Here is a 54,926-nt window from a genome sequence, read left to right as displayed (position 1 = left end):
CCCGTCCTGCGACTCGTCCGACGGCCAGGGGTCGCTCATCCACAGGTCGTCGGCGGGCAGCGGGGCGAGGAGCTCGGCCAGCGCGTCGTCGATCCCGAGCCGGCCGGCCTCCGTCCCCGGCGGCACGATCCGCAGCGTCCGCTCCACCCAGGCGGCCACGGCCGCGGACGGCACCTCCAGCAGGGCGTTGCCGTCGGGCGAGGTCAGTGCCACGCAGATGACGCTGCGCCGGTCGATCTTGGTGGGCCAGATCCGCACGTCCCCGTGCCCGCACGGCCGGAACACCCCCTCGACCAGCAGATCGCGGGCGAACGTCCAGTGCACCGGGGCGTCCGAGCCGATGTGGAAGGTGATGTGCACGGCGTACGGGTCCTCGGTCCGGTACGACAGCCGGGCCGGTACGGGGATGCTGCGCTCCGGCGAAAGAACCAGCTTGAGCTCCAGCTCACGTTCCACGACGGTGTTCATCAGGTGCGTCCTTTCGGTGCCTGTGGGCCGGTCCCACGACCGCCCGCACAGGGAGAGAGCGCCCTCCCCGTCATCCATTACGCGACTTCGGGAAAAATATTTCGGGGTGCCCGGAAAGGGGCCCAAACCCCGGGACCCGCCCGGTGGGAGGCGGGTGTCTGGTAGATGTGGACCCTATGTATGAGGACCGGGCGGCCGGTCCAACGCCTCGAAGAGATACGGGACCACGGTGATGAGCGCCCCAACCCCGGCACCCGGTGACGACACCCCCCGCGAGGGGTACTACCCCGACCCGTCCATTCCCGGCTACGTCCGGTACTGGAACGGCGCTTCCTGGGTGCCCGGCACCAGCCGCCCCGCCCCGCGCCAGGGCGAGCCCATGCCCGCCGCCCCCGCCGGTGAGCCGCCCGCCCCGGTTCCCGCTCCCGCGCCCGCGGCGGTCGAGGAGACCGGACCGGTCTTCTTCGACGAGGAGCCGCGGGACAGCCGCCCCGAACCGGCCTCCGCCTGGAAGGCCGACGCCTCCCGGCAGTCCGGCTTCGGCGGCGACCACGACCGCCGGGTCTCCTGGGGCGGCCGCCCCGGCGAGGGACCCGTGGCCCCCGAGGGCATCGCCCCGGCCCCGGCCGACGCCCGCCCGGCGCTCGGCCCGGCCCCCGCCGCCCGCGCCCTCCCCGCCGGCTCCGCGCCCGCGGACGCCGTCCCGGCGGACCGGGCCCCCGTCGATCCCCGGGTGCCCGCCCAGGCCACGCCCCCGGCGGGCGGGCCGCCCGCGGTCCGTGACGGTGCCTCCGGCGACGCGCCCGAGCACACGGTCGCCATCAGGGCCGTGCGTCCGGGCCGCCCCGGCGGCTCGTCCGACGCCCCGAAGCCGCCCGCCGAGGGCACGGTCACGATCCGCGCGCTCGGCCCGCAGACGCCGTCCACCGAGGGGACGATGGCGATCCGGGCGCTCAACCCGCCCGCGGCCCCGGCCGAGACCGCCGCCCCGCAGGCCGCGCCGGCTCCGCAGGCCGCGCCCGCCCCGGCCGGGCAGGACCCCGCGGCGGCCGGTTCCTGGGCGCAGCACGTCAGCCGGCAGGCCCGTCCCGAACCGCCCGCCCCGCAGCAGCCGCACCCCCCGGTGCAGCAGCAGCCCGTGTTCCCGCAGCAGTCGCGGCCGGCCCCGCCCGGGACGGCGCGGCAGCCGCAGTCCGAGCAGCCCGTGGTGCCGTGGAAGCCGCCGGTCGACGACCCGTTCCAGCAGATGGTGGCGGCCCGCGCGGCGGGCCGGCCGGCCGCGCTGGGCAAGCGGTTCGCGGCCCGGCTCATCGACGCGGTGGTGCTCGGCGCGGTCGTCGGCGCCGCCGCCGTGCCGCTCGTGACGCGGGCCGCCGACCACATCGAGACCAAGATCGACGCGGCGAAGCTGAGCGGGGAGACCGTCACCGTCTGGCTGCTGGACTCCACCACCGGGACCCTGGCCGGTGTGCTCCTCGCGGTCTTCCTGGTGGCGGGCTTCCTGCTGGAGGTCCTGCCGACCGCCAAGTGGGGCCGCACGCTCGGCAAGAGGCTCTGCGGGCTCGACGTACGGGACATCGAGTCCCAGGACACTCCGGGCTTCGGCGCGGCGACGCGCCGCTGGCTGGTCTACGGGGTGCTGGGCCTGCTGGTGATCGGCGTGGTGAACGTGGTGTGGTGCGTGTTCGACCGCCCGTGGCGCCAGTGCTGGCACGACAAGGCGGCCCGCACCTTCGTGGCGGGCTGAGTTCCCCGCGCGGACGTCGACATCGGTTCCGGACCGTCCCCCGAACGCACCTGAGCCGTTGCGGGGGAGGGTGTGGCGGGGTGCACTGCCCCCATGAGCAACGATCAGCCGACGTCCGGTCAGCCGCCCGAGGAGGACCCGTTCCTCAAGAAGCCCCATGACCCTCCGCCGTCGTCGGGCTCGCCCTACGACAGCGCGCCGCCCCCGCCGCCGTACGATCCCGGCCAGGGCGGCGGTCCGTACGGCGGGGCGGATCCGCTGGCGGGCATGCCGCCGCTGGCCGAACCCGGCAAGCGGATCCTGGCCCGGCTGATCGACTTCCTGATCATCTCGATCCCGCTGTACCTGATCTCGCTGCCCTGGGGCGGTGCGGTGGAGGTCTCGGACGGCAACGGCAACGACGACGTGAGCGACGTCTTCGCCCAGACGTACAGCGGCCACCAGTTGCTCTGGTCGCTGATCGGGCTGGTGGTCTACGTCGCGTACGACACGTACTTCACCCACAAGGACGGCCGCACCGTGGGCAAGCGGCTGCTGAAGATGCGGGTGGCGATGCTCAACGACGGCCGGGTGCCGGACACCGGGAGCGCCTTCCTGCGGGCCGTGGTGCTGTGGCTGCCGGCGCTGATGTGCTGCCCGTGCCTGTGGTGGCTCATCAACATCGTGCTGATGTTCACGGACAAGCCGTACAAGCAGGGGCTCCAGGACAAGGCGGCCAAGACCGTGGTGGTGGTCACCACCTGACGGGGTGCCCGGCCGCGCGACGGCCGGCCGGGCCCGTCGGGGTCAGTGCCGGAGCGAGTGCTCGCCCACGCGGGGGGCGGCGGCGCGGGCGGCCGGGATCGTGCTCTGCACGTCGGGGCCGGCGGCGGGGTGGACCGGCACGGTGAGGGGGCTGCTTGCCGCGTTCCCCGTGCGTCCACGCGTCCGGAGGGGTACGGTGACGGCCACCAGAAGGCCGAGCGCGAGCGCGGCCGTACCGATGAGGGCGATGCCGGTGCCCGAAGTGGCCCCGGACAGCAGCAGCATGGCGAGGGTCGTGAAGACGACGGTCGCCGAACCGAATAAGAGCTGTGCGGCAGTCGGTCGCGGCATGGCGGTATCCGTCCTCGGGACGTCGGATGGGCGGTCGCTCGACACGGTTTCGCTGTCTAGGACTCTACGACGGTGCATGCCCGAGCGGAACACTTAGTAAGCGTGACCTAACCCACGGTACCGGTGCACGGGGGGCGCATGGAGTCATATCATGCGCCGATTGAGGGGCAGGGCGCGCCGGTTGAAAGGGCGAAGCCGTCCGGATACCGGAAATGATCTCCTGCATAGTGCACTTGGTCTGTTCAAGTCAAGGTCTGTCTTTTCTTCTGTAACTCCGGTCGAATAGCGTCACTTGTGACGCGTATCCGCGCGCGGCCCCTACACACCTCCAGGCCGCAGCCGCGGGCGCCGGGGAGGACTGCATCACGTGATCATTAAGAGACGGGCGCTTCGCACCGGAGCGGTTGTCGTGGCCATGGCCGCGACCGCCGCCACCGCGTCGGCCTTCGCCACCGCGCAGGCGGATGACCAGGCGTCAAGTGCCCCCACCGCCATCGACCGCCGTGACCCGGGGTCGGCCAAGGGCAACGCGCACGACCTGGCGGGCCCGTTCAGCAAGCAGCAGGACGCTCAGCGTCAGGCCGCCCTGGAGCAGGTCCTGGACGGCGACAAGAAGGCGTCCAAGCGCGGCGCCTCCCAGGTCGTCAAGCTCGACGACAAGAAGTACGTCGAACTCGGCCGTGAGAAGACCGACAAGATCTTCACCGTCCTGGTGGAGTTCGGCGACCAGGTCGACAACACGACCATGTTCGACCCGGACGGCGAGGGCCCCAAGCCGCCGGTCAAGAAGTACGGCGGCACGCCCGGACCGGCGCACAACACGATAGCCAAGCCGGACCCCAAGAAGGACAACAGCACCGCCTGGCAGGCCGATTACAACCAGGCCCACTTCCAGGAGCTGTACTTCGGCACGGGGGCCGGCACCAACTCGCTCAAGACGTACTACGAGAAGACGTCCTCCGGGCGCTACTCGGTCGACGGCGAGGTCTCCGACTGGGTCAAGGTCCCGTACAACGAGGCGCGCTACGGCTCGAACTACTGCGGTTCGACCAACTGCGCCAACGCCTGGGACATGATCCGTGACGGCGTCAACGCCTGGGCCGCGGACCAGAAGGCCAAGGGCCGTACGCCGGAGCAGATCAAGACCGATCTGGCCCAGTACGACCAGTGGGACCGCTACGACTACGACAACGACGGCGACTTCAACGAGCCCGACGGCTACATCGATCACTTCCAGATCGTGCACGCCGGCGAGGACGAGTCGGCGGGCGGCGGTGCCGAGGGCACCAACGCCATCTGGGCGCACCGCTGGTACGCCTACGGCACCAACGTGGGCGCGACCGGCCCGGAGCAGAACAAGGCCGGCGGCACCCAGATCGGTGACACCGGCATGTGGGTCGGCGACTACACCGCGCAGCCCGAGAACGGCGGACTGGGCGTCTTCGCCCACGAGTACGCCCACGACCTCGGTCTGCCGGACCTGTACGACACGACCAACACCGCCGAGAACTCGGTCGGTTTCTGGTCGCTGATGTCGGCGGGCTCCTGGCTCGGCACGGGCAAGGGCAGCATCGGCGACATGCCGGGCGACATGACCGCCTGGGACAAGCTCCAGCTGGGCTGGCTCGACTACGCCGAGGCCAAGGCCGCGACGCGCTCGACCCACAAGCTGGGCGTGTCCGAGTACAACACCAAGGACAAGCAGGCGCTCGTCGTCACGCTGCCCGACAAGGCCGTCACCACCGCTGTCACGACGCCCGCCGAGGGCGCCAAGCAGTGGTGGAGCGACATGGGTGACAACCTGAACAACACCCTGTCGCGCTCGGTCGACCTGACCGGCAAGGCCAAGGCCACGCTCGACCTCGCCGGCTGGTGGGACATCGAGAAGGACTACGACTACCTCTACACCGAGGTGTCGGACAACGGCGGCACCAGCTGGACCGCGATCGACGGCACCGCCGACGGCAAGGCCCTCCCGCGCGACGCCAGTGACAAGCCGGCCCTGACCGACGTGTCCGGGAAGTACCAGAAGCTGTCGTTCCCGCTCGACGCCTACGCGGGCAAGAAGATCGACATCCGCTTCCGCTACACCACCGACGGCGGCGCGGGCGGTGTGGGCTTCGCGGCCGACACCATCTCGGTCACCGCGGACGGCGCGGCGCTGTTCTCGGACAACGCCGAGGGCGACGACAACGGCTGGACCGCGAAGGGCTTCTCGCGCGTCGGTGCCTCCTTCACCAAGGACTACCCGCAGCGCTACATCGCGGAGAACCGCCAGTACGTCTCGTACGACCAGACCCTCAAGGTCGGCCCGTACAACTTCGGCTTCTCCAACACCCGTCCGGACTGGGTCGAGCACTACCCGTACCAGAACGGCCTGATGATCTGGCTGTGGGACGGCTCGCAGAAGGACAACAACGTCTCGGTCCACCCGGGCCAGGGCCTGATCCTGCCGATCGACGCGCACGCCAAGCCGCTGAAGTGGGCGGACGGCTCGGTCATCCGCAACAAGATCCAGCCCTTCGACGCTCCGTTCAGCTGGTACCCCACCGACGGCTTCACGCTGCACAACGGTGACGTGGCCACGAAGATCCGGCCGCAGCTCGGCGTCCCGGTCTTCGACGACCACAAGGGCACCTACTGGTACAAGGAGAACAAGACCGGAAGCGTGCAGGTCGCTGACACCAACACCCGGATCGCGATCCTCAGTGAGCCGCTCGACGGCTCGCAGATGATCGTCCAGGTGGGACCCTCGCACAAGTAATCCGGTAAAACCGCAGGTCACACCATGATCGGCCGTCGCCCCCTAGCGGGCGGCGGCCGATCGTGTTTAGGTGCCTCTTGTCCAACTTCTTATTGACACGATGTCTCACGGGGGAGCGCGGAGCATGGCAGGCGGAGGATTCAGCAAGTTGCCGAACGGCAGTGTGGTCGTCGCGATCACCCTGCCCAGACCGGCGGGCGGCGGCGGACCGGACACCCCGGTCCGCGTCCTGGTGCACGCGGCCAACCGGGCCCGCGCCCTGACCCGGCTGCGCAATCTGGGGCTGCGCGCCGTCTATCTCCGCGGCAACGCCGAGCCGCCCACCCCGGACGAGATCACCGCCGTCCTGCACCACCCCGACGGGCTCCTGTGGCGCGCGAGACCCGAGCGGGCCCAGGAGCTCTGGCACCCGATACGGGCCCTGCTGCGGCCCGCCGTACCGGCCGGGCAGGGCTGAGGGGCCGCTCGCGCCGCGCGCGAGGGCCCCGGACACCCCGGAGGCGGGCTCAGACCACCGGCTTGCCGGTGAGCACCACGCCCGCCTCCCGCAGCTCGGCCAGCGCCCGGTCCGTCGTCGCCTCGGCGACCCCGGCCGTCAGCTCCAGCAGCACATGCGTGCCGAAGCCCTCGCGGACGGCGTCCAGCGCGGTCGCCCGCACACAGTGGTCGGTCGCGATGCCGACCACGTCGACCTCGGTGACCTCGTGCGCGCGCAGCCACTGGGCCAGCCCCACACCGTTCTCGTCCAGGCCCTCGAAACCGCTGTACGCGGCGGCGTGGGCGCCCTTGTCGAAGACGGCGTCGATCGCCCCGGAGGCGACCGCGGGGGCGAAATTGGGGTGGAAGCCCACCCCCTCCGTACCGGCGACGCAGTGCGCCGGCCAGGAGTGCTCGAAGTCCGGAGAGGCCGAGAAGTGGTCGCCCGGGTCGATGTGGTGGTCACGGGTGGCCACCACGTGCCGGTAACCGGGCTGGGCCTCGCCGATGAGGTCGGTGATGGCGGCGGCGACATCGGCGCCCCCCGCCACCGCGAGGCTCCCGCCCTCGCAGAAGTCGTTCTGGACGTCCACGACGATCAAGGCGCGGTGCATGACGGGTGTCCTTCGGTGGGGGAGGGGAGGGGGCGGCGGTGACAGGGGGTGGTTTCGAGCCTAGGGACTCCGGTACGGGTTCGGGAGGGGAACGCCCCGCTCCGCCCGTTCGAAGGGCCCGGCGGTAGGTACCGCCGGCCCCTCCTACACGTACTCCGTGGGGATCACGGGCTCGCCGCGCGACAGCTGCATCGCCGACATCGGCAGCCCGGCGCGGGCCGCGATGTGCCGCTCGCGCGCCGCGTCCAGCGGCTCGCGGGCGACCGCCTCGCCGCCCCGGACCAGCTCCGTCAGCAGCTGCCGGCCGGCCAGCTCCGCGGGGACCGGACCGGTGCCGATCACCTCGGCCTCGGCCACCCCGTCCGCGTCCAGCCGGCGCGCCGCCCACTTGCGCCCGCCCTTGGAGGACTTCGCGCCCAGCGACTTCTTCGCCACCGGGAGCAGCTCGTCGGCCGGATCGGCCGAGCCCGCGCGGGCCACCAGCTTGTAGACCATGGAGCAGGTGGGGTGCCCGCTGCCGGTGACCAGCTGCGTGCCCACCCCGTACGCGTCCACCGGGGCGGCGGCCAGCGAGGCGATGGCGTACTCGTCCAGGTCCGAGGTCACCACGATCTTCGTCTCCGTCGCCCCCAGCTCGTCCAGCTGCTGGCGGACCCGGTGGGCGACCAGCAACAGGTCCCCGGAGTCGATGCGGACGGCGCCCAGCTCCGGCCCCGCCACCTCGACCGCCGTGCGGACCGCGGCGGCCACGTCGTAGGTGTCGACCAGGAGCGTGGTGCCCCGGCCCAGCGAGTCCACCTGCGCCCGGAACGCGTCGCGCTCGGAGTCGTGCAGCAGGGTGAAGGCGTGGGCGCTCGTCCCGACCGTCGGGATGTTGTAGCGGAAGCCCGCGGCCAGGTCGGAGGTGGTGTCGAAGCCCCCGACGTACGCGGCGCGCGCCGAGGCCACCGCCGACAGCTCATGGGTGCGCCGGGCCCCCATCTCGATCAGACCGCGCCCGCCGGCCGCCGCCGACATGCGCGAGGCCGCCGCGGCGATCGCCGAGTCGTGGTTGAGGATGGAGAGGATCACCGTCTCCAGCAGCACGCACTCGGCGAAGGAGCCCTCGACGCGCAGGATCGGCGAGCCGGGGAAGTAGACCTCGCCCTCCGGGTAGCCCCAGATGTCGCCGCCGAAGCGGTAGTCGGCGAGATAGGCGAGCGTCGGCCCGTCGACGATGTCCTGGTCGCGCAGGAAGCCGAGCATCTCGTCGTCGAAGTGGAAGTTCTCCACGGCGTCCAGCACCCGGCCGATGCCCGCGACGACGCCGTAGCGCCGCCCCTCGGGCAGCCGGCGGGTGAACGCCTCGAAGACCGAGCGCCGGCCGGCGGTGCCGGCCTTGAGCGCGGCCTGCACCATCGTGAGTTCGTACTGGTCCGTGAAGAGCGCGGTCGACGGCACACCGACCCGTCGCCCGAGGTCCGCTGAGTTCATGCCGGGGATGCTACCCCTATTTCGTCAAAGTGACGAGATGGGGGTGCGGGACCCGGCGCGGCGCGGGGCCGTTTGTGCGCCGGGCCCCCCGGAGTGGCAGCATGGGTGGAGTGAGTGTCGCCCCCGCAGAGATCGAACGTCCCGAGTCGGCCGAGGAGAACCTCGTCGTCCCCGAGCCCGACGTCCCCTGGGTGACGCTGGTCCACAACGACCCGGTCAACCTCATGAGCTACGTGACGTACGTCTTCCAGGCCTACTTCGGCTACTCCAAGGACAAGGCGCACAAGCTGATGCTGGACGTCCACCAGAAGGGCCGCGCCGTCGTCTCCAGCGGCAGCCGCGAGGAGATGGAGCGCGACGTCCAGGCCATGCACGGCTACGGGCTGTGGGCCACGCTCACCCAGGACCGCAACTGACCCTCCGCACCGCCCCGTCCGACCCGCCCGACCACCATCGGAGTCAACCCATGGCCGGCCACTTCGAGGCCACCCCCGGCGGCGGCGCGGCCGTCGCGCTCGACGAGGTGGAGATCGCGATCCTGCGCTCCCTCGCCGTCCAGCTGCTGGAGCTCATCGGCCCCGGCGACGCGCCCGCCGACGGCGAGGACCCGCTCGCCGCGCTCTTCGCCGAGGGACCCAGCGAGCCGCCCTCCGACCCCGCCCTCGCCCGCCTCTTCCCCGAGGCCTACGGCGACGAGGACAGCGAACTGCGCGCGGCCTCCGCCGAGTTCCGCCGCTTCACCGAGAACGACCTGCGCACCCGCAAGCGCGACGACGCCCTCGCGGTGGTCCGTTCGCTGGACGCGCTGACCCCGGACGGGGACGGAGGGGCCGTCCTCACCCTCGACGCCGAAGGCTGCCGGCAGTGGCTGGGCTCCCTCAACGACCTCCGGCTCACCATCGGCACCCGGCTGGAGGTCTCCGACGAGGACGACGGCCAGGAGGGCTCCCTCTACCGGCTGCCGGACAGCGATCCGCGCAAGCCCATGGTGATGGCCTACCTCTGGCTCGGTGGCCTCCAGGAGACCCTCATCGAGACGCTGATGCCGTAGGGCTGCCTCTTCGGGCTCCCATGCACGCCGACCGCGTTCCCGCAAGCCGGAACGCGGTCCTCTCACCTGATAAGTCACTCTTCCCGCAACCGGGCCTTTTATCCGCCTTTTTCCGTGCCGCGCGCTCCATACTGCTCGCCGCAATCATGGAGAAAGGCGGGTACGCCCATGACATCGGCGCAGATCGACGACCAGGGCCCGGACGGTCCGCACCCCGCGTCCGCCCCGGACACCGCCGCGCCCGCCGAGGGCTACCGCAGAGCCCTCGGCGCCCGCCAGATCCAGATGATCGCCATCGGCGGAGCCATCGGCACCGGACTCTTCCTCGGCGCGGGCAAGGCCATCGCCAAGGCCGGACCCAGCCTCGTCCTGGCCTACGCCGTGGCCGGTCTGGTGATCTTCCTCATCATGCGGGCCCTGGGCGAACTCCTCATGTACCGCCCGGTCTCGGGCTCCTTCTCCGAGTACGCCCGCGAATTCGTCGGCCCCTTCGCGGGATTCGTCACCGGCTGGACCTACTGGCTCTTCTGGGTCGTCACCGGGATCACCGAAGTCACCGCCGCCGCCCAGTACATGACCTTCTGGTTCGCGCTCCCGCAATGGGTCTCCGCGCTCGCCTTCACCGTCCTGCTCTACGGCGCGAACCTCATCTCCGTCAAAGTCTTCGGAGAGCTCGAATTCTGGTTCTCCATGGTCAAGGTCACCGCCATCGTCGGCATGATCCTCATCTGCGCCGGCATCCTGACCCTCGGCTTCTCCGACGCCGGCGACACCGCCTCCCTCGGCCACCTCTGGGCCGACGGCGGATTCTTCCCGCACGGCGTCAAGGGCACCCTGATGACGCTCCAGATCGTCATGTTCGCCTTCCTCGCCGTCGAACTCGTCGGCGTCACCGCGGGCGAGGCCGAGAACCCGGCGACCGTCCTGCCCAGGGCCATCAACACCGTGCCGTGGCGCATCGCCGTCTTCTACGTCGGCGCCCTGGTCATGATCCTGTCCGTGGTGCCCTGGACGGAGTTCTCCCCGGACGTCTCCCCGTTCGTCGAGGCCTTCGAGAGGATGGGCCTCGGCCTCGGCGCCGGCATCGTCAACTTCGTCGTGCTGACCGCCGCGCTCTCCTCCTGCAACTCCGGCATGTACTCCACCGGCCGCATGCTCCGCGACCTCGCGCTCAACGGACAGGGCCCCGCCCTCTTCATCCGGCTGACCCCGGGCGGCACCCCCCTCATCGGCACCACCTTCTCCGCCGCCCTGATGCTCGTCGGCGTCTGGATCAACTACCAGTGGCCCGGCGACGCCTTCACCTACGTCGTCTCCTTCGCCACCATCTCCGGCATGTGGGCCTGGATCATGATCCTGGTCAGCCAGCTCCGCTACCGCCGCCTCGCCGACCGCGGCCTCCTGCCGGCCTCCCCGTTCCGGACCCCCGGCGCCCCGTACACCAGCGTCCTCGCCCTCGCCTTCATCGGCGTCGTGATCGTCATGATGGGCATCGACGAGGACACCAGGATCTCGCTCTACTGCGCCCCGCTCTGGGCCCTGCTCCTCGGCGTCTCCTACCTGGTCCTCCGGGCCCGCGACCCGCGCGGCAAGGCCTTCACCGGCCGCTGAGACACCCTCGTCCCACCATGCGGGCGCCCGCGTACCACGCCTCGGTACGCGGGCGCCCGTCTCCTATCCTGGGCGCCATGCTGACCATCACCCAGGCGCTGTACGACCAGATCGTCGCGCACTCCCGCGCCGACCACCCCGACGAGGCGTGCGGCGTGGTCGCCGGGCCCGCCGGGACCGGCCGCCCCGAGCGCTTCATCCCGATGCTCAACGCCGCCCGCTCGCCCACGTTCTACGAGTTCGACTCCTCCGACCTCCTCAAGCTCTACCGCGAGATGGACGACCGCGACGAGGAACCCGTGATCGTCTACCACTCGCACACGGCGACCGAGGCCTACCCCTCGCGCACCGACGTCACCTACGCCAACGAGCCGGGCGCCCACTACGTCCTCGTCTCCACCGCCGACACCGACGACGCCGGACCCTTCCAGTTCCGCTCCTACCGCATCGTGGACGGCGAGATCACCGAGGAGGAGGTCCGGGTCGTCGACGCCCACCCCGCGTCCTGACCCCCGGCACCACCCCCTCCGCAGACCCCGGACAGGGCCGCCCACGGCGGCCCTGTCCACCTGTCGAACACCAGACATCCACCAGGTGAGATCACATTCCGAATCCGGCACCGGGAATCGATACGATGAGCGCATGGTTCTCCCTGACGTGAGCGACAAGACGCCGGGCATGCTGCTCGTGGCGCGCCTGCACGTCGACCTGTGCCGACTCGCGAGCGCGATCTGTACGTACGACCGGACCGCCGGCCGCGAGGGCTGAGCAGGCCGGGACACGGCCCCGCCCACCGGGCGCCGTCCTTCACGCACCGACCCCCGCGCGGGGGCAGAGCCGCGCGCCCACGCCACCTCTCCGCTTCGACAGGAGCCCATGCCATGGCCATCGAGGTCCGCATCCCGACCATCCTCCGCACCTACACCGACGGCGCGAAGGCCGTCGAAGGCACCGGGGACACCCTCGCCGAGCTCTTCACCGACCTGGAGAGCCGCCACACCGGCATCCGGGAGCGCATCGTCGACGGCGAACAGCTCCGCCGCTTCGTCAACGTCTACCTCAACGACGAGGACGTCCGCTTCCTCGACGGCATCTCCACCAAGCTCAGCGACGGCGACAGCGTCACGATCCTCCCGGCCGTCGCCGGCGGCATGAACTGATGCGCTATGACAGCCCGCTCGCCGCAGTGGGCAACACCCCGCTCGTCCGCCTGCCGCGGCTGTCACCGTCGGACGACGTCCGCATCTGGGCCAAGCTGGAGGACCGCAACCCCACCGGCTCGATCAAGGACCGCCCGGCGCTCCACATGGTGGAGCAGGCCGAGAAGGACGGCCGGCTCACCCCCGGCTGCACCATCCTCGAACCCACCAGCGGCAACACCGGCATCTCGCTCGCCATGGCGGCCAAGCTCAAGGGCTACCGCATCGTCTGCGTGATGCCGGAGAACACCTCCCAGGAGCGCCGCGACCTGCTCGCCATGTGGGGCGCCGAGATCATCTCCTCCCCGGCCGCCGGCGGCTCCAACACCGCCGTCCGCGTCGCCAAGGAGCTGGCCGCCGAGCATCCGGACTGGGTCATGCTCTACCAGTACGGCAACCCGGACAACGCGGGCGCGCACTACGCCACCACCGGTCCGGAGATCCTCGCCGACCTCCCGTCCGTCACCCACTTCGTCGCCGGGCTCGGCACCACCGGCACCCTGATGGGCGTCGGCCGCTATCTGCGCGAACGCGTCGACGGCATTCAGATCGTCGCCGCCGAGCCGCGCTACGACGACCTGGTCTACGGCCTGCGCAACCTCGACGAGGGCTTCGTCCCCGAGCTGTACGACGCCTCCGTCCTCACCACCCGCTTCTCGGTGGGCTCCGCGGACGCCGTCACCCGCACCCGCGAACTGCTCCAGCAGGAGGGCATCTTCGCCGGCGTCTCCACCGGCGCCGCGCTGCACGCCGCCATCGGCGTCGGGAAGAAGGCGGTCAAGGCCGGCGAGTCGGCCGACATCGTCTTCGTCGTCGCCGACGGCGGATGGAAGTACCTCTCGACGGGCGTCTACACCGCGCCCACGACGGAGGCCGCCATCGAAACGCTCCACGGCCAGCTCTGGGCCTGAGCCGAGCACACCCCCGGACGCCGGGGGCCCGCGACCGACACGGTCCGGGCCCCCGGCGTCCGCCGTTCCGCGCCCCGGCGCACGGCGGGCTTCCATCGAACCGGTGACAGCACAGGTGAGTTCCCCCACAACGGCACGCCCCGAAGGAGCGACGGGGTGCCGCGCGCCTTACGCTCGACGAACCCGTTCCACGCACGAACCCTCCCGTTCCCACGTTTCGGAGGTTCACGCTCCATGAAGCTCACCGTCGTCGGCTGCTCCGGCTCGTTCCCTTCCACGGGATCGGCATGTTCGAGCTACCTCGTAGAGGCCGACGGCTTCAGGCTGCTCCTCGACATGGGCAACGGCGCCCTGGGCGAGCTGCAGCGCCATGTCGGTCTGTACGACCTCGACGCCATCTTCCTCAGCCATCTGCACGCCGACCACTGCATCGACATGTGCGCGTACTTCGTCGTCCGCTACTACCCGAACAGTGGTACGCGGCCGTCGCGCATCCCGGTGTACGGCCCCGAGGGCACGGAGGCGCGGCTGACCACCGCACACGCCGACACCCCCTCCGAGCACGCGATGGGCGAGGTCTTCGACTTCCACACGCTCAAGCCCGGCTCGTTCGACATCGGCCCCTTCTCGGTGCGTACGGAGAAGCTCTGCCACCCCGTGGACACCTTCGGGATCCGCGTCGAGCACGGCGGCCGCTCGCTCACGTACTCCGGCGACACCGGACCCTGCGAGGCGCTGGACGAGCTGGCGGAGGGGGCCGATCTCTTCCTCTGCGAGGCATCGTTCCTGCACGGCAAGGAGGACATCCCCGACCTCCATCTGAACGGCCGCCAGGCCGGTGAGCTGGCCGCCCGCGCGGAGGTGGGCCGGCTGGTGCTCACCCACATCCCGCCGTGGACCGACGCCGACCGGAATCTGGCCGATGCCCGCGAGGTGTTCGACGGCCCGTCGGAGCTGGCGGTCCCGGGCGCGGTCTACGAGATCTGAGCACGTCCCCTTCTCCGCCCGCACGACGAAGCCCTCACCTGCCGCCGGGCAGGTGAGGGCTTCGGTCTGTCGGGGGACCGGCCGGGGGCTTACGCCTTGGTCAGGTCCTCGATCTCCTCCTCGGGCTCGCGGCCCGGGGTGGTGAGGTTGAACTTGATGATCGCGAAGCGGAACGTCACGTAGTAGATGACTCCGAAGACCAGACCGATCGGGATGATCATCCAGGGCTTCGTGGCGTGGGTCCAGTTCAGGGCGTAGTCGATGAACCCGGCCGAGAAGTTGAAGCCCGCGTGGACGCCCAGGCCCCAGGTGACGGCCATCGAGACGGCGGTCAGCACCGCGTGCAGGACGTACAGGACCGGCGCGATGAACATGAACGAGAACTCGATCGGCTCGGTCACACCGGTGACGAACGAGGTCAGGGCCAGGGAGACCATCATGCCCATCACGGCCTTGCGGCGCTCGGGGCGGGCGCAGTGCGCCATGGCGATCGCGGCGGCCGGCAGGCCGAACATCATGATCGGGAAGAAGCCGGACTGGAACATGCCGGCGCTCGGGTCACCGGCCAGGAAGCGGGTGATGTCACCGTGGACGACCTCGCCGGCCGAGTTGGTGAAGTCACCGAGCTGGAACCAGGCGACCGTGTTCACGAACTGGTGCATGCCGATCGGGATCAGCGCGCGGTTGACGCCACCGAACAGGGCGGCGCCGCCGGAGCCGAGGCCGGTCATCCACTCACCGAAGTTGGAGATGCCGTCACCGATCGGCTCCCAGACGAGGCCGAAGAAGACACCGACGACGACGCCGACGAAGGCCATGATGATCGGGACGAGCCGGCGGCCGTTGAAGAAGCCGAGCCAGTCGACCAGCTTGGTGCGGTGGAACTTCTGCCACAGGACCGCGGAGAGCAGACCCATGATGATGCCGCCGAGCACGCCGGGATCGTTGTACGTGGCCGCGGTGTCCGCGCCCTTCTGGATCACCGCCTCGGTGACCGGGAAGGCCTGCAGGACCTTGCTGTAGACGAGGAAACCGACGAGCGCGGCGAGCGCCGTCGAGCCGTCGGCCTTCTTGGCGAAGCCGATGGCCACGCCTATGCAGAACAGGATCGGCAGGCTGCCGGTGATGGCACCGCCCGCGTTGCCGAAGACGGCGGCGACCTTGTCCCAGCCGAGACCGTCCTTGCCGAAGATGTCGTCCTGGCCCAGCCGCACCATGATGCCGGCTGCGGGCAGCACGGCGATGGGCAGCTGCAGGCTGCGACCCACCTTCTGCAGGCCCTGGAACAGGCCGGAGCCCCGCTTCTTCGCGGGGGCCGCCGTAGCGGTGGCCGTACTCATCAACTTCCTCCAGTAGACAAGGCGCCGCCGGGGACAGGGTGTTTGGGGTGGGCGACGACCTGGAAGACGCGAGGCGCAGGCATCGCGTGGTCTGGACCACTGAGTGGTGTAGACCAGTTGTAGCACGGTGAGGGTTAGATAAGGAACCTGCAATTTCCGACTACTTCGCAGTAGCCATCGTCCACGCACAGTGACATGCCGAAGGCCCCCGGACCGCAGGGTCCGGGGGCCTTGGCGAGACGGGGTGAACACCCCGTGGAACAGCTACTTCGTGAGGTTCTTCTCGATCTCCTCCTCCAGTTCGTCGGGCTCGCGGCCCGGCGTCTGGAGATTGAATTTGGTGATCGCGAACCGGAAGATCGCGTAATAGACGACCGCGAAGGCCAGACCGATCGGGATGATCAGCCATGGTTTCGTCGCCAGACTCCAGTTGATGACGTAGTCGATCAGACCGGCCGAGAAGCTGAAGCCGTCCTTCACCCCGATCGCCCAGGTGACCGCCATGGAGACACCGGTGAGCACCGCGTGGATCGCGTACAGCAGGGGTGCCACGAACAGGAACGAGTACTCGATGGGCTCCGTGATTCCCGTCACGAACGAGGTCAGGCCGACCGAGACCATCATGCCGCCGACCGCCTTGCGGCGATGCGGTTTCGCGCAGTGGTAGATCGCCAGCGCCGCCGCCGGCAGCGCGAACATCATGATCGGGAAGAAGCCCGAGGTGAACTGGCCGGCCGTGGGGTCCCCGGCCAGGAAGCGGTTGATGTCACCGTGGACGACCGTCCCGTCCGGCTTGGTGTAGTCGCCGAACTGGAACCAGACGAAGGTGTTCAGGAACTGGTGCATGCCGATCACCAGCAGGGCGCGGTTGGCGATACCGAAGATGCCCGAGCCGAGCCAGTTCAGGTCCACCAGCCACTTCGAGAAGCTGGTCAGACCGTCACCGATGGGCTGCCACACCCAGGCGCAGAGCCCGGCGAAGAGCAGGCCCACGAAGGCCATGATGATCGGGACGAGCCGGCGGCCGTTGAAGAATCCGAGCCAGTCCACCAGCTTCACCCGGTGGTACCGCTGCCAGAACCACGCCGCCATCAGACCCATGACGATGCCGCCGAAGACCCCGGGGTTCTGGTACGCCGCCGGGGTCACCGTCGCGTCGCCCGCCACACACGTACCGAACCAGACGCCGCCCGACACGAAGGTCGAGCCCTTGTCGCAGTCCACCGGGAAGGCGTGCAGCACCGCGTAGTAGACGAGGAATCCGGCCACGGCCGCCAGGGCCGTCGAGCCGTCCGCCTTCTTCGCCATGCCGATCGCGACACCGACGCAGAACAGCAGCGGCAGACCGAGCCCGGAGTCGAGCAGCGCGCCGCCCGCCGCCGCGAAGACCTTGGCGATGTTGTTCCAGCCGAGGCCGTCGTCGCCGAACACGTCCGGCTGGCCGAGCCGGTTGAGGATGCCGGCCGCCGGCAGCACGGCGATCGGCAGCTGAAGACTGCGGCCCATCTTCTGGAGACCCTGGAAGAAGCTGTTCCACCAGGTCTTCTGAGGGATCGCTGCGCTGCTCGCGCTCATCGGCGTCCTCCCGGATCGGGCCATATTTGGCGGTTGTCGCAGACTGGTGTAGACCAGTTGCGGTACGGTGCGGAGCCCGCCCGGAAGACAGGGCGCCGGTGATCGTCAGCATGGGTGACGGTGCGGCTACTCGCTCGCGAAGTTGGGCCAACCGTGCGTTACCGTGACGAAACGGACCCATGGTGGGCCGTCGCATGTTCGTGAAAACCCAGGGAGAAGGCCATGGCCAGCAAGGCTGAGAAGATCGTCGCCGGGCTCGGCGGAATCGAGAACATCGAAGAGGTCGAGGGCTGCATCACGCGCCTGCGCACCGAGGTCATCGACCCGAGCAAGGTCGACGAAGCCGCGCTCAAGGCCGCCGGCGCCCACGGCGTCGTCAAGATGGGCACCGCCGTCCAGGTCGTCATCGGCACCGACGCCGACCCCATCGCCGCCGACATCGAAGACATGATGTGACCCACCGCTGAACCCCGCCGAGCCCACCGGCCGGCACCCCCGCAGGCCCCTCCCACCCGGACGGGGCCTGCGGCGTCCCACCCCTACCCGCACCCCCGCCGCACCGGCCGGGACACCGCCGCACACCCGATAGGGTCGACGCCATGTCTCGTATCGACGGCCGCACCCCCGAACAGCTCCGCCCCGTCACCATCGAACGCGGATGGAGCAAGCACGCCGAAGGATCCGTCCTCGTCTCCTTCGGCGACACCAAGGTCCTCTGCACCGCCTCCGTCACCGAGGGCGTCCCGCGCTGGCGCAAGGGCAGCGGCGAGGGCTGGGTCACCGCCGAATACTCCATGCTCCCCCGCTCCACCAACACCCGCGGCGACCGCGAATCCGTCCGCGGCAAGATCGGCGGCCGCACCCACGAGATCAGCCGCCTCATCGGCCGCTCCCTGCGCGCCGTCATCGACTACAAGGCCCTCGGCGAGAACACCGTCGTCCTCGACTGCGACGTCCTCCAGGCCGACGGCGGCACCCGCACCGCCGCCATCACCGGCGCCTACGTCGCCCTCGCCGACGCCATCGCCTGGGCCCAGGGCAAGAAGATCATCAAGGCCGGCCGCAAGCCCCTCACCGGCACCGTCGCCGCCGTCAGCGTCGGCATCGTCGACGGCACCCCCCTCCTCGACCTCTGCTACGAGGAGGACGTCCGCGCCGAGACCGACATGAACGTCGTCTGCACCGGCGACGGCCGCTTCGTCGAGATCCAGGGCACCGCCGAGGCCGAACCCTTCGACCGCGACGAACTCAACGCTCTCCTCGACCTCGCCACCGCCGGCTGCGCCGACCTCGCCGCCCTCCAGAGCGACGCCCTCGCCCGCACCCTCGGCGCGTAACGAAGCAACCAAGTCCCCCCGCACGGCGTCGATACGCATACGGGCGCACGGAGTCGAAACCGTGCGCCCGTCCGCGTATCCGCACCCGGGGAGGGACCCACCATGGCCGTACGCCACCGACGTCACCGCCGCACCGCACTGGCCCTCGCCGCCGCACTCCTCGCCGCCACCACCGCGGCCGGCTGCGGCGCCCTCGACAAGACCCTCGACTGCGTCCGCACCGCCGACGCCATCGCCACCAGCGTCGACAACCTCCAACAGGCCGTCGCCAACGCCTCCAGCGACCCCACCCAGGCCTCCGAATCCCTCGACGAGATCGAGAAGGAGATCGACAACCTCGGCGACACCACCGACAACGCCGACCTCGGCAAGGCCGTCGACGACCTCGGCACCGGCATCGGCAACGTCCGCGACGCCATCGACAAGGGCGACAACACCCCCGACATCACCCCCGTCACCGACGCCGCCGCCGAGATCGGCAAGGTCTGCACCCCCTGACGACCCCGGCCGCGCCACCCCGCCGCCCGCCACTCAACGGGCGGCGGACAGCCCCTCCCAGAACACACAGTGGTGACCCGCCGCGAAATCGGTCCGCCCCACCGCCCCCGACGCCAGCCGCTGCACATAACCGTCACCGCCCGAGAACGGCTCCCACCGCGGCAGCCCCGCACCGTTCACCCGACCCGTCGCTGCGAACCGGCTCCAGTACCCGACCACCGTGTCCGACAGCCCCGACTGCGCCGCGTCCAACGGCTCGAACAGCCCGTTCTCGAAGAGATACGCCAGATCGACCATGTGCCCCGTCCCCAACGGGAAACTCGCCGGCCGCGGCACCCCCCGGAAATACGGAGCCGACTCCTCCGCGAACTCGTACGCGTACACCGACGTGCGACGCGCCAGCGCCCGCTGCGTCCGCAGCGCCGCCACCGACCACTCCGCGTCCGTCAGCACCGCCGACCACGCCGCCCCCGGCGCCGCGTACCGCCCCACCGGATACTCCGCCAGCACCGCCGGGGCATCCGCCCCGAACCGCCTCCGCACCTGCTCCTCGTACCCCTCCGCGGTCATCGGACGCCCCGTCATGATCTCGTCGAGACCCGCAAGCCCGCTCATCTCGTCCCGCGTCGAACCGTGCAGCACCGGCACCCGCGCGAACCGCCCCGCCGCGATCGCCTCCGCCGGCGACTCCGGCAGCACCTCACCGTCCACCACCGGCCGGAACCCGTCGTGCCCCGCCACCGACGCCCCCACCAGCTCCTCCGTGGACCTGCCCCGCAGACACGCCTCCACCGCCCCCGGCCCACCGCACCCCGACGCCTCCACGACCGCCTTCCCCGTCTCCTCCGCCTGCTCCCGAGTGAACGAACCGTCCGGCCCCACACACCCCGCGCTCTGCACGATCGCCCTGTCGAACAGCCCCCGCGCCCCCGGCGACACCAACTGCGCACACACGCTGTACCCACCGCCCGACTGCCCCATGAGCGTCACATTCCGGGGATCACCGCCGAAGGCACCCGCGTTCCGCGCCACCCACCGCAACGCCGCCTGCTGGTCCAGCAGCCCCAGATCGGCCGAAGCGTCCAGCCCCGGAGCCGACAGGAAACCGAACACCCCCAGCCGGTAGTTCACCGTCACCACCACCGCACCCTGCCGCGCCGCCGCCAGCTTCGCCGCGCCGTAGCTCGCGCCGTCCCCGTACGTGAAGCTCCCGCCGTGGATCCACACGATCACCGGCAACGGCCGCACCGGCCGCCGCGCCGGGGTCGTGACGTTCAGATACAGACAGTCCTCGCCGCCCCCGCCCGCGATCGCGATCGGCTGGTCCGTCGGCTGCGCACACGCGCCGCGCGGGGCGCGGGCGTCCAGCGTCGCCGACCAGGGCCGCACCGGCTGCGGCTTCTTCCACCGGCGCTCGCCGGTGGGCGGGGCCGCGTACGGAATCCCCTGGAACGTCCGCACCGCACCGGCGGCCGAGCCGAGGACCGGCCCCTCCCCGGTGACCACCCGGACCGGCGCGGCGGCGGCCGGACCGGCCGGCCGCGCGACGGCGGGCCCGGCCGCCAGGGCGGTGGCGGTCAGCGCCGCGGCGGCGGCGGAGGCGGCGAGAGCGGCGATACGTGACGAGATGACGGACATCGGGACTCCCCGGAAGCGACGTGATCGGTTCGACGCGTCAACGCTAGCCAGGAATTGGGCAGTTGTGCAATACGCTTGTTCAAGGCGATCGCCTCATGCGTTCATTTCATGCGCTCGTCTCAGGCGATCGCCTGGCACGTCCGCACACCCCTTGCTACGATCCGCGCCATGGGAACCGGAAACCGGGAAAAACTGCTGGAAGCCGCCAGGCAGTGCCTCTTCGAGAAGGGGTACGAACGCACCACGGTCCGCGACCTCGCCACCGCGGCGGGCGTCAGCATGGCCGCCATCGGCTACCACTTCGGATCCAAGGAAGCCCTGCTCAACCAGGCACTCTTCGAAGCCCTCGACACCGGCGACCGGGCCTTCGGACCACCCGCCGAAAGCGACGACCCGGCCGCGCTCTGGCACCGCCTCATCGAGGCCTTCTCCGCCAACAAGACCTTCTGGCTCGCCAACCTGGAGACCGTCCTGCGCGCCCAGCGCGACCCCGCACTCCGCGAACAGATGGCCGCCGGCCTGCGTCAGGGCCGCAGCGGCATGGCCCGCGAGATCACCGGAACCCCCGAGGCCGAACTCTCCGAGGACACCGTCCGCACCCTCGGATCCGTCCAACTCGCCCTGGTCAGCGGCCTGATGATGCAGCACCTCACCGACCCGGACTCCGCCCCCACCGCCGACGAGGTCCTCGCGGGCATCCGCGCCCTCGCCGCCCGCCTCCCCGAGGAGCCCTGAGGCGCGGCCCGTGCTCCCGGCGCGGCGATAATCGAGCCATGACCCGTCTCATCCTCGCCACCCGCAACGCCGGGAAGATCACCGAACTCCACGCGATCCTCGCCGACGCCGGACTCACCCACGAACTCGTCGGCGCGGACGCCTACCCGGAGATCCCCGACGTCAAGGAGACCGGCGTCACCTTCGCCGAGAACGCCCTCCTCAAGGCCCACGCCCTCGCCCGCGCCACCGGCCACCCCGCCATCGCCGACGACTCCGGCCTCTGCGTCGACGTCCTCGGCGGCGCCCCCGGCATCTTCTCGGCCCGCTGGTCCGGCACCCACGGCGACGACCGGGCCAACCTGGACCTCCTCCTCGCCCAGCTCTCCGACATCGACACCCCCCACCGCGCCGCCCACTTCGCCTGCGCCGCCGCCCTCGCCCTCCCCGACGGCACCGAACGCGTCGTCGAGGGCCGCCTCACCGGCACCCTCCGCCACACCCCCGCCGGCACCGGCGGCTTCGGCTACGACCCGATCCTCCAGCCCGACGGCGAAACCCGTACCTGCGCCGAACTGACCGCCGCCGAGAAGAACGCCATCAGCCACCGCGGCAAGGCGTTCCGGGCCCTGGTGCCGGTGGTGCGGGAACTGGTGGGGTGAGACACGAGGAGGCTGTCACCTTCGAAATGAAGGTGACAGCCTCCTCATGTCTGTGGGCCCGGTGGGACTCGAACCCACGACACACCGGACCTAAACCGGCGCCCTCTTGGCCAGCTGGGGTACGGACCCGCGCGCCTCACTCTACTGTGCGGGGGCTCGCCGCTTCGAGAAGGTTGCCGTCTGGCTGTGGCACGAGGGGCAGAGGTACCGCAGATTCTCCCGGCGGTTGTCGAGTCGGTCACCGTTGATGTGATCGATCTCCAGGACGAGACGCCTGCCCTGCCACACGGTTCCCAGACCGCAGGCCTCGCACTTCCGAGGTGCTCCGGATTCGTCCAGGGCCCGTCGCAGCAGCACCGTCTTCGTGCGCGGTGATCCGGGGGACAACCTGCGAAGAATCTCCGCAGCGTCCTTCCGGTACGGGGAAGGGCGGCCGGCGTTGTGCCCCTGGCCGACGAAGTGCTCGGTGGAGAGCCCGTACGCCGCAATGCTGCGCATGGCCCTGGCTCGTGCCGCTCCGCTGGACGGGTGCAGTCCCAGTGCCCGCAGTACTCCTGCCATACCGCGTGACCTCCTTACCGCTGTGGTCAGTTCCTCTCTGGGGAAGAGCGGAGCGCCTCGCCGGCTGACCGGCCGGCCGAAATGGGAGACATCGATCTGGAAGGCATCGAGCTTTCGGGCGATATGCGCGTAGAGGCTGTCGTAGGGCACGACACCCAGATGGTCGAACATGTCGCGGATGCTGTGGGAGCGGGCCGCCGCCTCGCTGAGCGCCTCCCGCGTGTACGTACGGGGCACCCGTCGAGGCAACCGCTCGTCCGTGAAATGCGCGCAGTCGATTCCGTAGTGCTCAAGCCTGATGCGCAGATAGCGCAGTTCGCTCCGGGTCAGGGGTGTACCGAGCCGACGCATCAGGTCGACGAGGCTGCCCGCCTCGGAAGCCTTCTGGGCCAGCAGTTCGCCGGTGTAGCGAGGCCGGGTCATGAGGCGGTCCGCCGCTTGCGGCCACGGTAGGTGTCGGTGACGGAATGGCAGTTGGGGCAGAGGAAGCGCAGATTCTCCTGGCGGTTGTCCCACCAGTCTCCGTTCTCGTGGTCCACCTGGAGCTGGAGTGGCCGGTTGTTCCAGGTGGTGGAGATCCCGCACATTGCGCATGCCTCGGCCCTCCCGAGAGCGATGAGAGCGCGTCGGAGGCGTCCGCCGGGGGTGCGCCCGTGCTCAGGGGCGTTCAGTACGAGCAGGTCTTCCCGGGGCCTGCCCGCGCGCCGGGCGGGCGCGGCGAAATGGGTGGTGGGGATTCCCCATGCGGCGATCCGGCGGCTGATGTGGGTGTGGTTTCCGCCGACGGGGCTGATGCCCAAGTGGCGGAGCACGTCCTTGAGACTGGTGGACTCGCTGACGGCCTGGCGGAGCCGTGCCTCGCTGTGGCGTGTTCGTTTCGATGTGAAGTGAGAGATGTCTATGTCCCACTCCGTCATTTTCCTCCGTAGGTAGCTTCTGCTTCCCGGCGTAGGCGTTCCCCCGCACCAGCGCACGGCATCGTGAGTGTTCGTCGTCTGGCGCGCCGCCTCTTCGAGCAGTTCGCGCGTATAGCGACCCGGCAACGTTCCCCTCCGCATCCGGCCACCCGTTCGCAGCCTCGTACGGATCAACGAACCGCTCGGCGGAGGGTCACGTCCGATATCCGACAAGATGAGGAACGGCCCATACCGCTTCCGGGGAAGTCGTACGGGCCGGGGGCGGAGGGGATCAGAACTTCGGGTCCGGTGTCTGGGAGGCCACCAGTTCTTCCGCTTCCTCGGGGGTTTCGACGGAGGGCGGGGAGCCGGCGAGGGGGCGGTTGGCGGTTTCCTTCATGCAGGCCACCGCGATCACGCCGACCAGCGCCGCCGCCATGGCGTAGTAGGCGGGCATGAGGTTGGTGCCGGACCAGCTGATGAGGGCGGTGATGACGAGGGGGGTCGTGCCGCCGAAGATCGACGCCGACAGGTTGTAGCCGACGGAGAGGGAGCCGTAGCGGACGTTCGTCGGGAAGAGGGCGGGGAGGGCGGCGGACATGGTGCCGAGCATGCAGACCAGGGAGAGGCCGAGCATCGACATGCCGATGATGATGGCGGGGATGCTGCCCTGGCGGATCAGGAGGAAGGCGGGGAGGGAGAGGACGAGGAAGCCGAGCATGCCGGTCATCAGGAGGGGCTTGCGGCCGAAGTGGTCGGAGAGCTTGCCGACCTGGTTGATGATCAGCATCAGGGCGACCATGACGCCGAGCAGGATGAGCAGACCGTGGGTCTCGCTGTAGCCGAGCTCGTCGGAGAGATAGGTCGGCATGTAGGAGAGCAGCATGTAGTCGGTGATGTTGTACGCGCCGACCAGGCAGATGCAGAGGATGAGCGTCGGCCAGTACTCGCGGAAGATCCTCGCGAGGTCGCCCTTGGCCGTGGTCTCGACGCCGTCCGCCGCCTCGGTGGCGTGCGCGGTGCCGCCCTCCAGTTTCTGGAAGGCGGGGGTCTCGTCGAGGCGGAGCCGGAGGTAGAGGCCGACGAGGCCGAGGGGGCCGGCGACGAGGAAGGGGACGCGCCAGCCCCAGGACTCCATCTGGGCGTCGTTGAGGAGGGCGTACAGGGCGGTGACCAGGCCCGCCGCGCCGACGTAGCCGGCCAGGGTGCCGAATTCCAGGAAGCTGCCGAAGTAGCCGCGCCGTTTGTCGGGGGCGTATTCGGCGATGAAGGTGGAGGCGCCGCCGTACTCGCCGCCGGTGGAGAAGCCCTGGAGCATGCGGAAGAAGATCAGCAGGACGGGTGCCCAGATGCCGATGGCGTCGTGGGAGGGGATGACGCCGATCGCGAAGGTGCCGATCGCCATCATGATCATCGTGAGGGCGAGGACCTTCTTGCGGCCGATCTTGTCGCCCATGGGGCCGAAGAACATCCCGCCGAGGGGGCGGACGAGGAAGGCGACGGCGAAGGTGGCGAAGGAGGAGAGGAGCTGGGTCGTGTCGTTCCCGGACGGGAAGAAGACATGACCCAGGGTGGCGGCCAGATAGGAGTAGATGCCGAAGTCGAACCACTCCATGGCGTTGCCGAGCGAGGCCGCCTTGACGGCCCTCTTCACCGCCTGGTCGTCCGTGATGGTGATGTCGGAGCGGCGCAGCCTGGGGTTCCGGCGCTTGCGGATGGCGCGGAAGAGGGCGGGGTGGCGTTTGACCGCTTCGGGGTCGGCCGCCTGGTGGGGGTCGGAGGCCGCCATGGCCGGGTCCTTTCCTCGGTGGGTGTTCCAGGAAAGGCTTCTGCGCGAAGGTGGCGGGCGCAAACCCATCGGCCCGGGGATTGGGATGTCCCTCACATGGTTTCGGCCGTTCGGCCCAATCCCCGGGTGGTGGTGCGGCGGGCGGGGCGGTCAGATGCCGAGGTCCCTGATGATCTTGGCTACGTGGCCGGTGGCCTTGACGTTGTAGAAGGCGTGCTCGACCTTGCCGTTCTCGTCGACGACGATCGTGGAGCGGATGACGCCCATGATCGTCTTTCCGTAGTTCTTCTTCTCGCCGAAGGCGCCGTAGGCCTCCAGGGTGGTCTTGTCGGGGTCGGCGACGAGGGTGACCTTGAGGTTCTCCTCCTCGCGGAACTTGGCGAGTTTCTCCGGCTTGTCGGGGGAGACGCCGATGACGTCGTAGCCGGCGGCGGCGAGGACGTCGAGGTTGTCGGTGAAGTCGCAGGCCTGCTTGGTGCAGCCGGGGGTGAGGGCGCGCGGGTAGAAGTAGACGATGACCTTGCGGCCCTTGTGGTCCGCGAGCGAGACCTCGTTGCCGTCGGCGTCGGGGAGGGTGAAGGCGGGGGCGGTGTCGCCGGGCTGGAGTCGCTCGCTCATGGTTCTCCTTCGGGGCATGCGGGGTGTACGGGACCGAGCGTAACGGGGGTGCCGCCGGGTGCGGGGGCGGTGGAGCTGACAGACTGTCGATGAAGGTTTACCGGACGACGACCATGGAGGCGGCGCGGTGTCGGATACCAGGACCCCTGCGCAGATCGAGGCGGACATCATCAGCCGGCGTGAGCAGCTCGCGGTGGTCCTCGACGAGATCGGGGTGCGGGTGCACCCGAAGACGATCATGGGCGATGCGAAGGCGCGGGCCGCCCAGGCGGTGGACCGGACGGCCGGGCGGGCGTTCGTGGCGGTGAACCGGACGGTGTCGGACGTGAAGGCGCAGTTCGTGACGGAGGACGGTGCGCCGCGTCTGGAGCGGGTGGTGCCGGTGGCGCTGGTGGCGGCCGGTGTGGTGGGGCTGCTGGTGGTGTCGCGGCGGAAGCGGCGTTGACGGGGGTTCTCGCTCGTCCGTTCCGGGGTGGCCTCCGTCCGGGCCCCGCGTCACCCCCTCCGGCGCGCGGTGGGCGGGTGGGCGGGTAGGTTGCGGGGCGTGAGTGAGAACACCGACGACAAGCTGCCCATCCGGATGCTGCACGACCGTGTGCTGGTCCGGTCCGACACGCCTGAGGGCGAGCGGCGTTCCGGGGGCGGCATCCTGATTCCGGCGACGGCCGCGGTCGGCCGGCGGCTGGCCTGGGCGGTGGTGGTCGCGGTGGGGCAGAACGTGCGGACCGTGGAGCCCGGGGACCGGGTGCTGTACGACCCCGAGGACCGTGCCGAGGTCGAGGTGCGGGGGGTGGCGTACGTGCTGATGCGGGAGCGGGATCTGCACGCGGTGGCGGCGGACCGTTTCGAGGGTTCGGTGGATTCCACGGGGCTGTATCTGTAGGTGTGAACGGGTGAAGGGCCTGGTGACCGGTGTCACCAGGCCCTTTGCCTGTTCTTTGCTACGGTGGGGTGACCCCCGACGAGACGCGCCGTACCGGGTTTCCGCAAAGACGACGCACCCGTTGTCCGCGTGTTCTGTGGTCGGAGGTGCCGTCATGGCGTGGGTTCTGCTGGTGGTCGCTGGTCTGCTCGAAGTGGCCTGGTCGATCGGGATGAAGTACACCGAGGGGTTCACCCGGCTGTGGCCGAGTGTGTTCACGGGGCTGGGGATCGTGGCCAGCATGGTGTTGCTGTCGCAGGCGGCGAAGACGCTGCCGATCGGTACGGCGTACGGGGTGTGGGTCGGGATCGGTGCGGCCGGTGCGGCCGTGTTGGGCATGGTGGTGCTGAACGAGCCGGCGACCGCGGCCCGGATCTTCTTCGTGTGTCTGCTGCTGGTGGCCGTGGTGGGGCTGAAGGCCACGTCGGGTCACTGACCCCGTCCCCGCCCTCGTCCTCCGTCTCCGTCCCCGTCCGCCTGTCATCGGTGCGCGGCGGGCCGTGGGAGTGCCGGGCTGGGGGCGCGGGTGCCGTGGGGGCCCTCGAAGACGCCTCCGTCGCCGCCTCCGTCTCCGCCGTCTCCTCCGCCGTCACCGCCTCCGTCCGTTCCGCCGTCGCCCTCGCCTCCGGTGCCGCCGTCCGTGGTGCCTCCGGGCGGGGTGTCGGTGGTGCCGGGGGTGCTCGGCGGGGCGGCGGGTGAGGTGGGCGGGGTGCGGGAGGGGGTGTGGGGGGCGGTGCTGGTCGGGCCGCGGGTGGGGCGGCCGGTGTCGCCGGGCGCGGTGTCCTGTTCGCTGGGGAGTTCGGTCTCGTCGGTGCCGCTCTCCAGGTCGAGGTCGAAGTTCTGTACGGGGGTGCCGCGCAGGGCGGCCGCGGTGTAGGTGGCCCAGGTCTGGGCGGGTGCGCCGCCGCCGTTGATACGGGGCAGGCCGAGCGCGCCGTAGAGGGATTCCTGGGAGCCGGTGTCGGGGTCCTGGCCCATGACGGCGATGACGGTGGCGAGGCCGGGGGTGTAGCCGGCGAACCAGGCGGCGCGGTCCTCCTCGGCGGTGCCGGTCTTGCCGGCGGCGGGGCGGCCCGCGCCCTGGGCGGCGGTGCCGGTGCCGCCGTCGACGACGCTGCGCAGGATCGAGGTGGTGGTGTCGGCGGCCTCGCGGGTGACGGCCCGGGTGGTGGGCCGGGCGGGGAGGCCGACGCTCTCGCCGTCCTTGGTGACCTTCTCGACGAGGGTGTGGGGGGTGTGCCTGCCGTGGTTGGCGAGGGTGGCGTAGGCCTCGGTGAGGTCGAGGACGCTCGCGGTGGCGGGGCCGAGGGCGATGGAGGGGGAGGCGGTGAGGTCGGGGGTGTCCTTGGGGATGCCGAGGTCGACGGCGGTGGAGCGGACCTTGTCGGGGCCGACGTCCTCGGCCATCTGGGCGTAGACGGCGTTGACGGACTTGTCGGTGGCGGTGCGGACGGTGATGGGGCCGTAGCTGACGTCGTCCTCGTTGGCGGGGTCGTATCCGGTGGGGCCGTTCGGGCCCTGGACCATGCGCTTGTTGGTGCCGTCGTAGATGGTGCTGGGGGTGATGCGGCGGCCGTCCTGGGTGGTGGAGTCGTGGGCGACGGCGGAGGTGAAGACGAAGGGCTTGAAGGTGGAGCCGACCTGGTAGTCGCGGCGGGTGGCGTTGTTGACGTACTGCCGGGTGTAGTCGATGCCGCCGTACATGGCGAGGACGCGGCCGGTGGCGGGGTCGATGGAGGTGCCGCCGACGCGGACGTTGCGGTCGGCCTTGCGGTCGGTGGAGGTCTTGGACAGGACGTTGGCGTCGACGGCGGAGACGAGGGCGTCCTGTTTCTTCTTCTCCAGGGTGGTGGTGATGCGGTAGCCGCGGGTGGCGAGGGTCTTGGCGTCGAGGATGTTGTTGTCGACGAGGTAGTCCTCGACGGCCTGGACGATGTATCCGCGTTGTCCGGAGAGGCTGTTGGCGGGCTTCACTGCTCCGGGCGTCGGGAAGGTCAGGGTGGCGCGGGTCGCCTCGTCGAGCCAGTCCTCCTTGACCATGCCGTTGAGGACGTAGTTCCAGCGGGCGAGGGCGGCGGGCCTGTTCTCGGGGTGGGTGACGACGTCGTAGGCGCTGGGGGCGTTGAGCAGGGAGGCGAGGTAGGCGCCCTCGGCGGTGGTGATGTCGCCGATGTCCTTGCTGTAGTAGGCCTGGGCGGCGGCCTGGATGCCGTAGGCGTTGCGGCCGAAGTAGCTGGTGTTGAGGTAGCCCTCGAAGATCTGGCTCTTGGACTGTTCGCGGTTGAGCTTGATCGCGATGAAGAATTCCTTGATCTTGCGGCCGACGGTCTGTTCCTGGCCCAGGTAGTAGTTCTTGACGTACTGCTGGGTGATGGTGGATCCGCCCTGTTTGCCCTTGCCGGTGAGGGTGTTCCAGCCGGCGCGGAACATCGCCTTGATGTCGATGGCGCGTTCGGAGTAGAAGTCGCGGTCCTCGGCGGCGAGGACGGCGTGCTGGACGGTGAGGGGGACCTGGGCGAGGCGGACGTTCTCGCGGTTGACCTCGCCGTCGCGGGCGATGACGCTGCCGTCCTTGTAGAGGTAGACGTTGGACTGGGCGGTGGCGCTGGCGTTGGCGGGCGGGATGTCGACGAGCTGGTAGCCGGCGATGAAGCCGCCGATGAGGAGCAGGGCGATGAGGAGGACGCCGCCGAGGACCATGCGCCAGGTGGGGATCGCCCGCCGCCAGCCGGTGCGCCTGGGGCGCTTCGCCTTCTTCGGCTTCGTCCCGTCCGGTGGGGCCGCGCCGGGCGGGCCGCCGGCCGGGGCGTCCTGCCCGGCGGAGGCGGCGGCGTCGGCAGGCAGGTCCCTGGGGGGCCAGCCCCGGGGCTCGGGCTCCCCGTTCTGCTGCTGTGGCTCGTCGCTCATGTCGGTGCGGACTCCTCGGCCTCGGTCAGTTCCCCCATAGTGCCCTTTTCTATGGAATAACCCCCGGATCAACCTTCGAAAAGCGGTCGCGGCGGCGGGTTGGGGCGCACTAGAGTCCTGCGCTTTGGTGTCCGCACGGTGCGGGGCATCCCGGATGCGGGGCGGTGGTGCGGGTGCGGGTGTACGCGGTGGTGGCGGCGGGCGGGTTCCGGCGGCATGCCACGTACCGGATCGAGACGGCGGCGGGGGTGTTCACCAACACCGTCTTCGGTTTCATCCTGGCCTATACGTACGAGGCGCTGTGGGACGAGCGGCCGCATCTCGGCGGGTACGACATGGCGCAGGCGCTCACCTATGTGTGGCTGGGCCAGGCGCTGCTGATGACGTGCGTGATGATGGGCGGCGGTTTCGAGGAGGAGCTGATCGAGCGCATCCGTACGGGCGATGTGGCGGTCGATCTCTACCGGCCGGTCGATCTCCAACTGTGGTGGCTGTCGGGCGACATGGGCCGGGCGGCCTTCCATCTGCTGGGGCGCGGTGTGGTGCCGATGGCGGTCGGTTCGCTGGCCTTCGAGCTGGCGCTGCCCGGGTCGGTGTGGACCTGGGCGGCGTTCCTGGTCGCGGTGGCGCTGGGGGTCGTGGTGAGTTTCGCGATCCGCTATCTGGTGGCGCTGTCGGCGTTCTGGCTGATGGACGGGGCGGGCGCGGCGCAGGTCTCGTTCCTGGCGGGGCTGTTCTTCTCGGGGATGCTGCTGCCGCTGAACCTGTTCCCGGGGCTGCTCGGCGAGATCGCGCGGGCGCTGCCGTGGTCGGCGATGCTCCAGGTCCCGGCCGATGTGTTCCTCGGCAAGCACACGGGCGCCGGTCTGCTGCGGGTGTACGCCTTCCAGGCCGGCTGGGCGGTGGCGCTGCTGCTGGCGGGCCGGGCGCTCCAGTCGGTGGCGACGCGCCGGGTGGTGGTCCAGGGTGGCTGAGCCGGTGGACGTTCCGGGCGTGGTGGTCGTGGACCCGGTGCCGGACGCGGGTGCGCCGTGGTCGAGGGCGGCCGAGGGGGTGCGGGCGTACGGGCTGATCGTGGCGATGTGGATGCGCTCGACGATGGCGTACCGGGCGTCGTTCCTGATGACGGCGGCCGCGAACTTCGCGGTCACGGCCTTCGACTTCGTGACGATCGTGCTGATGTTCTCGCACGTCGACGTGCTGGGCGGTTTCACGCTGCCGGAGATCGCGCTGCTGTACGGGGCGGCCGGTACGTCCTTCGGGCTGGCGGACCTGCTGATGGGTTCGGTGGACCGGCTGGGCCGCCGGGTCAGGGACGGCACGCTGGACACCCTGCTGGTGCGGCCGGTGCCGGTGCTGGCGCAGGTGGCGGCGGACCGGTTCGCGCTGCGAAGGCTGGGCCGGGTCACCCAGGGGGTGCTGGTGCTCGGCTACGCGCTGGTGGCGCTGGACATCGACTGGACGCCGGCGAAGGCGGTGCTGCTGCCGTTGATGCTGGTCAGCGGGGCGGCGATCTTCGGGGCGGTGTTCACGGCCGGGGCGGCGTTCCAGTTCGTCGCCCAGGACGCCTCGCAGGTGCAGAACTCCTTCACGTACGGGGGAGCGACGCTGCTCCAGTACCCGCCGTCGGTGTTCGCGGCGGATCTGGTGCGCGGGGTGACGTTCGTGGTGCCGCTGGCGTTCGTGAACTGGCTGCCGGCGCTGTATGTGCTGGGGCGGGACTATCCGCTGGATCTGCCGCGGTGGGTGGCGTTCCTGCCGCCGCTGGTGGCGGGGGTGTGCTGGGTGCTCGCCGGGCTGGCGTGGCGGGCGGGGTTGCGGTCGTACCGGAGTACGGGGAGCTGAGGCGTGGTGGACGAGGACTTCATCGAACTCGTGGATGTGGAGAAGGTGTTCACGGTGCGGCGGCGCACCGGGCTGCTGCGGGGCGAGCGCCGGGAGGTGCGGGCCGTGGACGGGATCGGCTTCCGGGTGGCGCGCGGCGAGATGGTCGGCTACATCGGTCCGAACGGGGCGGGCAAGTCGACGACGATCAAAATGCTGACCGGGATCCTCACCCCGAGCGGCGGCACGCTGCGGGTGGCGGGCATCGACCCCTCCCGGGAGCGGACCCGGCTGGCGCGCCGGATCGGGGTGGTGTTCGGGCAGCGCACCACGCTGTGGTGGGACCTGCCGCTGCGGGACTCGTACCGGCTGGTCCACCGGATGTACCGGATCCCCGACGCGCGGTTCCGCGCCAATCTGGACCGGTGTGTCGAACTGCTGGACCTGGGTGAGCTGTTGGACGTGCCGGTGCGGCAGCTTTCGCTGGGGCAGCGGATGCGCGGTGACATCGCGGCGGCGCTGCTGCACGATCCGGAGGTGCTGTACCTGGACGAGCCGACGATCGGCCTCGATGTGATCTCCAAGGCCAAGGTGCGGGGATTCCTGCGGGAGTTGAACGCCGAGCGGGGCACCACGGTGCTGCTGACCACGCATGATCTGACCGATATCGAGCAGCTGTGCCGGCGGGTGATGGTGATCGACCACGGGCGGCTGATGTATGACGGCGGGCTCGACGGGCTGCACGAGGCGGGGGAGAGCGAGCGGGTCCTCGTGGTCGACCTGGCCCGTGAACTGCCGCCGATCCGGCTGGAGTCGGAGCCCTCGGTGCGTACGGTGAAGGTGGAGGGCGTCCGTCAGTGGCTGGCGTTCCCGGCCTCCGCCTCGGCGGCTCCGCTGGTGGCACGGATCGCGGCGGAGTATCCGCTGATGGACCTGTCGGTGCGCGAGCCGGACATCGAGTCCGTGATCGCGCGGATGTACGCCTCCGCCGACGGCGCCCGGGAGCACGCCCGTTGATCCGGTGCGGGGCCTGGTCAGGGGTCCGGGCCGGGTGGGGGGCCGGTGACGGGGGCGGCCCCGTTCAATAGGCTGCGCGGTATGACAAGCGAACTGCCGGAGATGCGTGCCTCCGATGCCGAGCGGGAACGGATCGCCGAGGTCCTGCGCGAGGCCGTCGCCGAGGGCCGACTGGAGATGACGGAGTTCGAGCAGCGGCTCGACGCCGCCTACAAGGCCCGCACCCACGGGGAGTTGGAACCGCTCGTCCGTGATCTCCCGGCGCCCGGCCGGAGCGCGGCGGCCCCGGCGGCCGGCCCGCAGCGCGTCGGTTCGGCGGCACGCTGGCAGGAGCGGATCGGCCGGCAGCCGACGTCGCAGCGGGCGATCGCGTTCTGGGGTGGCTTCAGCCGCCGGGGGAACTGGACGGTGCCCCGCGTCTTCACCGCCTTCGCCATGTGGGGCGGCGGCGAGATCGATCTGCGCGAGGCCAATTTCGAGGACCGCGAGATCGTCGTCCGCTGCTTCGCGATCATGGGCGGCATCCAGGTGACGGTGCCGCCGGAGCTGAACGTCGACGTCCGCGGCATCGGCGTCATGGGCGGTTTCGGCGAGCGGACGAAGGACGAGGGCGTCCCGTCGCCGGACGCGCCCCGGGTCCGGGTCACCGGCCTCGCGCTGATGGGCGGGATCGGCGTGGAGCACAAGCGGAGCAAGACGGAGAAGGCCCGGCTGCGGAACGAGGAACGGCAGCGCCTGCGCGACGCGGAGCGCCCCCGGCTGGACAAGGGCGACAGCTACTGAGCCCGGTGCCCCGGGCGCGCCCCTCGTCCGCGTTACGTCGGGGCGCGCCCCCGGTTCACGTTCACGGCGTCTTGGCCCGCCCGGCCGTTCACAGGGCGTCGGTGGCCGGGCCGGGGCGCAGCAGCGCGGCCACGTCGGGCAGGGAGCCGAGGACCCGGTAGCCGGAGTCGTTCAGGTGCAGATGGTCGCCGGAGTCGTAGGCGGGGCGGAGCCGCTGGGGGGCCTCCGGATCGCGGACGGCCCGGTCGAAGTCGAGGAACCGGTCGAAGACCCCGCCGGCCCGGATCGTCTCGTTGACCCGCATCCGCACCGCGTCGCGGGCGGGGGTCCAGTTGCGGTGCCCCTCGTACGGCATGAGCGTCGCGCCGACGACGTCGAGGCCGCGGGCGTGGGCGCGCCGGGTCAGGGTGCGCAGGGCGTCGGTGATGCGGGCGGGGTCGGTCTCCTGCGGGGAGGCCTGGACGTCGTTGATGCCGAGGGCGATGACGACGGTCCTGGCCCCGGTGACGCCGAGGACGTCGCGGTCGAAGCGGTCCAGGGCGCGCGGCCCGCTGCCGTCGCGCAGCAGCCGGTTGCCGGCGATGCCCTGGTTCACCACCGCGTACCGGCCGTGCAGCCGGTCGGCGAGGACGTCGGGCCAGCGGCTGTTGGTGTCCGTGGTGGAGCCGCTGCCCGCGGTGAGCGAGTCGCCGAACGCGACGACGGCCCCGGTGGCGGCCTCGGTGCGGACGTCCACGGCGGTGAGGTAGCGCCAGTCCGTGGTGGGCCTGCCCGCCTCCGGCAGTTCGGTCGTGGACGTCTGGTGGCTGTTGGGGTGCACGGTGACCGGGCCCCGGGCGGTGGGGGTGCGCAGGGCGACGACGAGGTCGGCGTCGGCGGCGACCCGCACGGCGACGGCGTCGCTGACCGACTGCCCGCCCGCCGCGACGGTCACGGAGGGCGCGCCGCGGAACGTGACCGGGCGGCCGTCGACCGTCACCCGGTCCACGAGCAGCGGACGGGTGCCGAAGAGATTGGACAGGGTGACGCGGGCCGCGTCGCCGCCGACGCTGGTGTGCACGACGTTGCGGACGGTGCGCAGCCGGAGATCGGTGCCCGCGTCCGGGTCGGGCACGCCCTGGACGGGGGCGGCGGTCCAGGTGGCGAGCCAGAGGCCGGTGGCGCCGGCGGGCGCGGCGGGGGTCCGGGCGGCGCCCTGCGGTCCGGGGGCGGCGGCCGCCTTGGCGCGGGCTCCGGTGAACAGCAGCGAGCCCGCGAAGGCCATCGCGGCGGTGAGCACGGCGACGCCGGCCACCAGGGCGATGAACAGGGCGTACCCGTGGCGCCTGGGCATGGGCGGTGTGTCTCCTCGGTCGTGCGGGGTGGGGGGCGGCTCCCATGATGCGGCAGCGCGCGGGGAACCCGACGTGCGGCCCGGGAGTAGATCAGACAGGGACAATGCGTACCGGGCGCCGGGGACGCCATGGACGCGGACGGGTGGAGCGGATGGACGGGATGAAACGGATCGAGGGCGCCGGCCACGACACCGGCGCGGACATGGACGCGGCGGGCGCGGGCGCGCATCCGCCCGGCCCCGGTCGGGGTCCGGGCCGGGCGGCGGGCCCGCTCGCCTCGTTCGCGTACACGGCGGCGGACGAGGAGAAGCGTCGTGGCGTACGCCGGATGAAGACCACGGCCACCGGCCTCCTTCTGCTGGTCGCGCTGGTGTACGCCCTCGCCACCTGGGCGGGGAACGCGGGGGTGGGCGGCTGGCCGGGCTTCGTCGCCGCGGCCGCCGAGGCGGGCATGGTGGGTGCGCTGGCCGACTGGTTCGCCGTCACGGCCCTCTTCAAGCGTCCGCTCGGTCTGCCGATTCCGCACACCGCCATCATTCCCACCAAGAAGGACCAGCTCGGGGCCTCCCTCGGTTCCTTCGTCGGGGAGAACTTTCTCTCCGGAACGGTGGTGCGCGACCGGATCCACGCGCTGGCCGTCGGCGGCCGGGTCGGCGCCTGGCTGGCGGAGCCCGCCCACGCGGACCGGGTGACGGCCGAGCTGGCGACGGCGCTGCGCGGCGCGCTGACCGTGCTGCGCGACTCGGACGTGCAGGCCGTGGTGGGCGAGGCGATCACCCGTCGGGCGAACGCGGCGGAGGTCGGCCCCGGCCTCGGCAAGATGCTGGAGAAGGTCGTCGCGGACGGCGGCCACCGCAAGGTGGTGGACCTGGTCTGCGCACGGGCGCACGACTGGCTGGTGCTGCACGGCGACTCGGTGATGGACGCGGTGCAGGGCGGCGCCCCGGGCTGGACCCCGCGCTTCGTCGACCGGCGGGTCGGTGAGCGGGTCTACAAGGAGCTGCTGCGGTTCGTCACGGAGATGCGGGACATGCCGGGGCATCCGGCGCGCGGCTCCATCGACACGTTCCTGCGGGACTTCGCCGCCGATCTCCAGGGGGACACCGAGACCCGGGCCCGGGTGGAGCGGCTGAAGTCGGAGATCCTGGGGCGCGGCGAGGTCCAGGACGTCATCGCCTCGGCCTGGTCCTCGGTCCGGCAGATGATGATCGCGGCGGCCGAGGACGAGCGCAGCGAGCTGCGGCTGCGGGCGCGTGCCTCCCTGATGGCCCTCGGTTCCCGGCTGGCCACGGACGGCCGCCTCCAGGCGAAGCTGGAGGGCTGGCTGGAGGACGCGGCGGTGTATGTCGTGACCACGTACCGGACGGAGATCACCTCGCTGATCAGCGACACCGTGGCCGGCTGGGACGCCGACCAGACCTCGAAGAAGATCGAGGCCCACATCGGCCGCGACCTGCAGTTCATCCGCATCAACGGCACGGTGGTGGGCGCCCTGGCGGGGCTGCTGATCTATTCGGTGTCCCGGGCGTTCGGCGCGTAGCGGAGCCACGTATACGAACGCACCGCCGCCGCCCGCCCCCAGTCCGTACGGACACCGGCGCCGCCCCCGTCTCGCGGGAGCGGCGCCGGTGCGTGTGCGTGTGCGGGCGTGTGCTCAGGCGGCCCGGCGGGTGACCGCCCAGGACGCGGCGGCGACCGTGCCCGCGACGGTGAAGACCGCCGGCCAGGCGCCCAGCTTCTTCGCCAGCGGGTGCGAACCGGCGAAGGCGGCCACATAGGCCGTCGTCAGCGCGGTCGCCGCCCGCGGTCCGGCCTGCCGGTTCCACTCGTACGCCGCCGCGCCGCCCGCCGCGGCGAGGGCGACGCCGCCCAGCGGCCGCTTGCCGGTCCACCGCGCGAGGGCGTAGCCGCCGACCAGTCCGCCCGCCGCCACCGCCGCTGCCGGAACCTTCGCCATCGCCGCCACCTCAGCCTTCCCGTAGACATCGCCGGACCCCGGGCCCACGCCCGTACCGGCTCCGGTCTCCGAGGCTAATGCCCGGACCGGGGGAACCCGTCGCGGCGGGGGTGCACAAGCGTTTACCCTGGGGGTGAACAGATGTGCACCCCCGGCCCGGGGGCGCCGCCGCCGAGCACGCAACGGAGAACCATGCCCGCGGACATACCGGTCCCCGCAGCCCCCGCGACCCCCGCCGCCCAGGCCCCGCACCCCCGCTTCGCCGTCGGCGTCCTGGCCTTCTGCGGCGTGGTCGTCGCGGTCATGCAGACGATCGTCGTCCCGCTGCTCCCGCACATCCCCGCGCTGACCGGCGCCACCCCGGCCGCCGCGAGCTGGCTCGTCACCGTCACCCTGCTGACCGGCGCGGTGTTCACCCCGGTCCTCGGCCGGGTCGGCGACATGTACGGCAAGCGCCGGGTGCTGGTCGCCTCGCTCGCCGTCCTGGTCGTCGGCTCGGTGCTCTGCGCGGTCAGCTCCCACATCGGCGTCCTGATCACCGGCCGGGCGCTCCAGGGCGCGGCCATCGCCGTCGTCCCGCTGGGCATCAGCATCCTGCGCGACGAACTGCCGCCCGAGCGCGTCCTGTCCGCCGTCGCCCTGATGAGCTCCACCCTCGGCATCGGCGCCGCGGTCGGCCTGCCCGTCGCCGCGCTCGTCATCGAACACTTCGAGTGGCACACGATGTTCTGGGTCTCCGGAGCCATCGGCCTCCTCGACATCGTGCTGGTGCTGCTGTGCGTACCGGAGTCCCCGCTGCGCAGCCGGGGCCGCTTCGACGCCCTCGGCGCGCTCGGACTGTCGGCGGCCCTCGTCTGTCTGCTGCTCGCCGTCACCCAGGGCGCCGACTGGGGCTGGGGTTCGGCCCGTACGGTCGGTCTGCTCGTCGCCGCCGTGGTGATCGCCCTGCTCTGGGGCGCGTACGAACTCCGCGTCGCCACGCCCATGGTCGACCTGCGGGTATCGGCCCGCCCCGCCGTCCTCCTCACCAACATCGCCGCACTGCTCGTCGGCTTCGCCTTCTACGCGAACTCCCTGGTCACCGCCCAGATGGTGCAGGAACCGAAGGCCACCGGCTACGGGCTCGGCGCCTCGCTCGTCGTCAGCGGACTCTGCCTGCTGCCCGGCGGGGTGGCCATGGTGGCGCTCTCGCCCGTATCGGCGCGGATCTCCGCCAAGCACGGCCCGAAGACCAGCCTGGCCCTGGCCACCGCGGTCATCGCCGCCGGCTACGGGGTGCGCTACTTCACCAGCCACAGCCTGTGGCTGATCATCGCGGGTGCCACGGTCGTCGCCTCCGGCACCGCCATCGCCTACTCGGCGCTGCCCGCGCTCGTGATGCGCGGCGTCCCGGTCAGCGAGACCGGCGCCGCCAACGGACTCAACACCCTGATGCGCTCCATCGGACAGGCCTTCTGCAGCGCGACGGTCGCCGCCGTCCTGGCCAACATCACGTTCCGGGCGGGCGGCCGGACCGCCCCGACGCTCCACGCCTACCAGCTGGTCTTCGTCATCGCGGCCGGAGCGGCCCTGGCGGCCCTCGCCGTCACCCTGTTCCTGCCCGGCCGCACGCCCGCCGCCGGTGCTGCGGGTACGGTCGAGGAGAGCCGAGGGACCGCGGACACCCACGAGGGGGGTGCGCGGACGGCCGGAATTCAGGAGAGTGCGTCATGACCGGTGGCCGGGCCATCGCGGCGGCCCCCGTCACCGACGGGCCGGCCAGCGGCAGGGACGCGATCCTGCGCGCCGCGCGCCGGGCCTTCACCCAGCGCCCGTACGCCGAGGTGACCATCCGGAAGATCGCCGCCGACGCCGGGGTCAGCCCGTCCCTCGTGGTCAAGCACTTCGGCCGCAAGGAGGAGCTGTTCAACACGGTGGCCGACTTCGGCCCGGCCGCCGCCGAACTCCTCGACGCCCCGCTGGACCGGCTCGGCCGCCACATGGTCGTCACCCTGGTCACCCGCCGACGCGCCCTCAACTCGGACCCGCTGCTGCGCGTCGTCTTCTCGCTGGGCAACCAGGACGAACGCTCGCTGCTGCGCGACCGGTTCCACGAACAGGTCACCGACGCCCTGACCGCCCGACTCCCCGGCGCCGAACGCGCGCTGCGCGCCGAGCTGCTGGCCGGTCATCTGCTGGGCCTCGGTGCCACGCTCAGCCTCCACCGCGAGGGCGCGGGCGCCCGCGCCACTCCGGAGCACATCGCCGACCTCTACGCCCCGGCGCTCCAGAAGCTGATCACCGGCTGAGGCGCGGCCGGCCGGATGGGCGCCGTCCGGCCGGGTGCCGTCGCGGCGCGGGCGGGCCGGATCAGGCGGATTCGAGGACCGGGCGCAGCTCCAGCGCCTCGGGCGTCGGGAAGCCCCGCGCGATCCGGACGGCCTCGTCGTGGTCGGCCACCTCCAGGACGAACCAGCCGCCCAGGCTCTCCTCCCCGCCGTGCACCGGCCCGTCGGCCACGGTCGCGGACCCGTCCGCCGCCTTGCGCACGGTGACCGCACCCCGCCCCTCGGTGTCCAGGGCGTCGCCGCCCGCCAGCTTGCCGGCGGCGGCGAGTTCGCCGATCCAGGTCTCGTACGACGCCCGGTAGGCGTCCCGGTCGGCCTGGATCAGCGCGCGCGAGGCATCGGTCTCGAAGACGACGAGGGCGTACTTCATGGGTGTTCCCTTGTTCGGTGGATGGGACATGGGTGGGACATCAAAGGGGAGGGGCAGAGGGGGAGGGGGCAGGGGGGGAGGGGCGGGGGAGCCGGATCCGGCGGGCTCAGACCCCGTGCCCCGGATCGACGCGGGCCAGGAAACCCGTCTCCAGGGCCGTCCACAGGGCGCCGTCCGGTCCGACGGTGATGCCGTGCGGTTCGGAGGCGGGGGTGGGCAGGTCGTATCCGGTGAGCCGGGCGTCCGGGGTGATCGAGCCGACGCGGTTGCCGCCCCACTCGGTGAACCACGCGGTGCCGTCGGCGTCGACGGTCACGGCGTGCGGCCGGGCGGCGGGGTCGGGCAGCGGATGCTCGGTGACACGGCCGTCGGGGGAGCGGTGGCCGATGCGCCCGGCGGCGATCTCGGTGAACCAGACGCTGCCGTCGGGGCCCGCCGCGATGCCCACGGGACCGGCCGCCTCGGTGGGCAGCGGGTGGACCGTGATGCCGCCGTCCATGCCGATGCGGCCGAGGGAACCGGCCTGGTTCATCGTGAACCACATGGCGTCCCCGGCGGCGGTGATGGCGGAGGGGAACGCGCCGGAAGAGGGCAGCGGGTACTCGGTGACCTCGCCGTCGACGGTGATCCGTCCGATGAGATCGGCGGCGGTCCCGGTGTACCAGAGCGCCCCGTCCGGCCCGGGGGCGATCCCGAAGGGCCCGCATCCGTCGGACGGCAGCGCGTACGCGGTGATCTCCCCGGCGACCGTGATCCGGCCGATGCGGTGCGCCCGGTACTCGGTGAACCACAGGGCGCCGTCGGGTCCGGCGCAGATGACCGTCGGGCCCGAGTCCGGGTCCAGCCGGTGGACCACCGGTTCCCCGCCCGGGACGAGCCGTCCGATCCCGCCGCTGTGCACCAGGGTGAACCACAGCGCCCCGTCCGGCCCGGTGGTGATCGCGTACGGACCGCTGTCACGGTCACAGACCGCGTACTCCTCGACGGTGGGGGACGTCGTCACTGCTGTGGCTCCAGACACTGGACGGGGCGGACGCGCCGCCGGTCGTGCACCAGCATGCGGTCCGCCCCCTCCGTGATCAACACCCTTTACCGCAATGACCGTTCATACGGGGGTTCACGGCCGTCGCGAGGGCCGGTCTCAGCTGAAGACGACCGACCGGAGCTTGAGCCGGCTGGAGGCGTGGCCGCCGTCGGGCCGCAGGGTGAAGTAGTCGCCGTCGCAGTCCGGGCCGGTGAAGACCGTGGCGGTGGCGTCGGTGTTGTTCCACGGGGTGTCGGCCGGGAGCGTGCGGCCCGGGTCGGCCGCGCCGGGCAGCGTGATGCACTGACGGCTCGGCGGGTTGATCAGCCCGGTCTGCTGCCGGCTGCCGTCCTGCGCGGTGTACGTGTAGGTGAAGTCGCCCTGGGCGGCGCTGGCCGAGCCGGGCAGGGTGACGACGAGTGCGAGCGCGCCGAGGGCGGCGGCGACGGTGGTGCGAAGTCGCATGGTGGGAAAGCTCCTTGAGGGTTCGGCCCCAGCGGGGTGAGCAAGATCGTTACGCCGCCGAGTCTGGCCCCCCGCCGGCCGCCGGGACGCACGCGTTCACCCGCACGTGGGAAGCTCTCACCCGTACGGGAACGAGGGTGCCGCCCACCGTGGGCCATGTGGGTCACGCCGGGTCCGCCGGGCCCGGTCCCGTGCGCGGCCCGGTCCCGCCGTCGGCCCGTGGCCGCGCCGCACCCGCGCCCGTCCCCGCAAGTGCTCCCGTGTCGAACTCGGCCCGAAAGCGGCGCCGTTCACTGCCTCAAGCGGTCGCCGGAAGGGCGTACCGCACCACCGTGGCCCGCTCCGACAGCTCCCACAGCCGCCGCCCGGTCCCGGGGTCGGCCGCCCCGGCGGACAGCTCCACACGGGTCGGCGCGCCCCGCAGCTCGCCCCTCCCGTCCGGGCCGATGAACGCGCCGCCCTCCAGGCCCGGTTCGGTCGCCGCGTACAGCTGCGGCAGGGCGCCGTGCTCCGGGCTCTGCGCGAGCGGCGCGAGGAGCCGGCCGAACAGCAGCCGCACCGGGGCCACCGGCCCGTCGTGCTGGAGGCCGGTGGCGGCGTACCCGGGATGGGCGAGCAGACTGCGCACCGGACTTCCGGCGGCGGTCAGCCGCCGGTGCAGCTCGTGCCCGAACACGGCGTTGGCCAGCTTCGACTGGTTGTAGTAGCCCATCGGGGAGTACCGGCGTGCGCCCGTGAGGTCGTCGAAGAAGAAGCGGGCCTTGCGGTGGTTGGCCGACGTCACCGTCACCACCCGGGGGTCGGCACCCTTGGCCAGCGGGCCGAGCAGCAGCCCGGTCAGGGCGAAGTGCCCCAGATGGTTCGTCGCGAACTGGATCTCGTGCCCCTGCGGACCGAGGGTGCGGGGCGGGGCCATCACCCCGGCGTTGTTGACGAGCACGTCCAGCCGGGGATGGTCGGCGCACAGCCGGCCGGCGAACGCCCGTACGGAGTCGAGGTCGGCCAGATCCAGTACGCGGACGTCGAGCCGCGCGTCCGGCTGCGCGGCGGTGATCCCGGCGGCGGCCGCGCGCCCCCGGCCCTCGTCCCGCACGGCCATGACCACCTGCCCGCCCCGGCGGGCGAACGCCCTGGCGGTGGCCAGGCCGAGGCCGCTGCTCGCCCCCGTGACGACGAGGACGCGCCCGCTCTGGTCCGGTATTCGCTCGGCGGTCCAGGGCGGGCGCTGTTGCTGTCGCTGTCGCGGTCTCCGTTGTTGCTGCTGCTGCCGCTGCTGCTCACTCATGCGGCACAGACTGCTCCAGGTGTCATCAAGTGTCAACATGTCACTGAGTGACATCAAGGGCATGGAGTACCCTGACGGAGTGAGCAGCCGACCCGACCTGACCCTGGCCCAGCGCAAACGGCAGCTGGTGGCCGGTGAGCTGACCGAGTCGGCCCTGCAACTGCTGGCCCGCAAGGGGTTCGACGCGGTCACCATCGACGAGATCGCGACCGCCGCAGGCGTCTCCAAGCGGACGTTCTTCCGCTACTTCGCGTCCAAGGAAGACGTGGTCGTCCAGTTCCTCGCCGACATGGGCACCGGCATCCGCGCCGAACTCGCCGCCCGCCCCCCGGAGGAACCCCCCTCCACCGCCCTGCGCCACGCGGTATGGGTGCCCCTCGGAGAATGCGCCGACCACGGCGAACGCGCGCTCCGCGTCGTCCGGCTCATCCTCCGTACGCCCGCCCTCCACGCACGCTTCCTCGAACGCCAGGCGCAGTGGCGCGAGGACCTGGCCGCCGAACTCGCGGAGCGGCTGGGCCTCGACGCCGATGCCGATGCCGATGCCGATGCCGACGCCGGCTTCTACCCCCGGATGGCCGCCGGCATGGCGCTGAACGCCTTCGACGCCGTCCTGCACCGCTGGAGCGCGGGTGAGGGCGTGGTTCTTGATAGGGCTCCCGCCCCGGACGCCCTGCTCGACCGCGCCTTCGCGGTGATCGCACCGGCCCTGGACGCGGAGTCCGGGGCGCGCGCCTGAGCCGGGCCCGCGCCCCCGCCCCGCGCCCCGGAGGCTCTCCGTTCGCATTGCTTCCTCGTCGAAGGACCGCGCCCGCACCCCGGACACCCTCCACAGTGGGAGCCGTCCGCCGGCCGTCGCCCGCACCACCGACACCGGCATCACGCGACCGAACGGGGAGAATCCATGCGCAGGATCCAGAAGTTCGCCCAGCTCACGGCAGGCGCCGCGCTGATCGCCGGAACGCTCGTCGCCGGGGCGCCCTCGGCCCAGGCCGCCAGCTGCAGCGGCGGCAGCTCGGGCATGTACTGCGGGAACTACGCGCCCACGGGGCTGCTCAACCACCCGTGCGTGGAGTCCGGGCCCGAGTGCGGCAACATCAAGGTGGTCGACACCCTGCGCACCTCGTACAGCTGGTTCAAGTGCTACGTCCGCGGGGAGCAGCACAGCGGCGGCAACAACGTCTGGTACTACACGAACGGCGACGACAAGGGGGCCTACGGCTACATCGCCGCTGCCCGCGTCTTCACCAGCGTGGACCCGGCGCCGGGCCTGCCGCGCTGCTGACGGCGGCCCCGCCGGGGACGTACGACGGCCGTGCGGGTGCGTGGCGGAATGCACCGCAGCCCGCAGTAGCCGTGCGGCGGCTCTGCGCGGGTGCGCGGCGGAGTGCACCGCCGCCGCGCACCCGGTCAGCCGTCCGCGCCGTCCACGCCGTCCACGCCGTCCGTGCCGTCCGTGCCGTCCGTGCCGTCCGCGCCGTCCGCGCCGTCCACGGCGTCCACGCCGTCCGTGCCGGCTCCGTCGAGGAACGCCTCGATCACCGCGTACAGCGCCTCGGGCCGCTCCAGATGCACATCGTGGCCGGCCCCGGGGACGCAGGCGGCCAGGGTCTGCGGCCGGCGGCCGCGCATGGCGTCGGCGGCGGCGGGCGGGATGATGCCGGACTGCCCGAGGACGAGGAGCGCCGGGCAGCGGACCGCCTCCCACTCCTCCCAGACGGCCCGCCGGGTGAGTCCGGCGATCGACGCGACCATGACGTCCCGGTCGAAGCGCGGCCACCACCCTCCGTCCCGCTCCTCCAGACCCGCCGCCCAGCCCTCCCCGAGCGCCCCGCCGCCATGGAACCGCACGGCGTCCTCGTACGAGGGAAAGGGCTTCGGCCACGTGTCCAGCCACTCCCCGATCTCCCGCGGCGTCGCCGGATCGGTGCGGCCCGCGGCGGCCTCGACGAGGACCAGCGCGCCGACGTGCTCCGGATGCGCGGCGGCGGTCAGCAGTGCGGTGTGCCCGCCCATCGACTGACCGACGACCACGGGCCGGTCCAGCCCCAACTCCTCGATCACCGCGACGACATCGGCCACGTACGCCGCCCGCGAGACGTCCCCGGGACGTCGCTCGCTCGCCCCGTGCCCCCGCTGGTCGAGGGCGACGATCCGACGCCGCCCCGGCACGGTGTCGCGTCCGGAGAGCCCCGTCCGGCCGGCGTCGTAGGGCGGCACTCCCCGGACCCGGCCCAACAGCCGCGCCAGCGCCTCCCACTCGCCGGAGTGCCCCGCCAGCCCGTGCAGCAGCAGGACGGCGGGGCCCGTACCACCGGAATCCCGGCAGACCAGCCGCACCCCGCCCCGCACGACCACCCGCTCCTGCCAGGCCGCCATGGGCTCCCGCCCCGTACCGCTCATCCGCCCCGCCCCGCCTCTCGTCCCGTACGCCCTCCCGGCGCGCCCGGCCCACAGCACATCAGAGACCGGCCGGGCGGCCGAGGGGAGGGGGCGGCGGACACGGCGACGCACGCGCGCCGCCCGGGGCGGGGTGCCCCGGGCGGCGAGGTGGTGCGGATGGAGACCGTCGTACGGGTGGTGCGGGTGGTGCGTTACGCGACGGTGCAGGCCGCCCCGCTGAGGGTGAAGGCGGTCGGCTCGGCGTTGGTGCCGTTCTGGCTGCCGGTGAAGCCGACGGTGACCGTGCCGTTGGCGGCGATGGTGGAGGTGTACGAGGCCGGGGCGACGCTCACCGTGCCACCGCTCTGGGTCGGGGTGCCGCCCCACATGTTGGTGACGGTCTGCCCGTTGGCGAAGGAGAAGCCGAGCGTCCAGCCGTCGATGGCGGTGGTGCCGGTGTTGCGGATGGTGATCTCACCCTGGAACCCGCCCTGCCACTCGCCGACGACCTTGTACCCGACGGAGCAGCTGCCGCCCGGTGCGGTGGAACCCTCGTCGGTGGTGACGTTCACCGTGGCCGAGCGCGCCGAACGGTTTCCGGCCGCGTCACGGGCGTACACCGCGAAGGTGTAGGCGGTGTCCGCGGTGAGACCCGTGACCGTGACGCCGGGGGTGGTGGAGGAGGCGACGACGGTCTCCGTCGTCCCGCTGATCCGGACGACGTCGTAGCCGGTGACGGCAACGTTGTCGGAGGACGCGGCCCAGGTCAGCGCGGCCGAGGTGTCGGTGACGGAGGAGGCGGCCGGGGTGCCCGGGGCGGTCGGGGCCTCGGTGTCGGCGGAGGTGCCGCCGTAGACCGTGGCCTCCCGGGAGGTCTGGGCGATGCCGTTGGCGCCGTGGAAGATGCGCTCGCCCCAGGAGCTGAGCTGCGCCGGGTCGAAGCCGATGGTCAGGTCGAGGATCGGGTCGGTGTTGCCGCTCCAGGACCAGGCGATCCAGCCGAGCTGCAGGCGCTCGGCCTCGGCCATCATCGTGTCCTCGTCCGGGTCGCCGTACTGGTCGGCCGGCCCGCCGAACTCACCGATCACCAGCGGCAGTCCGGCGTCCACGAACGTGTTCAGGTAGTCGGTGACCTTCTGCGCGGTGTTGTAGACGCTGTACATGTGGATCGAGAAGATCAAGTTGCCCGTCGTGTCCGCGTCGTACACCGCCTGCGCGTTGTCCCGCATCACGTTCTGCCAGTCCTGCCCCCAGTTGGGCGCGTCCACCATGATCGTGTGCGCGAACCCGGCCGCCCGCAGCTTCTTGATCGCCGCCGTCGTGGGCGCCGTCCAGCCGGCCGGGTCGGTGTTCCCCCAGGGCTCGTTGCCGATGTTGATGATGACGTAGTCCTCCTGGCCGGCCAGGACGTCCTTCAGCCCGATCCAGTAGTCCGCCGCGTGATCCAGCGTCCCGGCGGCGGAGTCCTCCCCGTACCCGGTGGTGTCGTGCACCTCCAGTACGCAGATCAGCCGGTTCGCCTTGCACTGCGCGATCACCGCCGCCACGTCGTCGGGCCCGTTCTTGCTCCAGCGGAACCCATCCGACAACACGACCCGGACCGTGTTCGCCCCGGTCGCCTTGATGTCGGCCAGCGACTGCGTCTCGCCCGGGTACCACGTGTGCGCGTGATTCACCCCGCGCATCACGAAGTCGTTCCCGTTGCCCTCGACCAGCCGCCCGTCACTGATATGCAGCCCCGCCCCGGCGGCCGCACCCCTTTCGGCCCCCGCGACCTGCGCCGACGCGGCCTGCGCCGGCGCGAGCCCGCCCAGCGCGAACACCCCGAGCAGAGTGGCCAAAACGGTAAGAATAACGGCGTAAGGGCTCTTCCCTGTGCGCCCGGCTGTACCTCTCGTCGTGCCTCTCGCTGTACTCACTGCGGCTCCAGATGGGGGAGGAGGAGAGTGCGGACCACCAAGTGGGAGCGCTCCCACCCGGTGCGCCTCCATGAAGCCATTCAGTCAGGGGCACGTCAATAGGTCGGACGACTTGGGTTGGGGTGGGCCTGGGTGGGCGGGGGCCGCGATCGCCCCGTACGGGGCACGGTCCTGGGTTGGGGACCATCCCCGCGCGCGCGGGGACCACGGCCTGGGAAAGCGCCAGTGCGCGGGCGACGCGGGACCACCCCCGCATGCGCGGGGACCACTCCATGAAGATCGGGCCCGCGGGCGCGACGTCGGGACCACCCCCGCATGCGCGGGGACCACCTTGTTAGTTGTGCTCGGTTCTTGTGTTGTCAGGGACCACCCCCGCATGCGCGGGGACCACGTGTCCCGGATGGCGTCGACCAGGGCGGCACAGGGACCACCCCCGCATGCGCGGGGACCACTTCCAGCGGGTGAGGTGAAAGCGCACCTGCCAGGGACCACCCCCGCATGCGCGGGGACCACTGGGTGTGCCCGGTGCGGGCGTTGCGGGCCGCGGGACCACCCCCGCATGCGCGGGGACCACTACGAGAACGGCGAGTACGTCCTGGTCTACAAGGGACCACCCCGGCATGCGCGGGGACCACGTGATCTCTACGAACCCGAACTGCCCGCCGGCGGGACCACCCCCGCATGCGCGGGGACCACTTCTGGCTCGACGACACCGCGACCGCGCGGAGGAGCACCCCCGCATGCGCGGGGACCACCCCTGCATCTGGACGAGGGCGCCGCCCGAGCTGGGACCACCCCCGCATGCGCGGGGACCACTCCGCAGGGACTTGGCTCTCCCCGCGCCGCCGGGGACCACCCCCGCATGCTCGGGGACCACCGTTCGGCGACCTGCTGCTGCTCCAGCCCGAGGGGACCACCCCCGCATGCGCGGGGACCACTCCGTGGTGTAGACGGTGCGCGTCAGCTGGACCGGACCACCCCCGCATGCGCGGGGACCACCCCCGTCAGAAATGACGGGCAAAGTACATAGAGGGACCACCCCCGCATGCGCGGGGACCACTACCCCGAGCCCACCGGCCTGGACTGGGTGGAGGGACCACCCCCGCATGCGCGGGGACCACAGCTGGACCGGTGAACCGGTCCAGCTTTTTTTGGGACCACCCCCGCATGCGCGGGGACCACAAGATCATGGGGGACGTGCGACACCGAGCCATGGGACCACCCCCGCATGCGCGGGGACCACAGGAGCTGACCTGCAGTGTTATCCCGGCAGGCGGTGGATTTTACTCACTTTGCCAAACTCCGACCTATAGGACAACTGGTCCGTCTCGTCGCCAACTCCGTTTCCATATTGCCCCATTGAGTCGCGCTTGCTGTCCAGGGCGTTGTTCTTGTACGCGTGGCTATGGCACTGCGTTGCGGACTGCTGAATTGCGTGCCCGGAAGCGCTGGCACCGACACCCCGCATGTGCGGGCAGCGGTGAGCTCGGTGCGGACGTTGCGCCTGGGAGCATCCCCGCGTGCGCGGGGACCACCGGCTGCTACCGGCGGGCGGTGACCAGTAGCGTGCCGATGTGGCCGGGCTTGGGCGCGTCGATGGTGCGGGCCTCGGCCGAGGCGAAGCCGGCCCGGGTCAGGTGACGCTCCCAGACGGCCGGCCGGTAGCTGTAGCGGTAGGTGAACATGGCCTTCCCTGCGAATCCACCCTTGTACATGCCCTGCGGGCCGTACGCGCCGGGGATCGCCGGCGGCTGGGAGAACACGAACACCCCGCCCGGGTTGAGTCGTTCCCGGACCAGAGGGAACAGCCGGCTCGGGTCGGCGAACCACGCCGCCCCGAAGATGCTGTAGATCGCGTCGTGGGTGCGCGTGTCGGCGGCCAGCCACTCCAGCACCTCACCGCACTCGAAGACGGCGCCGGTGTCCGCCCACCGCTCGCTGACCTTCTTCACCATGATCGGGGAGAGGTCGACGCCGTGGGCCTCGATACCCTGCCCGGCCAGGAACGCGAGGGCGCGGCCGGTGCCGCAGCCGATTTCCAGCACCCGGCGCGGGCTACCAAGGAGTTCGGGGCCGGGGCCGTGGCCGACGTACTGGGTCCAGCAGAAGGTGGCCTCGGCATCGTCCTTGAACGCGGACTCGGCGAAGGCGTCCCACAGCTCGGTCTCGGCAGCGATGTCGTGCGGTACAGGCACAGCGTTGTCCTCAGGGTCGTGGCGGAAGCGGGGGAGCACCTCCGCCCTCCGGGGATCGCGAGAGCGGGGGGTGACTGTAGCCCAGTCGGGCAGTGGCTGTCCGGGACCTTGCTGTCACAAGGCGAGCAGTCCGCGCCGTCGATAGCCCAGCCCTGCGACTTCAGGAAGTCGCCGGTGCGCAGGCGCAGGCCGTCGGTACGGTGCGGTGGGCCTGCTGTCGAGAGCCCGCGGGTAGGAGTCGCGGTACGACTCCCAGGATCCGTCTGCGTCTGTGCATGTGACGGCAGTGCCCGCAGGAAGTGTGCCGTGCTGGGTGGACCGTCCGCAGAGCGCCGGCCCGGGGCACCCATTCCTCGACGGCCAGTTGGGATTCCGTCCGGCTCACCCTGAACGGTCCGGCAGGTGACCGCGGCAATACGCCGTCGTCGCCCCGCCGCCACTGGCATCGGGTTTCCGCGGAGCGGGGGAGGGCGAGGAGATGCGCGTGCATGGTCCTGGGACCACCCCCGCATGCGCGGGGACCACGTCTTGGGGTCGAAGACCTGGGCGCACAGCTCGGGACCACCCCCGCGTGCGCGGGGACCACGGCACCGAGGACATCGCGGACGGGTAGGACCCGGGACCACTCCCGCGTGCGCGGGGACCACGCGTTCGCGTTCATCTTCCACGTCCCGATCCAGGGACCACCCCCGCGTGCGCGGGGACCACCCATCCTTTCCTGAGAGGGGGCGGAAACGGTCGGGGACCACCCCCGCGTGCGCGGGGACCACAGGTCCAGGAACTCCAGCACCTCGCCTTCGAGGGGACCACCCGCGCGCGGATACCCTGCGGGCCGCCGCCGGGGGGCCACCCCCCGCGTGCGCGGGGACCACTTGAAGTCGGTCAGCCCTTTCGCGATGGCGTAGGGACCACCCCCGCGTGCGCGGGGACCACTACTGGTTCCTGGAGGCCAACGCCGGCGGCCAGGGACCACCCCCGCGTGCGCGGGGACCACCCCGGCACAACGACGACGACTGACCGATGACCGGGACCACCCCCGCGTGCGCGGGGACCACGGTGCCGAGGTGTACGCGAATGCCGACGGCGTGGGACCACCCCCGCGTGCGCGGGGACCACAAGCTAGACGCCGCGGGCATCGGCGGCGGCGGGGGACCACCCCCGCGTGCGCGGGGACCACGGCCCCCGGGGGGTTCGTCGTGTTCGGGGCCGGGGACCACCCCCGCGTGCGCGGGGACCACATGACGATGTCCGCGCTCGCGGAGCCCGGCTTGGGACCACCCCCGCGTGCGCGGGGACCACAACTCGCGCTTGCTCTTCCACCAGGTGCGGATGGGACCACCCCCGCGTGCGCGGGGACCACGGGCACGTTCAGCGGCATGTGATCAGCCGCCCGGGACCACCCCCGCGTGCGCGGGGACCACATCCAGCGGCTCCACGGCGCCGGGTCGAGACCGGGACCACCCCCGCGTGCGCGGGGACCACCGACGAGGGCGTTGGTTCCCAGCGCCGCGCGGGGGACCACCCCCGCGTGCGCGGGGACCACTCCAACTCCCGGACGGAACCCCGAATAGCTGTGGGACCACCCCCGCGTGCGCGGGGACCACACCGCCATCGCCGCCAACTTGGCCCTGCTCGCGGGACCACCCCCGCGTGCGCGGGGACCACTGTCACCCAACGCCATGCGGGCTTGGGACTCGGGGACCACCCCCGCGTGCGCGGGGACCACTCAAGGAAGAGACGACCCCGGACGGCAAGGTCGGGACCACCCCCGCGTGCGCGGGGACCACTACGCCACGTGCTCGAAGAGCGACGCATAGCGAGGACCACCCCCGCGTGCGCGGGGACCACTCGGCCGGGAGCATCTGGATGGTTCGCCCGCTGGGACCACCCCCGCGTGCGCGGGGACCACCCGTTTGCTGACTACTTCATCCGGCGGATCCGGGGACCACCCCCGCGTGCGCGGGGACCACAGGAGCTGACCTGCGGTGTTATCCCGCCAGGCGGCGGATTTTACTCACTTTGCCAAAGTCCGACTTAAAGGGCATAGATCTCATTCTTATGTCTTCGTGCCAGCCTCGATACCTGGCCGCTCCATTGTCCCGCCTCCTGGTTCCTGTGGCTGCCCGGGTGCCACCCGCACGCCCAGAGGCGGACCGGTGTTGAGGTGGCTACGTATCGCAGGATGATCGGAAGGCGCCGAACTTGCTTGCCTCAGCCACCCGCACCGAGCCAACTGAGGCCGGCGGTTGAAGCGGTCGCGAGGCGGTGTGGGTCCGGTTGGCGCTGCAGGTGCGGGTGCGGTACGTGGAGTCGGCATCACGGAGCGCCGTTCCGGAGTTTTCTGATCATGTTCAGTGATGCTCTCTGCGACAGTGTCTCGCCCTGAAGTTGGTGGAAAGCGGTGAGTAGGGGCACGACGATCGAAGGCTCACGCTCGATGTGTCCCTGGGCTTCGGATTCCGCGTACGCGACGACCGACCGATCGGCGAGAGTGAGCAGGTTGAGGGGCAGGTTGAAAGCGCGCCGTTCTCCGATGGAGAACGGCGCCACATGAATGAACCAGTTGGGGAGAGCGGCCAGTTCCTCCACCCGCTTCAGTTGGGCTTTCATGACGGTCGGGCCGCCGATTTGCTGGAGCAGGGCGCTTTCATCCAGGACGATGAACATCATGGGTGGCTTGGGTCTCGCTACCGTGGCCTGTCGCTGGCGTACGCGCGCCACGCGCTCCTCCGCCTGTTCGCGGGTGACGGATCCGCGCTGTACGTAACCACCGTTCACGGCCTGCGCGTACTCCAGGGTCTGCATCAGGCCGGGGATGAGGCCGAGTTCGAACATCCGGATTTCTACGGCTCGCTTCTCGTAGCCGACGTACTCGGGGAAGCCTTCCAGCATGCTGCCGTTCTTCATCTCGCGCCATTCGCGCTCGAAGGATTCGGATGCGCCAGCCAGACCGAATACGGCATCAATCTTCCGTGAGAAGAGAAGAGTTGCGGGTTTGCGTCCGGTTTCGATCGCCGAGATATGGCGCCCGCTGCATCCGATCACCGAGGCGAGGTGATCCTGAATCCACCCGCGGGCCTCGCGCATCTCGCGTATCCGTGCGCCGTAGGAAGCCTGCGGAGAAAAGCTTGGATTCAGCTTCTTGACGTTGGCCAATGTGCCCTCCCCGGCAGCTACGTTGCCACGTTGCTCTCCCCGCGAGGTTAGGCCACTCTGAGCGCTCCTGGTAGTGAAAGAGCTACGGAGGGACACGAAAGCGTGCCCGTAGAAAAGCAGAGTGGAACCGACTCGACTCCTGGTCCGCTTCCCGCCCGCACCCGCGCCGGCGACGACGTCCTCGGTCGCGAGCTCCGGAGGAGCCCCGACCTCTCTCGGTACGCGTCGCTCGCGGCGTTCCCGCCCTGCCGGTGCGGGGCGGCGATCTGTCCGGATGCCCCGGCAGACGCGGTGCCCCGGCCTGGCGGCATCCGCGAGCGCGTACGCGAGACGAACGCGATGCGCGCCAAGTACCGCCTGTAGCAGCCCAGTAAGCCGCGATCACCACACTCAACGGAGGGATGAAACGGATGACGAACAGAGCGAGTGCCGTCACGACACGCACGGACGGGTACGAGGCCGGAAACGATGGCGGTGATCGCGTAGCCGCCGCGAGCGGGCGGACCGAGTCCGCGTACGCCACCCGTGAGGAGACGGCGTACGTCCTCGCCACCGGCGGCATCCTGAAGCCGGCCTGGCGGGACGCCTATACGCGAGTACCCCGTGAGGCATTTCTGCCGGACACGATCTGGCCGTACGACACGGCGGCCGGGAGGACGGTCCATGTGTCGCGGGCCGAGGACCCGGACGCATGGCGCGGATACGCGAGCGCGGACGTGCCGATCGTGACGCAGTGGGACGACGGGCGCCACGAGGGTCGGGAGCCGGGGGCCGCGCCGACGTCGTCGGCCTCGATGCCGAGCGTCGTCTTCCGGATGCTCGACGCGCTCACGGTGGACGACTACTGCCGCGTCCTGGAGATCGGTACGGGCACGGGTTGGAACGCGGCCCTCCTGGCCCACAAGGTGGGTGAGGACAACGTGGTCAGCGTGGAGGTGGACGAGGCGGTGGCGTTACGCGCGCGCCGCGCCCTTGACCACTTCTTCGGAGCCCCGGTCGAAGTCGTTCACGGGGACGGCTGCGCGGGGGCGCCCGCGTACGGCCCGTTCGACCGGGTCGTCGCGACGTGCGGGGTGCGCGGGATTCCGTACCCCTGGGTGACGCAGACACGTCCCGGTGGTCTGATCGTCGCTCCGTGGGGCACGGGCTTCACCCACGCCGACGGTCTGCTGCGGCTCCGTGTGGAGGCCGACGGGGAGAGTGCGAGCGGCAGGTTCATCGGGCCGGTCGAGTTCATGAAGCTCAGGGCGCACCGCGTGGCCCCGATCGACCATGACGCGTACGCCCCTCAACTCCCCGATGTGTCCCCGAGCCTGGACTCGTGCGAGGCCGCGCGGGCCCTCGCCCGCACCGACCGCTTCGGGGCCCTGCTGTTCGCCCTGGGGCTCCACGTGCGCGACTGCACCTACGTCGCCGCGTCGAAACAGCACGGCACGCAACCCCACTGGTTCTACAGCCGCACCGATCAGTCGTGGGCCTGTGTGCTCACCACGGACGGCGAGGAGACCAGCCGCATCTGGCAGCACGGCCCACGCCGTCTGTGGGACGACATCCGCGCTGCCCACGACTGGTGGGTGAGCCGGGGCTGGCCCGGGTGGGAGCGGTTCGGTCTCACGGTGAGCGAGGCGGGGGAGGAGCGGGTGTGGCTGGACGAGGTCGGGAACTTCGTCGGGCCGGGGATGGGGTGAGGGGGGCGACGTGTTGCGGCGGGCGGTCCCGGGGCGGCGCAGTTGCTGCTGAGTACCTGGGTGAGCTGGTGCTGCGGCGAACGTCCTCAGGGGGAGGAGTAGTTGGCCTAGGGTGGCCGGTGTGTCTACCGTGGGCGTCTTGGGTGATATGTCGGACTGTGCGGAAGTGGTCAGGAACTCGTCTTGGTGCGGGGAGACCTGCAGGTCGTGAAGAGTGCTCCCCGCGCGTGCGGGGATGGTCCCGACCGGTTGGTCAAGTACATCGCGGACGGGGAGTGCTCCCCGCGCGTGCGGGGATGGTCCCGACTTCTCCGGCGGCGGGGGCAACGGCCACAAGTGCTCCCCGCGCGTGCGGGGATGGTCCCGAGACGGTGATCGCGATGCTGCGCCCGAAGCCGTGCTCCCCGCGCGTGCGGGGATGGTCCCCGGCGCGCGTCGGCGGTCCACTGCCCGAGCGGGTGCTCCCCGCGCGTGCGGGGATGGTCCCGAGGTGGTCGTGGCGGGTCTGGGTGATGGTCAGTGCTCCCCGCGCGTGCGGGGATGGTCCCGGCGTCCGGGCCATCGGCACCAAGCAGCTCTTGTGCTCCCCGCGCGTGCGGGGATGGTCCCAGGTCGGAGACCATGCTGTCGGGCCGGGACTGGTGCTCCCCGCGCGTGCGGGGATGGTCCCGCGTAGGTCACCGGGCGTTCCTCTCGGCCATCGTGCTCCCCGCGCGTGCGGGGATGGTCCCGGGGACTCCGCGAAGCGGCTCTCGACCCACCGGTGCTCCCCGCGCGTGCGGGGATGGTCCCCCACTGATCGAATGTGTCGACCAGCTCCATCAGTGCTCCCCGCGCGTGCGGGGATGGTCCCGACGGCACGGAGAAGGCGCTGTACGAGATCGCGTGCTCCCCGCGCGTGCAGGGACGCCCCGTTTGTTGTCCGCGGACAACAGACACCACGGAGGTGGTCCCTGCGTCCGCAAGGGATGGCCCGGTCTCGCCTTGTTGCGCGGCGGAGAGCCAGGTGTGTTCCCCGTACCTGCGGGGGTGGTCCGGCCGCGCGGATGGGTTGCGGCAGACCATCCAGTGCTCCCCGTGCGTGCGGGGGTGGTCCCGCACAGGATATGACCACCGGGGTCAAGGACGCGTGCTTCCCGCGCACGCGGGGGTGGTCCCACCGGGGAATTGCCCACCATGGGCAGAGACTCGTGTTCCCCGCGCCTGCGGGGATGGCCCGTGGCCCGGACACGGGCTGCACGCACGCAACGCCCTCCCGAGCGCCGCGACGGAGCGTGCGCCACCCGCGCCGCACCGAGCCGCCACCCGCACCGGCCCGCCATCCGCACCGCACCGGCCCGCCACCC

General features: G+C 71.3%; 52 protein-coding genes, 1 tRNA gene, 4 CRISPR repeat arrays and 1 riboswitch (1 of these 58 running past the window's edge). Of the genes, 30 read left to right on the top strand and 23 right to left on the bottom strand.

Going from position 1 to position 54,926, the window contains the following annotated elements; translation table 11 throughout:
* On the bottom strand, window positions 1–468 hold the 5' portion of the coding sequence (locus ACZ4FH_RS09435; protein WP_383640819.1) for an SsgA family sporulation/cell division regulator. It extends 9 nt beyond the left edge of the window; the window shows 468 of its 477 coding nt (coding positions 1–468); the start codon lies at window positions 466–468; its stop codon lies off the left edge, out of view.
* Between the two features lie 232 nt (window positions 469–700).
* Here ACZ4FH_RS09435 and ACZ4FH_RS09430 point away from each other — a divergent pair, with 232 nt between their 5' ends.
* Together ACZ4FH_RS09430 and ACZ4FH_RS09425 are read left to right on the top strand one after the other, a co-directional pair.
* Window positions 701–2,215, top strand: coding sequence for an RDD family protein (locus ACZ4FH_RS09430; protein ID WP_467303485.1), 1,515 nt, complete (start codon window positions 701–703; stop codon window positions 2,213–2,215).
* A gap of 93 nt (window positions 2,216–2,308) precedes the next feature.
* Window positions 2,309–2,959, top strand: coding sequence for an RDD family protein (locus ACZ4FH_RS09425; protein WP_383640815.1), 651 nt, complete (start codon window positions 2,309–2,311; stop codon window positions 2,957–2,959).
* A 42-nt stretch (window positions 2,960–3,001) separates the two neighbouring features.
* On the opposite strand, the gene ACZ4FH_RS09420 is transcribed toward ACZ4FH_RS09425, so the two are convergent.
* Window positions 3,002–3,310, bottom strand: coding sequence for a hypothetical protein (locus ACZ4FH_RS09420; protein ID WP_467303484.1), 309 nt, complete (start codon window positions 3,308–3,310; stop codon window positions 3,002–3,004).
* A 367-nt stretch (window positions 3,311–3,677) separates the two neighbouring features.
* On the opposite strand from ACZ4FH_RS09420, the gene ACZ4FH_RS09415 reads away from it, so the two are divergent.
* Window positions 3,678–6,074, top strand: coding sequence for an immune inhibitor A domain-containing protein (locus ACZ4FH_RS09415; RefSeq protein WP_467303483.1), 2,397 nt, complete (start codon window positions 3,678–3,680; stop codon window positions 6,072–6,074).
* 124 nt (window positions 6,075–6,198) lie between these two features.
* Window positions 6,199–6,531 (top strand): hypothetical protein, encoded by a 333-nt coding sequence (locus tag ACZ4FH_RS09410; protein WP_467303482.1) that lies wholly within the window; start codon window positions 6,199–6,201, stop codon window positions 6,529–6,531.
* A 49-nt stretch (window positions 6,532–6,580) separates the two neighbouring features.
* Here ACZ4FH_RS09410 and ACZ4FH_RS09405 read toward each other — a convergent pair whose 3' ends face one another.
* Together ACZ4FH_RS09405 and ACZ4FH_RS09400 are read right to left on the bottom strand one after the other, a co-directional pair.
* On the bottom strand, window positions 6,581–7,165 hold the full coding sequence (locus ACZ4FH_RS09405) for an isochorismatase family protein (protein ID WP_383640804.1): 585 nt from the start codon (window positions 7,163–7,165) through the stop codon (window positions 6,581–6,583).
* Between the two features lie 144 nt (window positions 7,166–7,309).
* The gene (locus ACZ4FH_RS09400; protein ID WP_467303481.1) at window positions 7,310–8,638 is read right to left on the bottom strand and encodes a nicotinate phosphoribosyltransferase; all 1,329 of its coding nucleotides are present in this window, start codon (window positions 8,636–8,638) and stop codon (window positions 7,310–7,312) included.
* Window positions 8,639–8,739: 101 nt separating this feature from the next.
* On the opposite strand from ACZ4FH_RS09400, the gene clpS reads away from it, so the two are divergent.
* From clpS to ACZ4FH_RS09360, 8 genes are all read left to right on the top strand, one after another.
* Entirely contained in the window at window positions 8,740–9,054 is a 315-nt protein-coding gene (gene clpS, locus ACZ4FH_RS09395) for an ATP-dependent Clp protease adapter ClpS (RefSeq protein WP_383640798.1), read from the top strand.
* Window positions 9,055–9,104: 50 nt separating this feature from the next.
* The gene (locus ACZ4FH_RS09390) at window positions 9,105–9,689 is read left to right on the top strand and encodes a DUF2017 domain-containing protein (RefSeq protein ID WP_467303480.1); all 585 of its coding nucleotides are present in this window, start codon (window positions 9,105–9,107) and stop codon (window positions 9,687–9,689) included.
* Between the two features lie 168 nt (window positions 9,690–9,857).
* On the top strand, window positions 9,858–11,300 hold the full coding sequence (locus ACZ4FH_RS09385) for an amino acid permease (protein ID WP_467303478.1): 1,443 nt from the start codon (window positions 9,858–9,860) through the stop codon (window positions 11,298–11,300).
* 77 nt (window positions 11,301–11,377) lie between these two features.
* Window positions 11,378–11,809: a M67 family metallopeptidase gene (locus ACZ4FH_RS09380; protein WP_467303477.1), complete on the top strand. Its 432-nt coding sequence runs from the start codon at window positions 11,378–11,380 to the stop codon at window positions 11,807–11,809.
* Between the two features lie 133 nt (window positions 11,810–11,942).
* Window positions 11,943–12,068 carry a putative leader peptide gene (locus tag ACZ4FH_RS09375; protein ID WP_383640787.1) on the top strand — a complete coding sequence of 42 codons (126 nt, stop codon included), beginning with the start codon at window positions 11,943–11,945 and terminating at the stop codon, window positions 12,066–12,068.
* A 113-nt stretch (window positions 12,069–12,181) separates the two neighbouring features.
* The gene (locus tag ACZ4FH_RS09370) at window positions 12,182–12,460 is read left to right on the top strand and encodes a MoaD/ThiS family protein (RefSeq protein ID WP_385107684.1); all 279 of its coding nucleotides are present in this window, start codon (window positions 12,182–12,184) and stop codon (window positions 12,458–12,460) included.
* Complete coding sequence (locus ACZ4FH_RS09365; RefSeq protein WP_383640781.1) at window positions 12,460–13,410, top strand: PLP-dependent cysteine synthase family protein; 951 nt, start codon at window positions 12,460–12,462, stop codon at window positions 13,408–13,410. Before ACZ4FH_RS09370 ends, ACZ4FH_RS09365 begins: the two co-directional genes overlap by 1 nt.
* A 234-nt stretch (window positions 13,411–13,644) precedes the next feature.
* Window positions 13,645–14,397 (top strand): MBL fold metallo-hydrolase, encoded by a 753-nt coding sequence (locus tag ACZ4FH_RS09360; RefSeq protein ID WP_383640777.1) that lies wholly within the window; start codon window positions 13,645–13,647, stop codon window positions 14,395–14,397.
* Between the two features lie 89 nt (window positions 14,398–14,486).
* Here the strand turns inward: ACZ4FH_RS09360 and ACZ4FH_RS09355 are convergent, their stop codons facing one another.
* Window positions 14,487–15,737: a PTS transporter subunit EIIC gene (locus ACZ4FH_RS09355; protein WP_385107688.1), complete on the bottom strand. Its 1,251-nt coding sequence runs from the start codon at window positions 15,735–15,737 to the stop codon at window positions 14,487–14,489.
* Between the two features lie 264 nt (window positions 15,738–16,001).
* Window positions 16,002–17,312, bottom strand: a complete 1,311-nt coding sequence (locus ACZ4FH_RS09350; protein WP_467303474.1) for a PTS transporter subunit EIIC — start codon at window positions 17,310–17,312, stop codon at window positions 16,002–16,004.
* Window positions 17,313–17,534: 222 nt separating this feature from the next.
* Here ACZ4FH_RS09350 and ACZ4FH_RS09345 point away from each other — a divergent pair, with 222 nt between their 5' ends.
* The 3 genes from ACZ4FH_RS09345 (at window position 17,535) to ACZ4FH_RS09335 (ending at window position 19,147) form a co-directional block, all read left to right on the top strand.
* Window positions 17,535–17,768 (top strand): PTS sugar transporter subunit IIB, encoded by a 234-nt coding sequence (locus tag ACZ4FH_RS09345; RefSeq protein ID WP_053729485.1) that lies wholly within the window; start codon window positions 17,535–17,537, stop codon window positions 17,766–17,768.
* 143 nt (window positions 17,769–17,911) lie between these two features.
* Complete coding sequence (rph, locus tag ACZ4FH_RS09340; protein ID WP_467303471.1) at window positions 17,912–18,649, top strand: ribonuclease PH; 738 nt, start codon at window positions 17,912–17,914, stop codon at window positions 18,647–18,649.
* 102 nt (window positions 18,650–18,751) lie between these two features.
* Window positions 18,752–19,147 carry a hypothetical protein gene (locus tag ACZ4FH_RS09335; protein WP_467303470.1) on the top strand — a complete coding sequence of 132 codons (396 nt, stop codon included), beginning with the start codon at window positions 18,752–18,754 and terminating at the stop codon, window positions 19,145–19,147.
* A 33-nt stretch (window positions 19,148–19,180) separates the two neighbouring features.
* Here ACZ4FH_RS09335 and ACZ4FH_RS09330 read toward each other — a convergent pair whose 3' ends face one another.
* Complete coding sequence (locus ACZ4FH_RS09330; protein WP_467303469.1) at window positions 19,181–20,785, bottom strand: carboxylesterase/lipase family protein; 1,605 nt, start codon at window positions 20,783–20,785, stop codon at window positions 19,181–19,183.
* 168 nt (window positions 20,786–20,953) lie between these two features.
* Here ACZ4FH_RS09330 and ACZ4FH_RS09325 point away from each other — a divergent pair, with 168 nt between their 5' ends.
* Entirely contained in the window at window positions 20,954–21,520 is a 567-nt protein-coding gene (locus ACZ4FH_RS09325; RefSeq protein WP_383640760.1) for a TetR/AcrR family transcriptional regulator, read from the top strand.
* A gap of 38 nt (window positions 21,521–21,558) precedes the next feature.
* Window positions 21,559–22,161, top strand: a complete 603-nt coding sequence (gene rdgB, locus ACZ4FH_RS09320; RefSeq protein ID WP_467303467.1) for an RdgB/HAM1 family non-canonical purine NTP pyrophosphatase — start codon at window positions 21,559–21,561, stop codon at window positions 22,159–22,161.
* Window positions 22,162–22,214: 53 nt separating this feature from the next.
* Here rdgB and ACZ4FH_RS09315 read toward each other — a convergent pair.
* The 5 genes from ACZ4FH_RS09315 to bcp form a co-directional block, all read right to left on the bottom strand.
* A tRNA-Leu gene (locus ACZ4FH_RS09315) sits at window positions 22,215–22,290 on the bottom strand.
* A 12-nt stretch (window positions 22,291–22,302) separates the two neighbouring features.
* Window positions 22,303–23,145 (bottom strand): HNH endonuclease signature motif containing protein, encoded by an 843-nt coding sequence (locus ACZ4FH_RS09310; protein WP_467303466.1) that lies wholly within the window; start codon window positions 23,143–23,145, stop codon window positions 22,303–22,305.
* Window positions 23,142–23,309, bottom strand: coding sequence for a hypothetical protein (locus ACZ4FH_RS09305; protein WP_467303465.1), 168 nt, complete (start codon window positions 23,307–23,309; stop codon window positions 23,142–23,144). Before ACZ4FH_RS09305 ends, ACZ4FH_RS09310 begins: the two co-directional genes overlap by 4 nt.
* Before the next feature lie 601 nt (window positions 23,310–23,910).
* Window positions 23,911–25,407 (bottom strand): glycine betaine/L-proline transporter ProP, encoded by a 1,497-nt coding sequence (gene proP, locus ACZ4FH_RS09300; protein WP_467303463.1) that lies wholly within the window; start codon window positions 25,405–25,407, stop codon window positions 23,911–23,913.
* Window positions 25,408–25,557: 150 nt separating this feature from the next.
* Entirely contained in the window at window positions 25,558–26,025 is a 468-nt protein-coding gene (bcp, locus tag ACZ4FH_RS09295; RefSeq protein ID WP_467303461.1) for a thioredoxin-dependent thiol peroxidase, read from the bottom strand.
* 127 nt (window positions 26,026–26,152) lie between these two features.
* On the opposite strand from bcp, the gene ACZ4FH_RS09290 reads away from it, so the two are divergent.
* The 3 genes from ACZ4FH_RS09290 to ACZ4FH_RS09280 all read left to right on the top strand — a co-directional run bounded on the left by ACZ4FH_RS09290 (window position 26,153) and on the right by ACZ4FH_RS09280 (window position 27,383).
* Window positions 26,153–26,470, top strand: coding sequence for a DUF3618 domain-containing protein (locus ACZ4FH_RS09290; RefSeq protein ID WP_383640742.1), 318 nt, complete (start codon window positions 26,153–26,155; stop codon window positions 26,468–26,470).
* Between the two features lie 99 nt (window positions 26,471–26,569).
* On the top strand, window positions 26,570–26,908 hold the full coding sequence (locus ACZ4FH_RS09285; protein ID WP_030923137.1) for a GroES family chaperonin: 339 nt from the start codon (window positions 26,570–26,572) through the stop codon (window positions 26,906–26,908).
* A gap of 52 nt (window positions 26,909–26,960) precedes the next feature.
* Window positions 26,961–27,027: riboswitch (guanidine-III (ykkC-III) riboswitch) on the top strand.
* Between the two features lie 35 nt (window positions 27,028–27,062).
* Window positions 27,063–27,383 (top strand): DMT family transporter, encoded by a 321-nt coding sequence (locus tag ACZ4FH_RS09280; RefSeq protein ID WP_467303459.1) that lies wholly within the window; start codon window positions 27,063–27,065, stop codon window positions 27,381–27,383.
* Window positions 27,384–27,427: 44 nt separating this feature from the next.
* Here the strand turns inward: ACZ4FH_RS09280 and ACZ4FH_RS09275 are convergent, their stop codons facing one another.
* Window positions 27,428–29,854, bottom strand: a complete 2,427-nt coding sequence (locus ACZ4FH_RS09275; RefSeq protein ID WP_467303458.1) for a transglycosylase domain-containing protein — start codon at window positions 29,852–29,854, stop codon at window positions 27,428–27,430.
* A 173-nt stretch (window positions 29,855–30,027) separates the two neighbouring features.
* Here ACZ4FH_RS09275 and ACZ4FH_RS09270 point away from each other — a divergent pair, with 173 nt between their 5' ends.
* The 4 genes from ACZ4FH_RS09270 to ACZ4FH_RS09255 all read left to right on the top strand — a co-directional run bounded on the left by ACZ4FH_RS09270 (window position 30,028) and on the right by ACZ4FH_RS09255 (window position 33,478).
* Window positions 30,028–30,828, top strand: a complete 801-nt coding sequence (locus tag ACZ4FH_RS09270; protein ID WP_467303457.1) for an ABC transporter permease — start codon at window positions 30,028–30,030, stop codon at window positions 30,826–30,828.
* A complete protein-coding gene (locus ACZ4FH_RS09265) occupies window positions 30,821–31,699 on the top strand; it encodes an ABC transporter permease (RefSeq protein WP_467303455.1) in 879 nt (292 codons plus the stop codon). The genes ACZ4FH_RS09270 and ACZ4FH_RS09265 overlap by 8 nt, the downstream gene beginning before the upstream one ends.
* Window positions 31,700–31,702: 3 nt before the next feature.
* Window positions 31,703–32,695, top strand: coding sequence for an ABC transporter ATP-binding protein (locus ACZ4FH_RS09260; protein WP_467303453.1), 993 nt, complete (start codon window positions 31,703–31,705; stop codon window positions 32,693–32,695).
* 102 nt (window positions 32,696–32,797) lie between these two features.
* Window positions 32,798–33,478 (top strand): DUF1707 SHOCT-like domain-containing protein, encoded by a 681-nt coding sequence (locus ACZ4FH_RS09255; protein WP_467303556.1) that lies wholly within the window; start codon window positions 32,798–32,800, stop codon window positions 33,476–33,478.
* 88 nt (window positions 33,479–33,566) lie between these two features.
* Here ACZ4FH_RS09255 and ACZ4FH_RS09250 read toward each other — a convergent pair whose 3' ends face one another.
* Complete coding sequence (locus ACZ4FH_RS09250) at window positions 33,567–34,811, bottom strand: SGNH/GDSL hydrolase family protein (RefSeq protein ID WP_467303452.1); 1,245 nt, start codon at window positions 34,809–34,811, stop codon at window positions 33,567–33,569.
* A gap of 161 nt (window positions 34,812–34,972) precedes the next feature.
* On the opposite strand from ACZ4FH_RS09250, the gene ACZ4FH_RS09245 reads away from it, so the two are divergent.
* Entirely contained in the window at window positions 34,973–36,352 is a 1,380-nt protein-coding gene (locus ACZ4FH_RS09245) for a DUF445 domain-containing protein (RefSeq protein ID WP_467303450.1), read from the top strand.
* 114 nt (window positions 36,353–36,466) lie between these two features.
* Here the strand turns inward: ACZ4FH_RS09245 and ACZ4FH_RS09240 are convergent, their stop codons facing one another.
* Window positions 36,467–36,769: a hypothetical protein gene (locus tag ACZ4FH_RS09240; RefSeq protein ID WP_467303449.1), complete on the bottom strand. Its 303-nt coding sequence runs from the start codon at window positions 36,767–36,769 to the stop codon at window positions 36,467–36,469.
* Window positions 36,770–36,961: 192 nt separating this feature from the next.
* On the opposite strand from ACZ4FH_RS09240, the gene ACZ4FH_RS09235 reads away from it, so the two are divergent.
* Window positions 36,962–38,482, top strand: a complete 1,521-nt coding sequence (locus tag ACZ4FH_RS09235; RefSeq protein ID WP_467303447.1) for an MFS transporter — start codon at window positions 36,962–36,964, stop codon at window positions 38,480–38,482.
* On the top strand, window positions 38,479–39,057 hold the full coding sequence (locus ACZ4FH_RS09230) for a TetR/AcrR family transcriptional regulator (protein WP_383640722.1): 579 nt from the start codon (window positions 38,479–38,481) through the stop codon (window positions 39,055–39,057). The genes ACZ4FH_RS09235 and ACZ4FH_RS09230 overlap by 4 nt, the downstream gene beginning before the upstream one ends.
* 61 nt (window positions 39,058–39,118) lie before the next feature.
* Here the strand turns inward: ACZ4FH_RS09230 and ACZ4FH_RS09225 are convergent, their stop codons facing one another.
* From ACZ4FH_RS09225 to ACZ4FH_RS09210, 4 genes are all read right to left on the bottom strand, one after another.
* Window positions 39,119–39,466, bottom strand: a complete 348-nt coding sequence (locus ACZ4FH_RS09225; RefSeq protein WP_467303446.1) for a YciI family protein — start codon at window positions 39,464–39,466, stop codon at window positions 39,119–39,121.
* A gap of 106 nt (window positions 39,467–39,572) precedes the next feature.
* A complete protein-coding gene (locus ACZ4FH_RS09220) occupies window positions 39,573–40,469 on the bottom strand; it encodes a Vgb family protein (RefSeq protein ID WP_467303445.1) in 897 nt (298 codons plus the stop codon).
* 138 nt (window positions 40,470–40,607) lie between these two features.
* Entirely contained in the window at window positions 40,608–40,955 is a 348-nt protein-coding gene (locus ACZ4FH_RS09215) for a hypothetical protein (protein ID WP_467303444.1), read from the bottom strand.
* A 298-nt stretch (window positions 40,956–41,253) separates the two neighbouring features.
* The gene (locus ACZ4FH_RS09210) at window positions 41,254–42,240 is read right to left on the bottom strand and encodes an oxidoreductase (RefSeq protein WP_467303443.1); all 987 of its coding nucleotides are present in this window, start codon (window positions 42,238–42,240) and stop codon (window positions 41,254–41,256) included.
* 61 nt (window positions 42,241–42,301) lie between these two features.
* Between ACZ4FH_RS09210 and ACZ4FH_RS09205 the strand changes: the two genes are divergently transcribed.
* Window positions 42,302–42,979, top strand: coding sequence for a TetR family transcriptional regulator (locus ACZ4FH_RS09205; RefSeq protein ID WP_467303555.1), 678 nt, complete (start codon window positions 42,302–42,304; stop codon window positions 42,977–42,979).
* 165 nt (window positions 42,980–43,144) lie between these two features.
* Window positions 43,145–43,525, top strand: coding sequence for a hypothetical protein (locus ACZ4FH_RS09200; RefSeq protein ID WP_467303442.1), 381 nt, complete (start codon window positions 43,145–43,147; stop codon window positions 43,523–43,525).
* 125 nt (window positions 43,526–43,650) lie between these two features.
* Here the strand turns inward: ACZ4FH_RS09200 and ACZ4FH_RS09195 are convergent, their stop codons facing one another.
* The 4 genes from ACZ4FH_RS09195 to ACZ4FH_RS09180 form a co-directional block, all read right to left on the bottom strand.
* A complete protein-coding gene (locus ACZ4FH_RS09195) occupies window positions 43,651–44,643 on the bottom strand; it encodes an alpha/beta fold hydrolase (RefSeq protein ID WP_467303441.1) in 993 nt (330 codons plus the stop codon).
* Between the two features lie 191 nt (window positions 44,644–44,834).
* Entirely contained in the window at window positions 44,835–46,463 is a 1,629-nt protein-coding gene (locus ACZ4FH_RS09190) for a cellulase family glycosylhydrolase (RefSeq protein ID WP_467303439.1), read from the bottom strand.
* Between the two features lie 262 nt (window positions 46,464–46,725).
* Window positions 46,726–47,784: direct repeats of the CRISPR family, unit length 24 nt; unit sequence CACCCCCGCATGCGCGGGGACCAC.
* 298 nt (window positions 47,785–48,082) lie between these two features.
* Window positions 48,083–48,736, bottom strand: coding sequence for a class I SAM-dependent methyltransferase (locus ACZ4FH_RS09185; RefSeq protein ID WP_467303438.1), 654 nt, complete (start codon window positions 48,734–48,736; stop codon window positions 48,083–48,085).
* Between the two features lie 496 nt (window positions 48,737–49,232).
* Window positions 49,233–49,506: a CRISPR direct-repeat array (repeat unit 29 nt; unit sequence GGGACCACCCCCGCGTGCGCGGGGACCAC).
* Window positions 49,507–49,578: 72 nt separating this feature from the next.
* Window positions 49,579–50,706: a CRISPR direct-repeat array (repeat unit 29 nt; unit sequence GGGACCACCCCCGCGTGCGCGGGGACCAC).
* Window positions 50,707–51,052: 346 nt separating this feature from the next.
* A complete protein-coding gene (locus ACZ4FH_RS09180) occupies window positions 51,053–51,892 on the bottom strand; it encodes a helix-turn-helix domain-containing protein (protein WP_467303436.1) in 840 nt (279 codons plus the stop codon).
* A gap of 410 nt (window positions 51,893–52,302) precedes the next feature.
* Here ACZ4FH_RS09180 and ACZ4FH_RS09175 point away from each other — a divergent pair, with 410 nt between their 5' ends.
* The gene (locus ACZ4FH_RS09175) at window positions 52,303–53,580 is read left to right on the top strand and encodes a methyltransferase domain-containing protein (RefSeq protein WP_467303434.1); all 1,278 of its coding nucleotides are present in this window, start codon (window positions 52,303–52,305) and stop codon (window positions 53,578–53,580) included.
* A gap of 214 nt (window positions 53,581–53,794) precedes the next feature.
* Window positions 53,795–54,494: a CRISPR direct-repeat array (repeat unit 29 nt; unit sequence GTGCTCCCCGCGCGTGCGGGGATGGTCCC).
* Between the last annotated feature and the right edge of the window lie 432 nt (window positions 54,495–54,926).

This window comes from Streptomyces sp. NPDC024555 (assembly GCF_055559335.1).
This window is presented reverse-complemented; position numbering and strand designations above follow the sequence as displayed.

Excerpts from the sequence above, each read along its gene's own strand:
- ACZ4FH_RS09370 (WP_385107684.1), top strand. The coding sequence starts at position 12,182 with ATGGCCATCGAGGTCCGCATCCCGACCATCCTCCGCACCTACACCGAC.
- ACZ4FH_RS09375 (WP_383640787.1), top strand. The coding sequence starts at position 11,943 with ATGGTTCTCCCTGACGTGAGCGACAAGACGCCGGGCATGCTGCTCGTG.
- ACZ4FH_RS09305 (WP_467303465.1), bottom strand. The coding sequence starts at position 23,309 with ATGTGCGGGATCTCCACCACCTGGAACAACCGGCCACTCCAGCTCCAG.
- ACZ4FH_RS09330 (WP_467303469.1), bottom strand. The coding sequence starts at position 20,785 with ATGTCCGTCATCTCGTCACGTATCGCCGCTCTCGCCGCCTCCGCCGCC.
- ACZ4FH_RS09425 (WP_383640815.1), top strand. The coding sequence starts at position 2,309 with ATGAGCAACGATCAGCCGACGTCCGGTCAGCCGCCCGAGGAGGACCCG.
- ACZ4FH_RS09250 (WP_467303452.1), bottom strand. The coding sequence starts at position 34,811 with ATGCCCAGGCGCCACGGGTACGCCCTGTTCATCGCCCTGGTGGCCGGC.
- ACZ4FH_RS09195 (WP_467303441.1), bottom strand. The coding sequence starts at position 44,643 with ATGAGCGGTACGGGGCGGGAGCCCATGGCGGCCTGGCAGGAGCGGGTG.
- ACZ4FH_RS09360 (WP_383640777.1), top strand. The coding sequence starts at position 13,645 with ATGAAGCTCACCGTCGTCGGCTGCTCCGGCTCGTTCCCTTCCACGGGA.
- ACZ4FH_RS09275 (WP_467303458.1), bottom strand. The coding sequence starts at position 29,854 with ATGAGCGACGAGCCACAGCAGCAGAACGGGGAGCCCGAGCCCCGGGGC.
- ACZ4FH_RS09175 (WP_467303434.1), top strand. The coding sequence starts at position 52,303 with ATGACGAACAGAGCGAGTGCCGTCACGACACGCACGGACGGGTACGAG.
- ACZ4FH_RS09205 (WP_467303555.1), top strand. The coding sequence starts at position 42,302 with ATGGAGTACCCTGACGGAGTGAGCAGCCGACCCGACCTGACCCTGGCC.
- ACZ4FH_RS09235 (WP_467303447.1), top strand. The coding sequence starts at position 36,962 with ATGCCCGCGGACATACCGGTCCCCGCAGCCCCCGCGACCCCCGCCGCC.
- ACZ4FH_RS09430 (WP_467303485.1), top strand. The coding sequence starts at position 701 with ATGAGCGCCCCAACCCCGGCACCCGGTGACGACACCCCCCGCGAGGGG.
- rdgB (WP_467303467.1), top strand. The coding sequence starts at position 21,559 with ATGACCCGTCTCATCCTCGCCACCCGCAACGCCGGGAAGATCACCGAA.
- ACZ4FH_RS09385 (WP_467303478.1), top strand. The coding sequence starts at position 9,858 with ATGACATCGGCGCAGATCGACGACCAGGGCCCGGACGGTCCGCACCCC.
- clpS (WP_383640798.1), top strand. The coding sequence starts at position 8,740 with ATGGGTGGAGTGAGTGTCGCCCCCGCAGAGATCGAACGTCCCGAGTCG.
- ACZ4FH_RS09245 (WP_467303450.1), top strand. The coding sequence starts at position 34,973 with ATGAAACGGATCGAGGGCGCCGGCCACGACACCGGCGCGGACATGGAC.
- ACZ4FH_RS09310 (WP_467303466.1), bottom strand. The coding sequence starts at position 23,145 with ATGACCCGGCCTCGCTACACCGGCGAACTGCTGGCCCAGAAGGCTTCC.
- ACZ4FH_RS09345 (WP_053729485.1), top strand. The coding sequence starts at position 17,535 with ATGGCCAGCAAGGCTGAGAAGATCGTCGCCGGGCTCGGCGGAATCGAG.
- bcp (WP_467303461.1), bottom strand. The coding sequence starts at position 26,025 with ATGAGCGAGCGACTCCAGCCCGGCGACACCGCCCCCGCCTTCACCCTC.
- ACZ4FH_RS09410 (WP_467303482.1), top strand. The coding sequence starts at position 6,199 with ATGGCAGGCGGAGGATTCAGCAAGTTGCCGAACGGCAGTGTGGTCGTC.
- ACZ4FH_RS09225 (WP_467303446.1), bottom strand. The coding sequence starts at position 39,466 with ATGAAGTACGCCCTCGTCGTCTTCGAGACCGATGCCTCGCGCGCGCTG.
- ACZ4FH_RS09325 (WP_383640760.1), top strand. The coding sequence starts at position 20,954 with ATGGGAACCGGAAACCGGGAAAAACTGCTGGAAGCCGCCAGGCAGTGC.
- ACZ4FH_RS09210 (WP_467303443.1), bottom strand. The coding sequence starts at position 42,240 with ATGAGTGAGCAGCAGCGGCAGCAGCAGCAACAACGGAGACCGCGACAG.
- ACZ4FH_RS09420 (WP_467303484.1), bottom strand. The coding sequence starts at position 3,310 with ATGCCGCGACCGACTGCCGCACAGCTCTTATTCGGTTCGGCGACCGTC.
- ACZ4FH_RS09405 (WP_383640804.1), bottom strand. The coding sequence starts at position 7,165 with ATGCACCGCGCCTTGATCGTCGTGGACGTCCAGAACGACTTCTGCGAG.
- ACZ4FH_RS09215 (WP_467303444.1), bottom strand. The coding sequence starts at position 40,955 with ATGCGACTTCGCACCACCGTCGCCGCCGCCCTCGGCGCGCTCGCACTC.
- ACZ4FH_RS09335 (WP_467303470.1), top strand. The coding sequence starts at position 18,752 with ATGGCCGTACGCCACCGACGTCACCGCCGCACCGCACTGGCCCTCGCC.
- ACZ4FH_RS09380 (WP_467303477.1), top strand. The coding sequence starts at position 11,378 with ATGCTGACCATCACCCAGGCGCTGTACGACCAGATCGTCGCGCACTCC.
- ACZ4FH_RS09255 (WP_467303556.1), top strand. The coding sequence starts at position 32,798 with ATGCGTGCCTCCGATGCCGAGCGGGAACGGATCGCCGAGGTCCTGCGC.
- ACZ4FH_RS09240 (WP_467303449.1), bottom strand. The coding sequence starts at position 36,769 with ATGGCGAAGGTTCCGGCAGCGGCGGTGGCGGCGGGCGGACTGGTCGGC.
- ACZ4FH_RS09230 (WP_383640722.1), top strand. The coding sequence starts at position 38,479 with ATGACCGGTGGCCGGGCCATCGCGGCGGCCCCCGTCACCGACGGGCCG.
- ACZ4FH_RS09365 (WP_383640781.1), top strand. The coding sequence starts at position 12,460 with ATGCGCTATGACAGCCCGCTCGCCGCAGTGGGCAACACCCCGCTCGTC.
- ACZ4FH_RS09400 (WP_467303481.1), bottom strand. The coding sequence starts at position 8,638 with ATGAACTCAGCGGACCTCGGGCGACGGGTCGGTGTGCCGTCGACCGCG.
- ACZ4FH_RS09280 (WP_467303459.1), top strand. The coding sequence starts at position 27,063 with ATGGCGTGGGTTCTGCTGGTGGTCGCTGGTCTGCTCGAAGTGGCCTGG.
- ACZ4FH_RS09355 (WP_385107688.1), bottom strand. The coding sequence starts at position 15,737 with ATGAGTACGGCCACCGCTACGGCGGCCCCCGCGAAGAAGCGGGGCTCC.
- ACZ4FH_RS09200 (WP_467303442.1), top strand. The coding sequence starts at position 43,145 with ATGCGCAGGATCCAGAAGTTCGCCCAGCTCACGGCAGGCGCCGCGCTG.
- ACZ4FH_RS09390 (WP_467303480.1), top strand. The coding sequence starts at position 9,105 with ATGGCCGGCCACTTCGAGGCCACCCCCGGCGGCGGCGCGGCCGTCGCG.
- rph (WP_467303471.1), top strand. The coding sequence starts at position 17,912 with ATGTCTCGTATCGACGGCCGCACCCCCGAACAGCTCCGCCCCGTCACC.
- ACZ4FH_RS09350 (WP_467303474.1), bottom strand. The coding sequence starts at position 17,312 with ATGAGCGCGAGCAGCGCAGCGATCCCTCAGAAGACCTGGTGGAACAGC.
- proP (WP_467303463.1), bottom strand. The coding sequence starts at position 25,407 with ATGGCGGCCTCCGACCCCCACCAGGCGGCCGACCCCGAAGCGGTCAAA.